54 protein-coding genes and 11 pseudogenes (1 of these 65 running past the window's edge) are annotated in these 55,208 nt (G+C 68.1%); 27 read left to right on the forward strand and 38 right to left on the reverse strand.

Annotated features, from left to right (window positions below):
* From ACFP2T_RS17595 to ACFP2T_RS17605, 3 genes are all read left to right on the forward strand, one after another.
* Positions 1-409 (forward strand): sensor histidine kinase (locus ACFP2T_RS17595; protein WP_377422950.1); only part of this gene is annotated, 409 nt, incomplete at its 5' end.
* On the forward strand, positions 406-894 hold the full coding sequence (locus ACFP2T_RS17600; RefSeq protein WP_377422952.1) for a response regulator: 489 nt from the start codon (positions 406-408) through the stop codon (positions 892-894). The genes ACFP2T_RS17595 and ACFP2T_RS17600, both read left to right, overlap by 4 nt.
* Positions 894-1,058, forward strand: a complete 165-nt coding sequence (locus ACFP2T_RS17605) for a response regulator transcription factor (protein WP_377422954.1) — start codon at positions 894-896, stop codon at positions 1,056-1,058. The genes ACFP2T_RS17600 and ACFP2T_RS17605 overlap by 1 nt, the downstream gene beginning before the upstream one ends.
* Before the next feature lie 162 nt (positions 1,059-1,220).
* On the opposite strand, the gene ACFP2T_RS17610 is transcribed toward ACFP2T_RS17605, so the two are convergent.
* Positions 1,221-1,886 (reverse strand): NADPH-dependent F420 reductase, encoded by a 666-nt coding sequence (locus tag ACFP2T_RS17610; RefSeq protein ID WP_377422957.1) that lies wholly within the window; start codon positions 1,884-1,886, stop codon positions 1,221-1,223.
* A gap of 83 nt (positions 1,887-1,969) precedes the next feature.
* The gene (locus ACFP2T_RS17615; RefSeq protein ID WP_377422959.1) at positions 1,970-4,261 is read right to left on the reverse strand and encodes a GMC oxidoreductase; all 2,292 of its coding nucleotides are present in this window, start codon (positions 4,259-4,261) and stop codon (positions 1,970-1,972) included.
* A gap of 152 nt (positions 4,262-4,413) precedes the next feature.
* Between ACFP2T_RS17615 and ACFP2T_RS17620 the strand changes: the two genes are divergently transcribed.
* Positions 4,414-5,520, forward strand: a complete 1,107-nt coding sequence (locus ACFP2T_RS17620) for a sensor histidine kinase (protein ID WP_377422961.1) — start codon at positions 4,414-4,416, stop codon at positions 5,518-5,520.
* A gap of 412 nt (positions 5,521-5,932) precedes the next feature.
* Positions 5,933-6,244, forward strand: a pseudogene (locus ACFP2T_RS17625) (hypothetical protein); the annotation flags it as partial.
* Positions 6,245-6,448: 204 nt separating this feature from the next.
* On the opposite strand, the gene ACFP2T_RS17630 reads toward ACFP2T_RS17625, so the two are convergent.
* The 10 genes and pseudogenes from ACFP2T_RS17630 to ACFP2T_RS17675 form a co-directional block, all read right to left on the reverse strand.
* A complete protein-coding gene (locus tag ACFP2T_RS17630) occupies positions 6,449-7,063 on the reverse strand; it encodes a DUF4241 domain-containing protein (protein ID WP_377422963.1) in 615 nt (204 codons plus the stop codon).
* Between the two features lie 208 nt (positions 7,064-7,271).
* Positions 7,272-7,937 carry an ABC transporter permease gene (locus tag ACFP2T_RS17635; protein ID WP_377422966.1) on the reverse strand — a complete coding sequence of 222 codons (666 nt, stop codon included), beginning with the start codon at positions 7,935-7,937 and terminating at the stop codon, positions 7,272-7,274.
* A gap of 36 nt (positions 7,938-7,973) precedes the next feature.
* The gene (locus ACFP2T_RS17640) at positions 7,974-9,017 is read right to left on the reverse strand and encodes a medium chain dehydrogenase/reductase family protein (protein WP_377422968.1); all 1,044 of its coding nucleotides are present in this window, start codon (positions 9,015-9,017) and stop codon (positions 7,974-7,976) included.
* A gap of 128 nt (positions 9,018-9,145) precedes the next feature.
* On the reverse strand, positions 9,146-9,562 hold the full coding sequence (locus ACFP2T_RS17645) for a Dabb family protein (protein WP_377422970.1): 417 nt from the start codon (positions 9,560-9,562) through the stop codon (positions 9,146-9,148).
* A complete protein-coding gene (locus ACFP2T_RS17650) occupies positions 9,559-10,803 on the reverse strand; it encodes an MFS transporter (protein ID WP_377422973.1) in 1,245 nt (414 codons plus the stop codon). The genes ACFP2T_RS17645 and ACFP2T_RS17650 overlap by 4 nt, the downstream gene beginning before the upstream one ends.
* 962 nt (positions 10,804-11,765) lie before the next feature.
* Positions 11,766-11,900: pseudogene (locus tag ACFP2T_RS17655) on the reverse strand (NAD(P)-binding protein); the annotation flags it as partial.
* A 44-nt stretch (positions 11,901-11,944) separates the two neighbouring features.
* Positions 11,945-12,589: a response regulator transcription factor gene (locus ACFP2T_RS17660; RefSeq protein ID WP_377422976.1), complete on the reverse strand. Its 645-nt coding sequence runs from the start codon at positions 12,587-12,589 to the stop codon at positions 11,945-11,947.
* A 5-nt stretch (positions 12,590-12,594) separates the two neighbouring features.
* Entirely contained in the window at positions 12,595-13,713 is a 1,119-nt protein-coding gene (locus ACFP2T_RS17665) for a sensor histidine kinase (RefSeq protein WP_377422979.1), read from the reverse strand.
* Positions 13,714-14,041: 328 nt separating this feature from the next.
* A complete protein-coding gene (locus ACFP2T_RS17670; protein ID WP_377422982.1) occupies positions 14,042-15,082 on the reverse strand; it encodes a GAF domain-containing protein in 1,041 nt (346 codons plus the stop codon).
* Positions 15,083-15,134: 52 nt separating this feature from the next.
* Positions 15,135-16,166, reverse strand: coding sequence for a LuxR C-terminal-related transcriptional regulator (locus tag ACFP2T_RS17675; protein WP_377422984.1), 1,032 nt, complete (start codon positions 16,164-16,166; stop codon positions 15,135-15,137).
* Between the two features lie 273 nt (positions 16,167-16,439).
* On the opposite strand from ACFP2T_RS17675, the gene ACFP2T_RS17680 reads away from it, so the two are divergent.
* A complete protein-coding gene (locus ACFP2T_RS17680) occupies positions 16,440-16,856 on the forward strand; it encodes a hypothetical protein (RefSeq protein ID WP_377422986.1) in 417 nt (138 codons plus the stop codon).
* Between the two features lie 262 nt (positions 16,857-17,118).
* On the opposite strand, the pseudogene ACFP2T_RS17685 reads toward ACFP2T_RS17680, so the two are convergent.
* From ACFP2T_RS17685 to ACFP2T_RS17695, 3 genes and pseudogenes are all read right to left on the reverse strand, one after another.
* A pseudogene (locus ACFP2T_RS17685) lies at positions 17,119-17,545 on the reverse strand (DDE-type integrase/transposase/recombinase).
* Between the two features lie 153 nt (positions 17,546-17,698).
* A complete protein-coding gene (locus tag ACFP2T_RS17690) occupies positions 17,699-18,505 on the reverse strand; it encodes an SAM-dependent methyltransferase (protein ID WP_377422989.1) in 807 nt (268 codons plus the stop codon).
* Positions 18,506-18,639: 134 nt separating this feature from the next.
* Positions 18,640-18,862 (reverse strand): annotated as a pseudogene (locus ACFP2T_RS17695) (helix-turn-helix domain-containing protein); the annotation flags it as partial.
* Positions 18,863-19,139: 277 nt separating this feature from the next.
* Between ACFP2T_RS17695 and ACFP2T_RS17700 the strand changes: the two are divergent.
* From ACFP2T_RS17700 to ACFP2T_RS17715, 4 genes and pseudogenes are all read left to right on the forward strand, one after another.
* Positions 19,140-19,337 carry a hypothetical protein gene (locus ACFP2T_RS17700; RefSeq protein WP_377422992.1) on the forward strand — a complete coding sequence of 66 codons (198 nt, stop codon included), beginning with the start codon at positions 19,140-19,142 and terminating at the stop codon, positions 19,335-19,337.
* 252 nt (positions 19,338-19,589) lie between these two features.
* Positions 19,590-19,978: pseudogene (locus tag ACFP2T_RS17705) on the forward strand (IS701 family transposase); the annotation flags it as partial.
* A 281-nt stretch (positions 19,979-20,259) separates the two neighbouring features.
* On the forward strand, positions 20,260-20,652 hold the full coding sequence (locus ACFP2T_RS17710) for an ester cyclase (protein ID WP_377422993.1): 393 nt from the start codon (positions 20,260-20,262) through the stop codon (positions 20,650-20,652).
* Positions 20,653-20,760: 108 nt separating this feature from the next.
* A pseudogene (locus ACFP2T_RS17715) lies at positions 20,761-21,115 on the forward strand (transposase); the annotation flags it as partial.
* A gap of 8 nt (positions 21,116-21,123) precedes the next feature.
* On the opposite strand, the pseudogene ACFP2T_RS17720 reads toward ACFP2T_RS17715, so the two are convergent.
* Positions 21,124-21,228: pseudogene (locus ACFP2T_RS17720) on the reverse strand (IS6 family transposase); the annotation flags it as partial.
* Between the two features lie 164 nt (positions 21,229-21,392).
* Between ACFP2T_RS17720 and ACFP2T_RS17725 the strand changes: the two are divergent.
* Positions 21,393-21,626: pseudogene (locus ACFP2T_RS17725) on the forward strand (LuxR C-terminal-related transcriptional regulator); the annotation flags it as partial.
* Positions 21,627-21,797: 171 nt separating this feature from the next.
* Here the strand turns inward: ACFP2T_RS17725 and ACFP2T_RS17730 are convergent.
* Positions 21,798-22,703 carry an SDR family oxidoreductase gene (locus ACFP2T_RS17730; RefSeq protein ID WP_377422995.1) on the reverse strand — a complete coding sequence of 302 codons (906 nt, stop codon included), beginning with the start codon at positions 22,701-22,703 and terminating at the stop codon, positions 21,798-21,800.
* Between the two features lie 646 nt (positions 22,704-23,349).
* Here ACFP2T_RS17730 and ACFP2T_RS17735 point away from each other — a divergent pair.
* A pseudogene (locus ACFP2T_RS17735) lies at positions 23,350-23,511 on the forward strand (serine hydrolase); the annotation flags it as partial.
* Between the two features lie 375 nt (positions 23,512-23,886).
* On the opposite strand, the gene ACFP2T_RS17740 reads toward ACFP2T_RS17735, so the two are convergent.
* The 5 genes and pseudogenes from ACFP2T_RS17740 to ACFP2T_RS17760 form a co-directional block, all read right to left on the reverse strand.
* The gene (locus ACFP2T_RS17740) at positions 23,887-24,144 is read right to left on the reverse strand and encodes a hypothetical protein (protein ID WP_377422998.1); all 258 of its coding nucleotides are present in this window, start codon (positions 24,142-24,144) and stop codon (positions 23,887-23,889) included.
* A 147-nt stretch (positions 24,145-24,291) separates the two neighbouring features.
* Positions 24,292-25,113: a CPBP family intramembrane glutamic endopeptidase gene (locus tag ACFP2T_RS17745; protein WP_377423001.1), complete on the reverse strand. Its 822-nt coding sequence runs from the start codon at positions 25,111-25,113 to the stop codon at positions 24,292-24,294.
* A gap of 237 nt (positions 25,114-25,350) precedes the next feature.
* Complete coding sequence (locus ACFP2T_RS17750; protein WP_377423003.1) at positions 25,351-25,572, reverse strand: hypothetical protein; 222 nt, start codon at positions 25,570-25,572, stop codon at positions 25,351-25,353.
* A 33-nt stretch (positions 25,573-25,605) separates the two neighbouring features.
* The gene (locus ACFP2T_RS17755) at positions 25,606-27,084 is read right to left on the reverse strand and encodes an alpha/beta hydrolase (protein ID WP_377423006.1); all 1,479 of its coding nucleotides are present in this window, start codon (positions 27,082-27,084) and stop codon (positions 25,606-25,608) included.
* A 293-nt stretch (positions 27,085-27,377) separates the two neighbouring features.
* Positions 27,378-27,566: pseudogene (locus ACFP2T_RS17760) on the reverse strand (class I SAM-dependent methyltransferase); the annotation flags it as partial.
* A 100-nt stretch (positions 27,567-27,666) separates the two neighbouring features.
* Between ACFP2T_RS17760 and ACFP2T_RS17765 the strand changes: the two are divergent.
* Positions 27,667-28,383: a helix-turn-helix domain-containing protein gene (locus ACFP2T_RS17765; RefSeq protein ID WP_377423008.1), complete on the forward strand. Its 717-nt coding sequence runs from the start codon at positions 27,667-27,669 to the stop codon at positions 28,381-28,383.
* 237 nt (positions 28,384-28,620) lie between these two features.
* On the opposite strand, the gene ACFP2T_RS17770 is transcribed toward ACFP2T_RS17765, so the two are convergent.
* Positions 28,621-29,142, reverse strand: a complete 522-nt coding sequence (locus ACFP2T_RS17770; protein WP_377423065.1) for a LysR substrate-binding domain-containing protein — start codon at positions 29,140-29,142, stop codon at positions 28,621-28,623.
* Between ACFP2T_RS17770 and ACFP2T_RS17775 the strand changes: the two genes are divergently transcribed.
* On the forward strand, positions 29,056-29,265 hold the full coding sequence (locus ACFP2T_RS17775; protein WP_377423074.1) for an alpha/beta hydrolase family protein: 210 nt from the start codon (positions 29,056-29,058) through the stop codon (positions 29,263-29,265). The two genes, ACFP2T_RS17770 and ACFP2T_RS17775, sit on opposite strands and share 87 nt — an antisense overlap.
* Before the next feature lie 222 nt (positions 29,266-29,487).
* Here the strand turns inward: ACFP2T_RS17775 and ACFP2T_RS17780 are convergent, their stop codons facing one another.
* From ACFP2T_RS17780 to ACFP2T_RS17795, 4 genes are all read right to left on the reverse strand, one after another.
* Positions 29,488-29,991, reverse strand: coding sequence for an AAA family ATPase (locus tag ACFP2T_RS17780; RefSeq protein ID WP_377423010.1), 504 nt, complete (start codon positions 29,989-29,991; stop codon positions 29,488-29,490).
* 155 nt (positions 29,992-30,146) lie between these two features.
* Positions 30,147-31,064, reverse strand: coding sequence for a class A beta-lactamase (gene bla / locus ACFP2T_RS17785; protein ID WP_377423012.1), 918 nt, complete (start codon positions 31,062-31,064; stop codon positions 30,147-30,149).
* Positions 31,065-31,657: 593 nt separating this feature from the next.
* A complete protein-coding gene (locus ACFP2T_RS17790) occupies positions 31,658-32,377 on the reverse strand; it encodes an ABC transporter permease (protein ID WP_377423015.1) in 720 nt (239 codons plus the stop codon).
* A 26-nt stretch (positions 32,378-32,403) separates the two neighbouring features.
* Entirely contained in the window at positions 32,404-33,309 is a 906-nt protein-coding gene (locus ACFP2T_RS17795) for an ABC transporter ATP-binding protein (protein WP_377423018.1), read from the reverse strand.
* Positions 33,310-33,413: 104 nt separating this feature from the next.
* Between ACFP2T_RS17795 and ACFP2T_RS17800 the strand changes: the two genes are divergently transcribed.
* Together ACFP2T_RS17800 and ACFP2T_RS17805 are read left to right on the forward strand one after the other, a co-directional pair.
* Positions 33,414-34,568: a sensor histidine kinase gene (locus ACFP2T_RS17800; protein ID WP_377423020.1), complete on the forward strand. Its 1,155-nt coding sequence runs from the start codon at positions 33,414-33,416 to the stop codon at positions 34,566-34,568.
* Complete coding sequence (locus ACFP2T_RS17805) at positions 34,565-35,167, forward strand: response regulator transcription factor (protein ID WP_377423022.1); 603 nt, start codon at positions 34,565-34,567, stop codon at positions 35,165-35,167. The genes ACFP2T_RS17800 and ACFP2T_RS17805 overlap by 4 nt, the downstream gene beginning before the upstream one ends.
* A 419-nt stretch (positions 35,168-35,586) precedes the next feature.
* Here the strand turns inward: ACFP2T_RS17805 and ACFP2T_RS17810 are convergent, their stop codons facing one another.
* Positions 35,587-36,084, reverse strand: a complete 498-nt coding sequence (locus ACFP2T_RS17810) for a MarR family winged helix-turn-helix transcriptional regulator (protein ID WP_377423025.1) — start codon at positions 36,082-36,084, stop codon at positions 35,587-35,589.
* Between the two features lie 90 nt (positions 36,085-36,174).
* Here ACFP2T_RS17810 and ACFP2T_RS17815 point away from each other — a divergent pair, with 90 nt between their 5' ends.
* The gene (locus ACFP2T_RS17815; protein ID WP_377423028.1) at positions 36,175-36,399 is read left to right on the forward strand and encodes a RidA family protein; all 225 of its coding nucleotides are present in this window, start codon (positions 36,175-36,177) and stop codon (positions 36,397-36,399) included.
* Entirely contained in the window at positions 36,333-36,596 is a 264-nt protein-coding gene (locus ACFP2T_RS17820; RefSeq protein ID WP_377423067.1) for a Rid family hydrolase, read from the forward strand. The genes ACFP2T_RS17815 and ACFP2T_RS17820 overlap by 67 nt, the downstream gene beginning before the upstream one ends.
* Before the next feature lie 155 nt (positions 36,597-36,751).
* Here the strand turns inward: ACFP2T_RS17820 and ACFP2T_RS17825 are convergent, their stop codons facing one another.
* On the reverse strand, positions 36,752-37,492 hold the full coding sequence (locus ACFP2T_RS17825; RefSeq protein ID WP_377423030.1) for a GOLPH3/VPS74 family protein: 741 nt from the start codon (positions 37,490-37,492) through the stop codon (positions 36,752-36,754).
* Between the two features lie 253 nt (positions 37,493-37,745).
* Positions 37,746-38,714 (reverse strand): aldo/keto reductase, encoded by a 969-nt coding sequence (locus ACFP2T_RS17830; protein ID WP_377423032.1) that lies wholly within the window; start codon positions 38,712-38,714, stop codon positions 37,746-37,748.
* Between the two features lie 233 nt (positions 38,715-38,947).
* Between ACFP2T_RS17830 and ACFP2T_RS17835 the strand changes: the two genes are divergently transcribed.
* Complete coding sequence (locus ACFP2T_RS17835; RefSeq protein WP_377423069.1) at positions 38,948-39,481, forward strand: TetR/AcrR family transcriptional regulator; 534 nt, start codon at positions 38,948-38,950, stop codon at positions 39,479-39,481.
* 186 nt (positions 39,482-39,667) lie between these two features.
* Complete coding sequence (locus ACFP2T_RS17840; protein WP_377423035.1) at positions 39,668-39,880, forward strand: hypothetical protein; 213 nt, start codon at positions 39,668-39,670, stop codon at positions 39,878-39,880.
* A 165-nt stretch (positions 39,881-40,045) separates the two neighbouring features.
* Here the strand turns inward: ACFP2T_RS17840 and ACFP2T_RS17845 are convergent.
* The 4 genes and pseudogenes from ACFP2T_RS17845 to ACFP2T_RS17860 all read right to left on the reverse strand — a co-directional run.
* Positions 40,046-40,354: pseudogene (locus ACFP2T_RS17845) on the reverse strand (MerR family transcriptional regulator); the annotation flags it as partial.
* On the reverse strand, positions 40,279-41,784 hold the full coding sequence (locus ACFP2T_RS17850; RefSeq protein WP_377423037.1) for an alpha/beta hydrolase: 1,506 nt from the start codon (positions 41,782-41,784) through the stop codon (positions 40,279-40,281). The pseudogene ACFP2T_RS17845 and the gene ACFP2T_RS17850, both read right to left, overlap by 76 nt.
* A gap of 469 nt (positions 41,785-42,253) precedes the next feature.
* On the reverse strand, positions 42,254-42,568 hold the full coding sequence (locus ACFP2T_RS17855) for a hypothetical protein (RefSeq protein ID WP_377423039.1): 315 nt from the start codon (positions 42,566-42,568) through the stop codon (positions 42,254-42,256).
* A 183-nt stretch (positions 42,569-42,751) separates the two neighbouring features.
* Positions 42,752-43,129: a winged helix-turn-helix transcriptional regulator gene (locus ACFP2T_RS17860; RefSeq protein ID WP_377423041.1), complete on the reverse strand. Its 378-nt coding sequence runs from the start codon at positions 43,127-43,129 to the stop codon at positions 42,752-42,754.
* Between the two features lie 79 nt (positions 43,130-43,208).
* Here ACFP2T_RS17860 and ACFP2T_RS17865 point away from each other — a divergent pair, with 79 nt between their 5' ends.
* On the forward strand, positions 43,209-43,619 hold the full coding sequence (locus ACFP2T_RS17865) for a RidA family protein (protein WP_377423043.1): 411 nt from the start codon (positions 43,209-43,211) through the stop codon (positions 43,617-43,619).
* Between the two features lie 568 nt (positions 43,620-44,187).
* Here the strand turns inward: ACFP2T_RS17865 and ACFP2T_RS17870 are convergent.
* The 3 genes from ACFP2T_RS17870 to ACFP2T_RS17880 all read right to left on the reverse strand — a co-directional run bounded on the left by ACFP2T_RS17870 (position 44,188) and on the right by ACFP2T_RS17880 (position 48,056).
* Entirely contained in the window at positions 44,188-45,366 is a 1,179-nt protein-coding gene (locus tag ACFP2T_RS17870) for a peptidase M23 (protein WP_377423045.1), read from the reverse strand.
* Between the two features lie 323 nt (positions 45,367-45,689).
* On the reverse strand, positions 45,690-46,346 hold the full coding sequence (locus ACFP2T_RS17875) for an integrase core domain-containing protein (RefSeq protein WP_377423047.1): 657 nt from the start codon (positions 46,344-46,346) through the stop codon (positions 45,690-45,692).
* 63 nt (positions 46,347-46,409) lie between these two features.
* Positions 46,410-48,056 (reverse strand): prenyltransferase/squalene oxidase repeat-containing protein, encoded by a 1,647-nt coding sequence (locus ACFP2T_RS17880; protein WP_377423050.1) that lies wholly within the window; start codon positions 48,054-48,056, stop codon positions 46,410-46,412.
* Positions 48,057-48,417: 361 nt separating this feature from the next.
* Between ACFP2T_RS17880 and ACFP2T_RS17885 the strand changes: the two genes are divergently transcribed.
* The 6 genes from ACFP2T_RS17885 (at position 48,418) to ACFP2T_RS17910 (ending at position 55,031) form a co-directional block, all read left to right on the forward strand.
* Positions 48,418-49,794, forward strand: a complete 1,377-nt coding sequence (locus ACFP2T_RS17885; protein ID WP_377423053.1) for a cytochrome P450 — start codon at positions 48,418-48,420, stop codon at positions 49,792-49,794.
* A complete protein-coding gene (locus ACFP2T_RS17890; RefSeq protein ID WP_377423055.1) occupies positions 49,791-50,657 on the forward strand; it encodes a terpene synthase family protein in 867 nt (288 codons plus the stop codon). The genes ACFP2T_RS17885 and ACFP2T_RS17890 overlap by 4 nt, the downstream gene beginning before the upstream one ends.
* Before the next feature lie 355 nt (positions 50,658-51,012).
* Positions 51,013-53,448: a sensor histidine kinase gene (locus tag ACFP2T_RS17895; protein WP_377423057.1), complete on the forward strand. Its 2,436-nt coding sequence runs from the start codon at positions 51,013-51,015 to the stop codon at positions 53,446-53,448.
* A gap of 148 nt (positions 53,449-53,596) precedes the next feature.
* The gene (locus tag ACFP2T_RS17900; RefSeq protein ID WP_377423071.1) at positions 53,597-54,016 is read left to right on the forward strand and encodes a roadblock/LC7 domain-containing protein; all 420 of its coding nucleotides are present in this window, start codon (positions 53,597-53,599) and stop codon (positions 54,014-54,016) included.
* Between the two features lie 9 nt (positions 54,017-54,025).
* On the forward strand, positions 54,026-54,415 hold the full coding sequence (locus ACFP2T_RS17905; protein WP_377423058.1) for a DUF742 domain-containing protein: 390 nt from the start codon (positions 54,026-54,028) through the stop codon (positions 54,413-54,415).
* On the forward strand, positions 54,396-55,031 hold the full coding sequence (locus ACFP2T_RS17910) for a GTP-binding protein (protein ID WP_377423060.1): 636 nt from the start codon (positions 54,396-54,398) through the stop codon (positions 55,029-55,031). Before ACFP2T_RS17905 ends, ACFP2T_RS17910 begins: the two co-directional genes overlap by 20 nt.
* A 14-nt stretch (positions 55,032-55,045) precedes the next feature.
* Here the strand turns inward: ACFP2T_RS17910 and ACFP2T_RS17915 are convergent, their stop codons facing one another.
* On the reverse strand, positions 55,046-55,208 hold the 3' portion of the coding sequence (locus ACFP2T_RS17915; RefSeq protein ID WP_377423062.1) for a hypothetical protein. 47 nt of this gene lie beyond the right edge of the window; only the last 163 of its 210 coding nucleotides appear in the window; its start codon lies beyond the right edge, outside the window; its stop codon occupies positions 55,046-55,048.

A 55,208-nucleotide genomic window follows, 5' to 3' on the forward strand; every position in this document is an offset into this window, starting at 1 on the left:
CTCGCCCTCGCTCACACCACCGGAACCCGGCGAACTCGAACATCTGTTGGGCACGTTCCGCGACGCCGGGATGCGCATCGACATCGACGTCGCCGGAGACATGGAGGGCGTGTCGGCGGCGCCCCGCATCGTCCTGCACGACGTGCTCCGGGAGGCCCTCACCAACGTCGTCAAACACGCCCGCTCCCCCGAGGCGACGATCCGCATCGGCGTCGACCACGACCAGGTCGACGTACGGGTCGAAAGCGCGCTCGGTGCGAATCCCTGGAGGGCGGGCAGCGGTATGGGACTGGCCGGGCTCGAACACCGGGTGGCCGCCATCGACGGGACCTTCCAGGCCCGGCCGGACCGGGAACACTGGGTGGTCCAGGCACGGCTGCCCCGCCGCCTCGCCGGAGCGTCCGCGTGATCCGCGTACTCCTGGTCGACGACCAGCCGATGGTCCGCGCCGGGCTCGGACTGATCCTGCGCAGCCAGCCCGACATCCAGGTCGTCGGAGAATGCGACGACGGCGGCGACGCCGTCCACGCCGTCTCCGAGTGCACCCCCGACCTCGTCTGCATGGACGTGCAGATGCCCGTAGTGGACGGGGTCGAGGCGACCCGCCGGCTACGGGCCGCCGACGGACCACCGGTCTGCATCCTCACCACCTTCGGAGACGAGGAGGTGCTCTGGTCTGCGGTCGACGCCGGCGCGGCAGGATTCGAACTGAAATCCGCCACCCCGAGAACCTCATCGAGGCAGTCCGCACCGTCGCGTCCGGCGGCACCTGGATCGACGGCACCCTCCTCGGCCCGATCCTCGACTCCTACCGACAGTCGACACGGCCGGCGACCAGCCACGAAACCAAGCTCGACGCGCTCACCGACCGCGAACTCGACGTCCTCCGCCTGATGGCACGCGGGGCCTCCAACCGGGAAATCGCCGCACACCTGCTCCTGGCGGAAACCACGGTCAAGACCCACGTCGGCTCCCTCTTCAAAAAACTCGGCGCCCGCGACCGCGCCGCGGCCATCGTCTTCGCCTACGACGCAGGACTCGTCAAACCACGGGGATAAACGACCATCACCGAGAACCGCACGGCCCTAACTCCGGTCACCATCGGTACCTCGACACCATCGTCTTCGCCTCCACGTATTTCGATCTCCAGCCGTACCGCGGTTTCGACATGGCTCGGTACGTCAGGCGGACGCGCTGCGCCTGTCGGTCATGGCGTTCCTTCAGGCGGAGAGCAGCTTGGCGAGATCGTCCGCGGACGCGGGACGACCGGGGGCGGCGAACATGCCGGCCGGATCGAGATGCGCGTGCTGGGCGGGTGTACCGGGCGCGAACCGGCGGCTTTCCGCGAGCGGACCCACGTCGTAGGTGTCATAGCCGAGCGAATCGATCAGCGCGGCGACCGCTTTCTTGGCGATCGGGTCGTCCCCTGCAATGGGCACGGCGCTACGGTCGGCGGCACCGGCCGGGCGCCCCAGGTTGGCAAGGTGCTTGAAGAAGACCGTGCTGAACGCCTTGACGACACTCGAGCCGGCCAGGTGGCTCTGGAGCAACAAAGGGGCTGGGGTGTCGCCGGCTTCGATCTCGGGGACGCGGCCCTGGCGTGCGGGGTCGTAGTTCAGGGTGTCGATGACGACCTTGCCCCGCAGGGGCGCGGCGGGGACTTGCCGGTACGCCCTGATCGGGACGGCCACCACGACGATGTCGCCAACCGTCGCGGCCTCGGCGGTGGTCGCCGCGCGGGCGCGCGGGCCGAGCTCCGCGATCAGATTGTGCAAGGTCTCGGGGCTGCGGCTGTTGCTGAGGACGACGTCGTGTCCGGCGCCGACCGCGAGGCGGGCGAGCGTGCTGCCGATGTTTCCGCTACCGATGAAGCCGATGGTGGTCATGGTCTCCTGCCGATTTCAGATAAAGTAAGGGGCGCCAGTCCATTCCGGGCGTGATGCAGCCCATGAGATGCCCGCGAGATCGCTCAGCGGGTCCGCGCTGCGGCTCGGTCGCGCCGTCCCCTGTTCGGCTGCAGGTACGAGCGGGCGACCTGGCCGGTGAAGAACCGCCCGAAGCGGGCGACGGTGCCAGCGCCACCGCCGCCGGTGGTGCGCAGTGACGACAGCAGGCGGACGACCTCCGGCAGGCTGATGGTCATCCGGCCGGTGGGTTCGATCGCATCGTAGCGCTTATCGGGGTCGACGACGGCGACAGCGAGGCGGGTGGTGGCGCGCCATGGGTCGTTCCGCCGGCGGCGGCGGACGTGTTTCGTGCCGAGCAGCAGCCAGGGGCGATCGGTGTCGTCGGTGAACGGCAGGTGGTAGGTCATGGTGCGTTCCGGGCCGCCGTCGACGGTGGCGAGCAGATGCAGGCGGCCGCCGGAGACCATGGCCGGGCGGGCGGTCAGGCCGGTCACCCGTACGGTGCCGTAGAGTTCGGCCGCGTGTGCCGGGTCGTCGATCATGGCCTGTAGGTCGGGTATTGCCACGGTCAGCCGTAGCTGGGCGGCGCGGGACGGCCTGGTCTCGTCGGCGGCCGCGGGTAGCCGTACCGTGCCGGTCATCGTCTCTGTGAAGCGGACTCCGGCTGTGCGCCTGCGAGCCGGGCTGCGCGCGGCAACTGCTTGCACGGCGGCGTCTTCCGGTGCGGGGCGGGGTGCGGCGTCGGCGTGCTGCGGCGCCTGCCAGGCGGGGTCGGCGGTGATGCGGCGGATCGCGATCTCGATGCACCGTTCGGCGACTGCGGTGATGGTCAGCGAGGGGTTGCCGGCGGTCGCGTCGGGCAGGAGCGCGCCGTCGAGGACGTAGAGGCCCGGGTGGCCGAAGACCTCGCCGTCCGGGGACGCGGCGCCGTGCCGGGGATCGTCGCCCATCGGTACGCCGCCGAGGTTGTGCACGGTGACCGGCTGGCGGAACATGCGCCATGTGGGTGGTGCGAACGGGGTACCACCGAGCGCGCGAATGACAGCGCCGGAAACCACCTGCTCGTCCGTGTAGAGCGGGTCGTTGCGGGTGGTGTCCCAGACGACACGCAGCCGGTGGTGTTTGCCGCGTAGCTCGATTCGGCCGTCGGCACGGTCACGGCCCATGGCGAGCAGCACGGCGGTTCGGTCGGTGCGCAGGTGGCCGGCGAAGGTCTGCGCGGTCGCGATGACGGTACGGGCGCTGCGGTTCATGTGGTCGGCCAGGTAGGACGGCAGGTGCATTGAACGGACGAGTTCCGCGATGTGCTCGGAGTAGCCGCCCTCCTCGATGACGAACCAGCGCTCGTCGTCCGGGTCGCCGCCGCGGATGACCGAGGCAGTGGTGATGGTCGGGCCGACCGAGGGTGCGAAGTCGGCGCCGAGGTCACGGCCGAAGCTGAGGAAGTCGCCGTTGCCGGAGAACCGGCTGCCGAGCGTGGCGGGCAGGTCCGGCAGTGTGCCGTACTGGTCGCGGCTGCGCAGTAATACCTCGGTGCTGCCGAGCGCGCCAGCGCACAGGAAGACGTACCGTGCGGTGACCTCGCGTTCCGTTCCCTGCTTGCCGGTGCCGGGATGTCCGTACTCGCGCAGCCGTACCCGGTAGCCCCGGTCGTCGGTGGCGCCGATCCAGACCGCCTCGGTGCGCGTGCCGACCTCGGCGCCGGCCCGCTCGGCCAGCGCCAGGTAGTTGTGGTCGAGGCTGTTCTTCGCGCCGACGTTGCAGCCGATGTCGCACTGCCCGCAGTAGGTGCAACCGCGCTGCGGCACGCCGAACTGATTGGTTTGGCCGGGGCCGCGATCATCGAAGGTGATCGCGAGGTTGGGGTGGAAGAACCCGTCGCGGTGGCCGAGCCGGGTGGCCGCCTCCGCCATCAGCCGGGTCTTGGGCGGCAAGTCGCGGTCGGTCGGCACCGGCGAGACGTCCAGCATGTGCGCGGCGAGGTCGTAGAACGGTTCCAGGTGCGCCCGGCTGTACGGGGCGGGCCAGCCGGCGAAGACCGCCTGCGGCGACCGGGCGGCCACGTTCGCGTAGACGAGCGAGCCGCCGCCGTACCCGGCGGCCCGTACGGCGAGGATGTCGTTGAGCGGCAGCGCGTCGTAGAGCCCGTGGTTGCACAGCCACAGCCAGCCGTCGTCCAGCCGGGACAGGTCGCGCGGGAAGCTGCCGGCGGGCCAGCGGCGGCCGCGTTCCACGACGGCGACGTCGATCCCGGCCTGGGCGAGCCGGCAGACGGCCACCGCGCCGCCGAAGCCGCTACCGATGACCAGCGCCTCGTAGCGATCGCGGGCCAGGTACTCAGGGGCGTCGTGCATGCCGACGAAGGTAGATGCCGGCCGGCCCGGCCGTCGTCGGACCGTGGTAGCCGATCTTCTCCGTCTCCAGGGGGAGGATCGGCCGCCGTCTCCGCCCCCGGGGGGAGCACCGCGGGCACCGGGCGCCCGGTGACCTACCTACCATTTCCGGTATGCCCGCACTGCTTCGTGACCGCGGCCGGTTCACCGTCCTGACGGCCGCCCTCGGCAGCGCCTTCGGGGTGCTCAACCTCGCCTACACGGTCGACTGGGGCTGGATCCTCGCGCTGCTGATGTTCCCGGCCCTGATCGTGCGTACGGCGTGGCGAACCATGCCGGGCTGGCTGCTGCTCGCCTGGGTGACGATCCCGACCCTGGTCGGTGACGCCTTGGTCGTCACACAGACCGCGTACATGGTGATCATCGTCGCCATGGCCGTGGCGGCCGCCGACCGGCCACGGCGGGCCGACACGATCGCGATGGCGCTGTGCCTGGTCTCCCCGTTCTTCATCTGGCTGCTGGGGACCAACGAGTGGTACCGCGGCATCGGCGCCTGGCTCTGGGCGGGCGGCCTGCTCATCGGCTGGGGCTTCGGCGCCGTGGTCGGCGAACAATGGAAGCTCATCGACGAGCTGAGCCGGACCCGTAGCCGGCTTGCAGAGACCGCTGTCGTCGACGAACGCCAGCGCATCGCGGGCAACCTGCACGACCTGGTCGGACGCAGCTTCACCGTGGTCCTGCTGCACCTGTCCGGCGCACGCCTCGTTCTCCACTCCTCGCCCGCCGACGCCGCCGACGCCCTCCGGCAGGCCGAGGCCGTCGGCCGTACCGGCATGGACGAGCTGCGCCAGGCGCTCCGGCTCATGCACCAGGGCACCTCCTCGCTCGTCCCGTTCACGCCAGGTAACCTCGACCGTCTCGTCGGGGACTTCCGCGACGCCGGCATGCAGGTCGACTTCGCCATCGCCGGCGACCTTGACAGCATCGCCGCAGCGCCCCGCATCGTGCTGCACGACGTGATCCGCGAGGCTTTGACCAACACCGCCAAACACGCCCGTACACCGCAGGCAGCCGTCCACGTCGACGTCGAACGCGACCGCGTCATCGTCACCGTCGAGAGCGCCCTCGGCCACGGCGCCACGGCCGGGACCGGCATGGGACTGGCCGGGCTCGGCCACCGGGTGGCCGCCGTCGGCGGCACGTTCCAGGCCCGGCCGGACCGGGAGCGCTGGGTGGTCCAGGCGCGGCTGCCCCGCCGCCTGGCGGAGGTACCGGCATGATCGGCGTTCTGCTCCTCGACGACGAGCCGATGGTCCGCGCGGGCCTCGCCCTCATTCTGCGCAGCCGGCCCGACCTGCGGGTGGTTGGCGAATGCGGCGACGGCACCGAGGTCTCCGGCACGAACCCGACGTCGTCTGCATGGACGTGCGTATCCCGCGCACCGACGGCATCGAGACGACCCGCCGGGTCCACGCCGGCGGCGGCCCGGCCCTCTGTGTGCTCACCACCCTCGGCGACGAGGACGTCCTCTGGTCCGCCGTCGACGTCGGCACCGCGTTGTTCTTTGCCACGCCCGGCGTCTACGCCCCACTCGCCATCGCCGTCGGCGGCGGCTACGCCGTGGCCGCCGTCCTGGAACGCCGCCGCATCACCGCCTTGAGCACCACGCATGCCAACCTGCCCCAGCGCACCGCCGACCGGTGGATCGGGTGGCTGACCGGCATCTTCGCGACACCGGACAGCCCCCGGATACCGGACACGCCCGAGTTCCGGATCCAGGCGGCCGACCACATGCTGGCGGGCGCGGAGCGGGGCCGCACGCCGCCGGAGCCGGAGCCGGAGCCGGAGGGACCGTACGACCGGTACATGGCGCTGGTCACCGCCGTGAACAACGTGCCGCCGGAGCGGTTCCCGTTCGAGTGGCTGGCCCGGCACGCCGATCCACGGCAGGGAGGAGGACGATCCACGCCGCCACCACCCCGACCAGCACTCGAAACAGCTTGATGACGCACATCCCTAGATGCAGGTACGCGGGCACCTGATCAAGCCTCAAGGGCTATAGGCGGCCAAGCCCACCAGCCGGTGAGCAGATGGATCCCACTCAGAGCGGCCTGCCCAGCAGCGATGCGAATCGCTACCCACGAGGGTGCGTGGTCGACGCCCAGCAACGCGTGGTACGCCCAGCGGATGCTCGGCCCGGGGAGCACCCTATTCGTCCCGCAGCAGAAAGTCGGTGACGAAGCAGGTGATCTCACCGCGCCCCGTGCGGCCGACCCAGGTGCGGTAGGTCCCGCCGCCCTCACCGGAGGGAAACGCGACCAGGACGTTCTCGTCACCCTCGTCGCCGGGGCAACCATCCACCTCGGAGCGAGGTATGACGGTAGGTCCGTCACGCATCCAGGCCAAGTCCTCCAGGAGCGTGAGCTGCCAGTCAAGTCCAGGGTCCTCCGAAAGCTGCTGGAACGTCTGTTCGTCGGTGAAACACCCCGCACCGGCATTGACGTCGTAGCCAGCGACCTCAGCATCGCTGCCGTAAAGGATGCCTTCCGGCAACGCGCGTTCCCAGCTTGCCGCCGGCTCGTCCCGGATGACAAGTCGTGCCGCGGCGATGCGTCGGCCTGTCACCAGGAGGTCCACCCGGTAGCGGCCGGGCGGCACGACTTGGACGAAAGGGGCTGGGGGGTCGTCGTATCCGAGCGGATCCGTAGCGACTATCCGACCGGTCGGCAACGAAAGCCACGTACGTTCGATCGAGGATCGTTCACCGTCGGCAGCCTTACCAACCGCGAACCGCTCGTCGTAATCGATCGGAGCCTCCTGCATGGACCCATCCTCTCCGCTCGACTGCCTACGCCGCGGTGCCCCACGACGCGTCGGCACGCTCGAACACACAACGAACATCGCAGATCATGAATTTTCGGCGCGGCCCCTCGAAGTCCGCCCGTAAGCCACCCCGTCAACGATCACGTGCGCGCACTGGGGTGCCGGCCGGGGATGGCTAGGGGAACGTCGCGGCCAGCGGGGTGTTGAGTCACCGCACATGCAAATGGTCCGGCTGCCGCTCGTCGACGGGGTCCTTGCCGGTCCGAAGGGCAGATGCCGTGCTGAGTGCGGCGATGCGGCGGTGTTCGAGGACGGTGGCGACGGCGTAGCCTCCGCCAGCGGCGATGGCGAGGATGGTGTAGACGCCCAGGATGTCGGTGGTGAAAAGGGAGGTGGCCGCGACGAGTGCGAGCCAGGAGCCGAGGGTGTAGTGCAGATTGTTGCGGCGTGCGGTGCCCTCGGCGATGTTCATGAGGCCGACGATGAGTACCGAACCGGCGGCCCAGAGCATGTCCTGCAGACCGGGCTGGTCGAATGCTCTGGTCAGGCCGGTGATGGCCAGGAACAGGGCGGTGAATGCGGTGCACCAGGCGATCCCGAGAAGACTTTCGGCATGTTTCCGCGATTCGCCCGCGCCCTGCTGAGAGCGGATGCCTGCGCGCACGCCCAGCACCAGGGCAGGTATCAGGCCGGTGACGAACAGGGTGATGGGCAGCCACGCGGGCAGGCTGAGTACCGGATCGGCGCCCTTGGAGAGCGCGGCCGAGCCGTGACCGATCACGTAGGCCAACGTGAAGCTGAGGTAGGCGCCGCGGCTGTCGACCTCACCTGCGGGGACTGCGACGGCCGGGGCCGGTATCGAGCGAGCGTTCATGGTGATTGTGTCCTTTGGGGTAAGCATGTCGGTGGCTCAGGAGTCCGCGACGATGACGACCTTGCCGAGCACGGTGCGCGACTCGGCGAGCTTGAGTGCGTCGGCGGCGCGACCGAGCGGGATCTGTGCGGCGATCTGCGGTGTCAGCGCGCCGTCGGCGACCAGGCGTAACACCTGGGTGAGGTCCTCGCTCAGCCGGGCCCGGAAGGTGGCGAGGCGTCGCTTGCCGGCCCAGAAGTTGTAGAACGTCGCGCTTCTGCCGTTGGGCAGGTGGTTCCACGCGGACAAGCGGGCAATGAGTTTCAGAAACGGCAGGGCCGCGTTGCCCGCCTCGCCCTTCGCCGACGCCGTGCCGTAGTTGACCAGAGTTCCGCCCTTGCGGAGCAGCCGCCAGGACTGTTCCAGACCGGTGCCGCCGACGTGGTCGAAGACCGCGTCCACGCCGTCGGGGGCGAGCGCGCGGATCTGGTGGTACATATCCGGGTCGCGGTAGTCGACCGGGGTCGCCCCCAGTTGGCGCACCGTGTCGTGGTGGCGCTGGGCCGCGGTGCCGATCACCCTGATCCCGGCGTGGCGCGCCAACTGCACCAGCGTGGAGCCCACCCCACCGTTTGCGCCCAGCACCACGATCACACCGCCTGCGCGGACGGAGGCCGAACGGTGCAGCATCTGCCACGCGGTGACACCGTTCAATACCACGGTTTCGGCGGCGGCCGCGTCGACTCCGTCCGGCACCGGAACGAGGTCCGCGGCCGCGACGTGAAGGTGGCTGGCCCACCCGCCGATCTTGGTCACCGCGGCGAATCGGCGGCCCTGTAGTGCCGGGTCCACCCCGACGCCGGTGGCCGCTACCGTTCCCACCACGTCATAGCCGGGTACGAACGGGAAGCTCGGTTGGTCGTAGTACTTTCCCAGGCGCATCTGCTGCTCGGCGAACGACACACCGGTCGCCTCCATCCGCAGAACCACCTGTCCCTCGCCGGGAGCCGGGAGCTCACGGGTCCGGACCTCCAGGCCGTCGGACTCAACCGGGCCCGGCAGCACGATCTCGGTGACATGTGTGGTGACAGATCCAGCCATCAGGTACCTCTTCGGCATTCACGCGTTGACTCAGGTCGGAAGTGCAGATCTGTTCGCTGTGACGGCACTTCGGCGGGCGCGCCGTCGGTTCCGCGAGCACGCCCGCCGATGGCGATCGCCGCGCTTCGTCAGTCTTCGTGCCTGCCGGGCGCGGCACTGCCGCTGTACTCGCCCAGGTCGGCAACCAGGTCAGCTACGTCGGGATTGTCGGCGTACCTGCGCCGGTGGATCTCGGCGATCTTCGTACCCAGCTCCGGGTCAGGGTCGTCGGAGACGTCGAACGACACGAACTTGTCGATCAGCGGCAGGCCAGCGCGGTCGATCTCCAGGTGTGCCGGGTGGTTCATCATCAACTCGTAGCCGGCGAGGTCCGCGATGACGGAGACGGCGCCGTACTCGTACTCTCCGCCGAAGTCGCGGCCGACAACGAACGACGTGATCGACGGGATCGCGTTGGACGCGTCGTGCATGGCCTGGAGGCCGGCCGTCACCTCCTCCGCCGTGACGCCGGGCCGGAGGGAGAAACGAATGCCGTGGTAGATCATGGAACTGCCCTTTCCTTGATGGGGTTGCGTTTCCGTGCGCCGACGGCGGCCGCGGCCGCGCCAGCGAGCATGGCGATTCCGGCCCAGGTGAACGAGTCACCGACGCCGAACGTCTGGACGACGGGTTGAACGACCAGTGGTGAGAGGAACTGACCGAGGAAGATCGCGGCGACGAGTCCGCTGAAGATCCGGCCGCGCCACGCTGGTGGGGCGAGCTCGGCCAAGCGCAGGGTGAGGTTGGGGATGGCGAATCCGACGCCGAGGCCCCCGACGAGCAGACCCGCCGCGATGCCCGGAACCGTGCCGGTGCCGCCGGCGAGCAACCAGCCCACGCCGAGCAGCGCGACGCAGACCACGGTGATGGCCGCGGACCGCAGGCGCCGGCGCAGGGCCGGGAAGACAAAGCCGCCGAGGGCGCTGGCCAGGGTGCTGCTGGCGACGATGACACCGATGAGAACGGGGCCGACGCCCTGGCGCGCCAGCAAGAACGGCACCTGCGTCGGCGCCATGTAGAAGACCATCGTGGCGACCAGGGCTAGGGCGTAGATCCCGAGCACGCTCGCGGTCGCCGTACGGCCGCCGCCGTTGACCGGTGCGGAAGCGGCGGGCGGCCAGTCCCGTACGGCGAAAGCGGCGACCAGCGCGACCAGCGCCGCCAAGCTGTAGAGCCAGAACGGCACCCGCCAGCCGATCGTGGCGAGCACGCCGGCCAGGGGCAGGAACAGCACCCCACTGAGACTCGCGAACACCTGCTGCAGTCCCAGGAACGACGCCCGTTCGGGGCCGTCGAACCAGTCTGTGATGGTGGCGTTGACCGCGGTCATGACACCGCCGACGGCGATGCCGAGCAGCGCCCTGCTCGACAGCAACAACCACAGGTCGGTCAGGAAATAGCCGGCGGTGCCGCTGACCGCGTAGAGCACGAGGCTGGACAGGAGCAGCGGTCGGCGGCCGACGCGGTCGGCGGCCAGTCCGGACAGCGGGGCGCTGAACGCGACCGTCAGCGAGGTGATCGTCATCGCGAGACGGACCAGCAGGGACACCCCGGGCTGGTCGGCGAAGACCTGCTCCATCGCCGGGAGGCTGGGGGCGATGATGGCGGGCGCCATGATGGTCAGCGTCGCTGCGGCGAGAATGGTTCCGCGCGCGACGCGGCCGGGTCCCCGGCGGTCCGGTGCTGCCGTCGTGCCACCGTACTCGTGTGGACCCACTCTGCGGGCGGTCTGTGGCTCGAGAGGCACGGGCAACCTTTCAGAATCACCAGGCAATGCGGGCGCTGAACGAACCGCCGATGCTCATCGCTCGGCCGATCAACACGCTATGACCGACCGGATTCGATGTCTTCGGACGACGGTGCCGTTCCGGTTGGCACCGTGGTAGGAGCGAAAGGGCCTGCTGCTACTGCCGTAGCGCAGAGGCCGCGAAGAAGTAGGCGGAACGTAGAACCACACGCAGGCGGTGTGCCCGGGTGAACCCGGTTCCGGTGAGGGAGGATCCCAGCCGTAACAGGTCACGGGGACCGATGGAGAGGACGCAGCGCTGGCCTTCGCCGGATACCCCATGAGCCGGGGCGATCTCGGTATGGAAGTTGGTCAATCCGACCAGAGCGCCATCGGCGCGCGGGAACGTACGGTCTTCATTCCCTGCACCTGCCACGGACGCCCCTCGACGTCGTGGAAGCGCAGTGCGTACGACATCGCCACCCGACGCGGTCCATGCCGGGAATCTCCGCTCTCAAGGTCATTACCACCCTCGGATCGCCGTTCCAGCGGGTGCTCATTCGTTCTGTGAAGACGATGCCATCGCCTTTGGTCATGGCATTGCACTCGGACATGAAGGCAAACGCCGCGTGCCTCGGGGACTTCGGTATGCGAAAACCGAAATCCATTCAGGGACACGCCATCCGGGACGCCCCGAACGGCGAATCACTGTTTCGATCGAACGTTCCGCTGCTGCCAGGATCGTGGCGGAGGGGTTCACCCCGGTCGCCGCAGGGAGCTCGGAGGGGATCGAGGCGATTACCGCGTAGCCGCCGTCGCGCGGTTCGATCCGTCGCACCTCCGCGTCGGTCACGGCGCGGGCGCCGCAGCGCTCCGCCACGGCGAGGTAGGTGTTGTCCAGCGTCTTCTTTGCGCCGTGGTTGCAGCCGATGTCGCAACCAGCCGTCCTCCAGACGTGGCCGGCGGGGGAAGTCACCGGGTCGCCACCGCCGGCCACGTTCGACGACGATGACGGAGAACCCGGCCTGCGCGAGGCGGGCCGCGGCCACCGCGCCGCCGAACCCGCTGCCGACGACGATGGCATCGGCCTCGTATGGATCGGTCAAGGCCGTTGCCAATCAATCGAAAGCGGTCCGGACGCCTGTCGATCAAGTCTGTGGACTCATCCACGTGGGCGGACGAGTCCTGCGTCGTAGGCGAAGACGATGGCCGCGGCTCGGTCGCGGGCGCCGAGTTTGGTGAAGATCGTGCCTATGTGCGTCTTGATCGTGGTTTCGGCGAGGTGCAGGTGGTCGGCGATTTCCCGGTTGGATGCCCCGCGGGCCATGAGGCGCAGGACGTCGAGTTCGCGTCCGGAGAGCGCGTTGACCCGGTTGTCGAAGCGTGTCGCGGGCCGTGCGAATTGCCGGTAGGAGGCGAGGATCGGGCCCAGCAAGGTGCCGTCGATCCAGGTGCCTCCGGAGGCGACGGTGCGCACCGCTTCGATGAGGTTCTCGGGTGTGGCGGACTTCAGTTCGAATCCTGCGGCGCCGGCGTCGACCGCGGACCAGAGGACGTCCTGGTCATCGAAGGTGGTGAGGATGCAGACCGGTGGTCCGCCGGTGGCCCGTACCCGCCGGGTTGCTTCGACCCCATCGATGCCGGGCATTCGCACGTCCATGCAAATGAGGTCGGGGGCGTGGCGGGAGACGGCGGGCACGACTTCGCTGCCGTCGCCGCATTCGCCCACGACCTCGATGTCCGGCTGGCTTCGCAGGATCAGTCCGAGCCCGGCTCGTACCATCGGCTGGTCGTCGACCAGCAACACGCGGATCATGCGGATGCTCCGGCGAGACGGCGGGGCAGGTGTGCCTGGACCACCCAGCACTCGTGGTCCGGCCCGGCCCGGAAGGTCCCGCCGATGGCCGCCACCCGGTGATCGAGGCCGGCCAGCGCCATGCCGCCGCCGGCGCGTCGGCGACGCGGACCGAGCGCACTCTCGATCTGTACGTCGACCCGGTCGTGGTCGGCGCCGATGCGGATGGTCGCCTCGGCGGATCGGGCATGTTCGGCGACGCTGGTGAGGGCCTCGCGGAGCACGTCGTGCAGCACCATCCGTGGCGCCGCCGACACGCCGTCGATGTCGCCGGCGACCTCAGTGTGAATGTGCATCCCGGCGTCGCGGTATGTGCCCAGGAGATGTTCGAGCTGCCCCGGTCCGATCGGGGTGAGCGAGTGGGACCCCCCGTGCATGAGCATCAATACCTGGCGCAGCTCGTCCATGCCCTCACGGCCCAGATCCTCGGCCTGCCGCAGGGCCTCTGCGGCTTCTTCGAGCGCCGTCGGCGAGGACGTGAGCAGCATCCGTGCCCCGGACAGCTGCAGCAGCGCGACGCTGAAGCTGTCCCCCACCAGATCATGCAGGTCCCGGGCGATGCGCTGCCGATCCTCGGCCAACGCGGCCTCGGTCAGCCTGGTAGGGGTACGTTCCAACTCGTCGATCCGCGTGAACTGCCGGCCGACGACATGGCCGAAACCCCATCCGATAAGCAGGCCGCCGAACCATAGCCACGCACCCGACCCCCGGTGCCGGTCGTTGGTTCCGAGCAGCCAGATCAGAAACGGCGACAACAGGCAGAGAACCATCACGACCGCGTCGAGCCATCGCGTGCGGTTGGCCGCGACCACCGCCAGAGCGGTGATGACCACCAGATAGGCACTGCGGGTGACGACCGCCGCATCGCCGACGAGCGTCGGGATCGTCGCCCACGACAGGAGAAGCCACCCCGGCATCGACCGCCAGACCGCGCGCACGATCAGCGCCGGAAGCATCAGAACCGCCAGAATCCAGCCCCAGTCCGAGGTGTAAAACAGGTTCAGCACCCCCAGGCCGGTACCGAGGACAGCCGCCCCGATCACGAACCCGTCGCGGTCGCGCAGCAGTGAGGGCATGTCAGGAATATAGGTCAGCACCGACGCCGGCGGCTCCGACCACGGTGCCGCAGCACCTCCTACCCGAGAAGGAGCGGATAGCGACCTTCCGGCCTGAGGGACGGCCGGTAACGGCACTCGACTCCGAGGACATCGGCGCCCGTCGTCTCCAGACTTCATCGGCAGGCGTCCGGATCGGCCGGAACGTGGCCTCGGAGCTCGCGATCCTCGCTGCCTTGTGCCGTTCGTAAACCCGGTTCTGGCTACGCTGCCTGCGAATAGTCGCCGACCATGCCGTGAAGGTCTTTCCGTCGGTGTACCCGGGTCGTGGCCAGGTCGACCACGGATGTCAAAGCGGCTGTCCCACGCGCTGGGGCGGAATGAACCAACCTTGCCGGGCGGCGCGCACCAGCGCGGTGTGCCGGTCCGGTGCACCGAGCCGGGCGGTGACCCGCTCGGCGATTTCGGCGACGGCGCACGCCGGAAGATCCATCGCGACCCCGATCCGGCCTTCGCACCAGCCCTCCAGGAGCAGGCCCGTCACCACCAACTCACGCCGGGTAAGCACGGCCCGGCCACCGGGCAGCGGGGACAGCACCACCACTCCGACCGCCTGTGGCGGCGCGGTGACACAGCCCAACACGGTGACCCGGACGAATCCCTCGAAGTCGTCACCGCCACTCGACCCGGCCTGGACCGGCCACAAGAACGACACCGAGCCCGCTGCGTGGACGACCTGCCGCAGGGCCACGCCGAGCAACGCCGAACCCGGGGCCAGCAGGGCATGTCCAGGCAGGCCCGGAAGCCGGAGCACGTCACCGCAGCGGGTCAGGACCGCCCCGGCCTGGGCGTCGTGGACGACCCGGCCCAGGGCCGCCACCGACCGCATCGGGTCAACGGCGGCGGCGATCCGGGGCGCCAGGACGCCGAGCAGATCCCGCTCGGCATCGCTCGGGTGGTCCGTTGTGTCGGTGCTCACCAGGAGCACCCCGAGATGCCGGCCGTCCTGGGTGAACAACCCGACTGCCATGCCCTCGCGGAACCCCGCAGGTAGGTAGTACTCAAGCCAGACCGGCAGTTCGCGGAGCGGGGCCGGAACGTCGCGGCGACGCTGCGGAACGGGCGAATTGGTCATTCCGACCAGCTCGACCTGGTCGAGCAACGGTGTGCTGCAAAAGTAGTCCCGGAGCCGGTCGTCGTACCCGACGCTGGCCAGTTCAGCATACCGGCGGTACCGGTCGTCGAGCAGGGCCAGCCAGGCGGCCTGGTGCGGGACCACCCGGCCGAGCAGGGCCAGCAACTCGTCCGCCTGGCCGCACTGCTGCGGCGCCGCGGCGATTCCGGCCACCTCACGAGCTGTACCCGCTGCGGACGGGGAAAGACGGGTCATCACGCAACTCCATAGGCAATGCGCACCGGTACCGAGGGTGCGTCGATAGAGGTCATCGGCGACCGCGTATCAGGGACTGCGGTACGTACAGGCCCAACCGGAGCGCCCGGACGGCGGCCAGGGTGCGGCCGGGGACGGTCAGTTTGATCAGAATGTGTTCAATGTGGGCGGCCACGGTCCGCTGGGCGATCACCAACCGGTTGGCTATTCGTTGGTCGGACCAGCCGTCGACCAGCAGGCCGAGGATCTCCAACTCCCGCCGGGTCAACCCGCGCAGGCCCCCGGGGGGTGAGGTCAATACCACCGCCGTCAGGTACGCCGGCGCCGACGACGGGCAGGGCAGCACCGTGATCCGGACGTGCTCGTCAGCCCCGTCCATCGACTGGTACGGGCACAGGAACGAGGTCTGCACCTGGCCCTCGGCCAGGCTCTCCGCTGCCACCGCGAGCACCGGCGAACCGACGCGCAGCAGCGGATGCCCAACGAGCCCGGGCAGCGACAGTACGTTGCCGGCCCGGGTCAGTACCACGCCGGCCTGCGCGTCTGCGACGATCTTCGCCAGGGCCACGATGGAGCGCATCGGGTCGACGGCGTCGGAGATCAACGGGGCGAGCGACCCCAGAAAGTCCCGGGCCTCGTCACTCGGGTACGCCGGATGGTCGGTGTGCAGGGTGATGAGTCCCAGGTGCCGACCGTCCGGGCTGAACAGCGTGACGCCGACCCCCTCGCGGAAGCCCGCCGGCTCCAGGTGTTCCGCCCAGGACGGCAGTTCCGCCGGAGGAACCGGGGCGTCACGGACGCACATCGGCGGGCGGTCCCGGTCCATTCCGAGCAACTCCATCTCGTGGTAGTGCTCCGAACTACGCATGTACGCGAGGGTGGGTTCGGAGTAGCCCGCGTCGCCCACGAGTTCGAACTCCCGAAGTTCCGGATTGAGCACGCACATCATGGATGCCGCATACGGCACGAGCCGGTGCAGCACGGTCATCAGTTCCGGCACCCGATCGGCCGCGTCACCCGGTCGTGCCGTGATCCTTTCCACCTCGACGGCGATCTCTGCCGCGTCGGGTGGGAGGTCAGCCATCCCCTGTTCCGGCACGTCGAAGATCTAGCATTGAAATCCACTCCTTCGCCTTATCGGTAGTCCTGTCAATCGACAAGAGCCCGCTGGTGCGATTACCTAGTGAAACGGCAAATGATGCCCCAGGACGCGGCGACTGTACGAAAGGAAGTTAGTTCCGACCGGTCGGGTGGCGGTGGGGCAACCATCGTGGAGGGTTTGCATGCTCCGGCGCGCCCTCCGCCCCCGTGTCCGGGCCCATCGGACCGATCAACCGAGGTCAGTTAGGTTCAAGCGATGAGCACCGACGAACCGAACGGCACACCACGCCGATACAAGATCGCCCCGGATCCGGCCTGGGACTGGTGCGACGAGGAGGACGGCGTGCTCAGCGTCGAACTGTCGTGGGCGCCCGACCCGCTGGCCGGCCGCCCGCCGGAGCTGGTCGCCAGCCCCGAGTTGGTCACCGCGCTGTCGGCCGAAAGGCTCACCGGCTATACCACCGGTACGGCCCGCGGCACCTTCGGCGACGGCGCCTTCGGCGTCGAGGAGGGTGCGACCGTGCCCGAACTGGTTCGCCTCATCGTCGGCGAAGACCCGGCAGCCGACTTCTCGTACGAACGGAGTCAGGGCCTGACCGTCTCGGAGCGAGCCCTCGCTCTGCTTCAGGCCCGGTGCCAGAACCTGACGGTGAAGCCCGCCGGTTGGGGCTGATTCCTTGACGGAGCCCGAGATGGATCGTCCGGGCCGTGTCGTCTCAGATGACGGTCGCCGACTCGTACACCTTCGTGTCCGAGGATCAGCCGTCCGAACTGGCCCGACTGGTCGTGGAGTTCGCCTCATAGGGATGGGTGTAGGTAGCCGCCGTTGAACGCGATCACGCCCGGAACCGGCACCGCAAGACTTGCGGTGATACTGGAGGGCGCTGTTGCGTTGCCCGTTCCTTGGGCGGGTGGAACCGATGTCGGGCTTGGGGTCAGATCGCTCTGGTGAGTTCGGTGAACGCGGCGGCGATCCGCGTTGCCTGGGGAACGTCCACGGCGAGTTCGTAATGGCCGCGGCGAAGGTTCTGCATGAAGGCGTGCCCGGCGATGATCGTTTGTGCGGTCAGGTCAGTCCGTAGCCCGCGCATCAGTCGTAACCGGTGTTTCAACTGGCTGTGATCGGCCTCGATCGGATTGTTCGCGTACCGCTCGACGTGGTGCCAGGCCGAGGAGATGAGGTCGTCGAGCACGGCCGGGTAGACCGGGGCGGCGTCAGTGACTACGTCGCTTGGGGTCACCTTCAGCACCCGTAGCGCCCGCTGGAAGACGCCGGGCCGCGGCGGCATCACGGCGAGCGGAGACCGGCACGTCGATCACCTGGCCGTGCTGGTCGACCGCCCGGTAGACGTACCGCCACACGCCGTTGACCCTGACGTACGTTTCGTCGACGATCCAGCCGGGAATCGGAACCCGCTGAACGCCGACTTCGGCGGCGACCAAGGGCGACGACTCGCTAGCCTCACCCGTCAAGCCTGCCTCAGCTCACGACCACCGGCAACGCAACAGCGCCGCTCAGCCGATGCGGCCGACGCCACCGAACAGGTAGACCTCCGGCTCGTCGGACCCCGGGTCGGGGCGCCAGCGCGAGCACGTAACGACGCCGGGCTCCAGCAGATCCAACCCGTCGAAGAAGCGCTCGATCTCCACCTTCGTCCTAGCGCGGATTGGCGTGCCGCCGCGCTCGGTGGTCTCCCGCATCACGCGCAGCATCGGCTCGCCGTGGATCTCCGCGGTGGAGTGGGTGAGCACCAGGTAGCTGCCGGTGGGCATCGCCTGCACCAGCTGCACGACGGAGCCGTACGCCACGTCGTCGTCCATGAGGTGGTTGACGACGCCGAGGAGCATGAGCCCGATCGGCTGCGAGAAGTCGAGCATCTGCCGCGCCGACGCGAGTATCGTGTCCGGCTGCCGCAGGTCGGCTTCGACGTAGCCGCAGCTGCCTTCCGGCGTGCTGGCCAGGAGCGCACGCGCGTGCACCATGACGAGCGGGTCGTTGTCGATGTAGACCACCCGGCAGCGCGGGTCGAGGGACTGCGCGACCTCGTGGGTGTTGTCCGCCGAGGGGAGCCCGGTGCCGACGTCGAGGAACTGACGGATGCCGACATCCTCAACGAGGAACCTGACCACGCGCTTGAGGAACGCGCGCTCGGACTTCGCCCCGATGGGGATGTCCGGGATGTGTGCGATCACCTGGTCGCCGGCGGCCCGGTCGACCTCGAAGTTGTCCTTGCCGCCGAGCCAGTAGTTCCAGATCCGCGCGGAGTGCGGAACCGTAATGTCCAGTTTGGAGCCCGCGGGGAGACCCCGGTCCTTGGTCATGAGGGCATTCTTCCGCGCCGAAGGAGCGGTGACGCAAGTGGGTCGGTTGGTGCGGGACAATAGCCACTTCCGATGAGTGGTGATGACGGGATCTGAACCGGGACAGGTGAATGGCCGACGGTGCACCCCATCCGAACGGCGGCGAGCCGGTCGACCGCCTCGCGCAGATACCGCCACACCGTGGCGACCGACACGGCGAAGCCGACCGCCAGCCTGGCCAGGGTGTCGCCGTTGCGGAGACGGGCCAGGGTCATCAACGCCTGCTCGTGGGCCGGCAGCCGGCCGTCCGCCCAACGCGGTACGGCGGGCACGGATCAACTCGCCGAGACGGGTCAGGCTACCCGCGGACAAAGGGATGCTGGCAACATCGAGCCATTTTTCATGGTGGCTAGGGTGCGCGTATGGCCTGGCCGAACGGCGACGTGTCGATGCTCCAAATAGGACGAAGCTCGCGGTATGACAGCAGTCGACCAGAACGACAGCCCTGTCTGGGAGCCTCGTTGCTCACGTATGTTGCCAGCATCCCCTTGTCCACCCGCAGCTTGACCCGCCTGACCGACCTGATCCGCGCCCTCGAGCCGAGATCGGCAGCCGGCGGCGGCTGCTGCCCGCCCACCAGCAGGCGCTCATAGCCTTGGCACTCCTCATCTCACAGCTCATCGAACCGGTCACCCAGGTGGAGCCCATCTCCCAGCACATCGGGACTTTCACCTCGCCCGTTCGTTTGCCGGTAGTGCTCAACATCCTGATCGGGGTCGGTGCTGTGGCGGCCAGCATGGAGCGTGCGCTGCGGCTGCGCTTCGGTTGGCTGCTCGACGGCAAGTCGGGATGACCGCGCTACTTCGCTCTAATCGTTGGGAGAGTCGAGGATCGTCGGTCCGAGGCATTGGCGCGACAGCGCCGCTGGGCCGCTTCGTACACGGCACGCACGCCTGTGTACGGACGCGCACGGCGGGTCGGCACGTGTCCTGCGTCGCGTCGCGGGCCGGTGCTCTCCCGATGAACGCCGGGAGTCGCTCCCGGACCCGCAGATCCAGAGGGCGGCCCACTCGGGGGCTCGCCACCTCAGATGAGAACTCGCCTCGTCTCGCCGGACGGGTTGCAGGGCATGTGGCGTGGCGTGGGACGGGACGCGGTTCGCGATGACGTGCGCGCCTACGTCGTGGAGCAGATCGGCGATCCGTCCGGGGTGCTTGTCGCCGATGAGACCGGGTTCGCCAAGAAGGGCCGCGCCTCGGCGGGGGGGTCCAACGGCAGTATTCGGGTACGGCGGGCAAGACCGAAAAGTGCCAGATCAGCACGGTCCTGTGCTACGCCACGGTCAAGGGTCAGGTGTTGATCGATCGGGAGTTGTACCTGCCGAAGTCGTGGACCGGCGATCGGGATCGGTGCCGACGTGCGGCGGTCCCGGACGAGGTCGAGTTCGCGACCAAGCCGCGGGTGGCGTCATGCGGGGTGAGCCGCTGCTTGTCCATGCAGTTGATCGCGAACGCCGCCTCGGTGGCGTTGCCGTTGACCACGGAGTCGGGCTCACCACCTTCGAAGTCGAACGTCAGCTCCAGCAGCTTGTCGCCGCGCCCCTGCCGCACCTCCGCGACCGGGTGCCTCGGTCGAGTTCTGTACCGGTTGGAATAGAAGTCGTGGACCCGAGGTTGTGCCCCTCAGAGATGGCCGCCACGGCGAGATCGTGGAAGGGCGTCGCACGTCATCACTGTCCGAGTGCACAACCCCGACCTGGGGAGAGGGAGAACATCATGTCTGAGTCTGAAGTGCGCGAGGTTTTCGAGCGCTACATCGATGCACTCAACGCTCATGACTTCGACCGCATGACCGAGTTCGTTCACGACGAGCTCATCGAGAACGGCAAGCCGGTCAGGCGGGACGACATCATCGCGGAGCTGAAGGCGCACGGCGATGCCGTGCCGGACTTCACCTGGCGGGTCCAGGACATCGCCATCGACGGTGACCGCGTGGCAGCCCGTCTGTTCAACAAGGGCACGCACACGAAGGAGTGGCTCGGCGTGGCCCCCACCGGCGCCACGTTGGAGTTTGCCGAGTACTCCTTCCACAAGGTCCGTGACGGGCGCTTCTACGAGATGAACTACCTGATCGACGCCCAGGCAGTGCAGCGACAGCTCGGCAGCTGAGGCGCTGTTCGCGTTCGACTTCCCGAGCGGCGACAGCACCGGCTCGGGAAGTCGAACGCGAGGCACAGCCAGGACCACATCACTCTCACTCGGAGATCAGCAGGACGTCCCTACGCCCGCTCCGCGGAGACGATCCTGCCCAGGCTGGCCGACTCCCTACGCGATCTGCTGCGCCAACGCGACCAGGTCGCCAGCGAAGTCGAGAGGATGCTTGATGCCCACCGTCTTGCCGCGGTCCTGACCCCGATGCCCGGCATCGGGGTCAGGACCGGAGCCCGGATCCTCCTCGAAGTCGGCGACGGCACCACGTTCGCCAGCTCCGGCACCTGGCCGCCTACGCCGGCCTAGCGCCGGTGACCCGCCGCTCCGGCAGCAGCATCCGGGCGAGCATCCACCCAAGGGCGGCAACAAGCAGCTCAAACGCGCGTTCTTCCTCGCCGCGTTCGCCGCCCTGGCCGACCCCGCCAGGTAGACCGTGACGTGGTCGGCCTCCACACCGCGTTCGAGCAGCAGTTCCTCCACGTCCCGGTAGGAGAGGTTGAACCGGAGGTACCACCGGACCGCGAGGACGATCACCTCGGGAGAAAACCGGAACCCGACGAACTCCGACGGCGGCGGGGACCAGGACTGGGGACGGATATGGCGATCTCACCAGCTCACCTGCCCACACGGGTAGTCGATCTGCCTCCACCAAACGCAACAGGCCCCTCCATTCGGAGCGACTCGCCGCACTCACCCCGCGCGAACGCGAGACGGTCGCTCTAGCCGCGACCGGCCTGTCCAACCTGGAGATCGCCGATCGGACGTACCTCGGCCCTTTCACCGTCCGCGCCCCCGTGCAGCGCGCCATGACCGAGCTGGAGGCACGCGACCGCGCGCAACTCCTTGTTGTCGGCTACCAGACGGTCTGGCTCGCGCTGACCGCAACGCGGCACCGAACAGGTGTGATGGCTGGGTGGGGCGCCGCTCAGTGAAGCGCCAGGCAACGCTCTCCGCTGTGCCAACGGCCAGCCCAACGACTCGACCGGCGTAAGACGCGTCGTACACCCGAAAGCCGTCGGCGGAGGCGAAAGCCGCAGCCGAGCCGCACTGGCAGAACATCGAGGTGCGTCGTCGCAAGCCACACACGCGGAGTTCCAGGCAGGTCAGTGGAAAGACGGGGGAAGATGCCTGCTCGACGGTTCAGCGCGATCCGTGGACGAAAGCCGGGAGAAGGCTCGCCAACGCCAAAGATGGCGGGGCATCTGCCGGATCGCGACGGGCCGGGGCCACTCGCCGGCGCGGAACCACGCTTCGGTGCCGCCGTCGACGACGACGACGCTGCCACTCATGAACGCCGCCGCGGGCGAGAGCATCATCATCACCCAGTCGGCGAGGTGGCCGGGGTCGCCCACTCCGCCGATCGGGTTGGGGAACGACTGAAACGCCCTGGCCGCGACCGGGTCCGCCAGTTCTGCGTCGAGCAGCGGCGTCTTCACCGGTCCCGGGGCAATCACATTGAGCCTGATCCCAGCACCGGCCCACGCCCGAGTTACTGCCGCGCGCCGTGCCCAGTCGGTCACCGCGAGCTTCGACGCCGCATAAGCGAAGTTGGGGGCGGCCCGCCCGAATATCCGCGCCCTCCGCACCGCTTGTTCGATCTTGCCAGCGCGAATGGCACGGAACACCATCCGGGGCACGTGAGGCATGACGGTGGGCGAGTTGCTGCCAAAGACCACGGCCCGAGCATCACCGCTCGCCGCGAGCGCCGGCCGCAGGGCAGTCAGCAGCTCGACCGAGCCCAGGTAATTAATCTGTGCGATCCTCCGCGCGCGGTCGGGACCGGGCACGGGCCCGATCCCGGCGGCGACTACCGCGCCGTCGAGTCCACCACCGGACCGCTCGAGTATCCCGGCGGCCGCTGCCGAGCGGCCTTCCCCTGTCGAGAGGTCGGCGATGATCTCGGCGTCGTGCAGATCCACGCCGATCACCAAGTGTCCGGCCGCGCTCAGCCGCTCGGTCACCGCAGCGCCCATCCCCGATGCCGAACCCGTCACTGCGTAACTGCCCATGCGAATCCTTGTCTCTGTGGGAACATCGATTACTGCTGAGCGAATACGACGCCGCGACAACGACGTTGTCGACCGTTGCGGTGACGGTGCGGGTAACCGCTTCGGCTCCCCCATTGCCTTGCTCGAGTTGCTCGGCACGGGTGATCACGGAAAGGCCCAGGGAATCTCGCGGTGGAACTGGCGCGGGGTTCCGCTTCCCGGGAACAGCGCCCCAAGCGGGACGACCCGGGGCTGCGGTTCCGCACCGTCGACGAGCACGGCACGAACGTCGGAGATCAGGCGGGCCCGGCGCCCGGCAAGCCAGAGACCACGTCGATCTCCCTTCGACAGCCGGCGTGGTGGACATGCCTATGACACCAGCCCCCGCAGCCACCCATCAGTGACAGCACGTCACAGATCCGTGTGACGTCGTGTCACTGGCCATGGCCCGCGACGTCGTCTTCGGGCGGTTGGGCCGTCGGTTCCAGGCCGCGCCGGCCATCGGCAGTGATCGCAGCAGCTTGACGATGTGTGACTGACACCCTCCTTCCGACACGTGGGTAAGCGGAATCTCACATAGATGTGAGGTAAGAACGGGGAGGTAGGTCAGCGCCGGGATCGTAGCGGTTCCGGAAGGGACGGCGACCTGGCGCGTTCCGTTCGGGCTGGCGTGATGGACCACGTCGACGGACAGTCATACGTGGTCGCCGCACTCGCCGCCTCCCGCGTGCCCGCCGTCACGCAACCCGGCAGCGAGGCGACGATGGCACATGTCGCGCGAACACTGCACGACCACCTGCGGACGGGCACTCTGCCATGGTGGAGTTAGCCAGCTCGTGGCCCTAGTACTCCAGCAGGAGATCCGTTCTGACCTGCTGTGGCGGTGTGGGCTTGTCCGTGGGCACGGAGTGTCGACGACGCGTGAAAAATGACCCCGTGTCCTCGGCGCCGCAGCGGCCACACCACCACCCAGGACGGCCTGATCCCGATCACCGTCTACGAACTCCAACGGCTGTTCCACGCCCTGACCATCGAGCCCCCGCCGCGTCGGCGACGTCATCGCCTGGTCCGTCTTCCCCTCTGTGCCGAGATCTACCGTTCGGTGAATGTCGCCATCGACATGCTCGCCGAGATCGGGCCAGGTCTGGGACGCCCGCTGGTCGACACGGTGCAGGGTTCGAGGGCCCGATCTACGCTTCGGCCGTCAGTCCGAGGTCCGGATCTGCTCCAGGTAGGTCAGAGGTTCCCGGAGGTACTCCATGAGTTCCCGCAGCGCGTCCTTCTCCGCCGTGGTGATCACGACGTCCTCCTCCGACAGGGCGCCGACGAGCGTCGTGATCGCCAGGTCCCAGGCCCCGGCGCCTCCGGCGGTCAGGACGATCGGCCGGTACTTCGGGCTGATCTTGGGTGCGAGCTGGTCGGTGATCTGGCGGCTGTACCAGTAGTAATCGTTGACTTCCATGGGTCTCCCGTGGGTTCGGTGGTTAGGCCGGCGGGTTGGTGGTGACGCCCTCGCCGCTGAGCGGGAAGCCGCCGGAGATGCTGCCGTCCTTGCCGAGGGTAACGACGCATCGTAGCCAAGATCAGCCACTACGCCCCCGACAAGCCATCACCAAGCCTTGAAACGGATCTCCTGCTGGAGTACTAGCCGCTCGCGCATCCAGACGAGCACGACCATGCCGATGTTGACGGCGGCAAGGATCAGCAGGGATGCGTCGCCGGAGTCGGTGGACCGGTCGATCGCGAAGGCCTCGCCACCCGCCATCAACGTGTTGACGGTCGTCATCAGGACGTTGTTGGCGATGTGGAACGCAACCGGCGCCTCGACGCCGCGGCTGATGATCGCCATCAGCCCGGTAGAGATGCCGAACACCGCGTAGTATCCGAACAGCCAGGGGTCGGTCGACCCGTGGGCCACGGCGAAGGCCAGGCTGGAGACCACGAGCCCGACGACCAGGGCCGGGCGAACCGCACGCACCCAGGATGCGGCGGCGGGCAGCACGGCGCTTCGGTACATCAGCTCCTCGCCGGCGGCCTGCATCGGAGTACTCAGGACGACGATCACCAGCATGACGATCGTCGTGCCGGTGACCCCGAAGGTGGTCCAGCCCGGAGCGTCCGGTGCGACCAACGCCACGACACCGATCCCGCCGCCCACCAGCAGCGCCGCGCCGATTAGGTACTGCACCAAGCGGCGCGTGTCGAATGCTCGTGGTGAGCTGATCAGACTGCGCCACGGTACCTTGGCCATCCACACCAGGAGCAGGATCGCCAGTACGCCCGCGGTGCCCACGCTCAGGTTGACGGCCAGGAACTTCAACGGCGTGAAGGTGGCTGCCATCGGGTCGTCGCTGCCCTCAATGATGCCGACGACCTGGTAGAGCAGAACCTGCAGGATCACCATCACCACCGGCGGCACAATGATGACCACGAGCGGCTTCCACCAACTCATGCGCAGGTGAGCGCCGAACGGCCGGGGCCTGTCGACGGCTGGCCGAGAACGCTCCTGTGTCGGGAGGCTCGAGCTGTTCGAGGCAGGAGGGCTCGGGCGACTCGTCGGGTCCCGGGGCCCGTCGGGCCTTGGTGCGTTCATCGGGAAAGTTCCTCTCGGGCTCGGATCGGTGGATGTACTCACGGGCGAACACCGTGCCGTGGGGGCACACTCCAGTCAGATGGAGGCGTCTCGGCGCGGGATCCGCCGGTTGAAGGCAGAGGATCGAATGCGCAGCGCCGTACGGAGGGACGGACCACCTCGGTCCGGTTCTACCTCGACGAGGTCGACCCGATGCCCGTCGACTGACCCTGGATGCGGCTCCATCCCCGCCAGCTCCTCGCGCATCCGCTGCTGGCGCTCGATGCTGGCCGCCAGCTCGGCATCGGGGGCGGACACCTGTTCCGCCCCCGATGCCGACTCAGGACATGGTCAGTCGCGCCGGCAGGTCGTGTCCCGGGCGGGCATCGTGCCGTCGACCAGGTACGACGTGGTGAGGTTCAGCACGCAGGCGTTGCCGCCGAGCACATAGACGCCGTGCCCGCTCTCGTTGGCGGTCACCAGCCGAGCGCGCTGGCCGAACTGCTCACGCAGCAACTTGCCACCCGCCAACGGAGTGACCGGATCGTGCCAGTTCTGAAGGATCAGCACCTTACGCGGCCCCTTGTCGCTGATCGCGACAGGCGGCTCGGACGGCTCGTACTTCCAGTAGGCGCACGGAGTGATGTTGGCGCTGGCCGCACCGTACAGCGGGTACCGCTCACGGTCCTCGGCGACGGCCCGCCGGTAGGTCTCCACGTCCTCAGGCCACTCGACGTCATTACAGGTGACGGCGAGGAACACCGTCAAGGCGTTGTCGGACGGGCTCGGTGCCACCGCCGCCTTCGCCTCCGAGGGCACCTTGCCAGGGTCCCGGTACGACTGCCAGATCCGCGCGAGGTTCCCGTACTGAATCTCGCTGTAGAGAGAGGCGAAGGTGACGAATCGGAACACAGCGCCATTGAGCCCGTCGGCCGCCGGTGTCCGGTCAAGTCGTTCGGCGATGGTCAAATAGGTCGTGCGCACCTGCTCCGGCGTGCGGCCCAGCCCGTAGGAGTCGTGCCGCGCCGCCGCCCACTCCGCGAAGTCGGGCAACGTCTGTTCCATGCCGAGGGCGTACCGCCGCAGACCGGCACGGTCGAGGTGGGTGTCGCCGATGTTGCTGTCCAGCACGATCCGGTCGGCGGTTGCCGAGAACATCGAGGCGTACGCCGCACCCAACGCCGAGCCGTAGGACGCCCCGTAGAAGTTGACCTTCTCCTCGCCGAGCGCGGCCCGGATACGGTCCAGGTCGCGGGCCATGTTGGCGGTCGTCAGGTGTCGCAGCCGCCCTTCGGTGTCGTTCGCCGCGCACCGGGCGGCGACCTCCTTGACGATCTCCGCCTGCCGGGTCACGGCCGCGCCGTCGACCGCGTACGGCGGAATGTTGGCCCAGTAGGCGTCGACATCGGTGAAGCCACAGCTGACCGGCGCCGAGTGCCCGACGCCCCGGGTGTCCATGCCGATCAGATCGTAGGCGTCCAGGACGCTGGCCGGCAGCCCCTTGCCGGCCAGGAATCCCGGCTGGTCCAGCCCGGTGCCGCCCGGACCGCCGGGGTTGAACATCAGCACGCCGCGCCGCTTCTCCGGCTTCGTGCTCGCGATCCGCGACACCATGATCTCGATCTGCGTGCCCTCCGGGTCACGGTAGTCCAGCGGGACCGGCACCTTCGCGCACTGCACCAGAAGTGGCGGCGGCACCACGACATTCTCCGGGCACGCGGCCCATGCCGGCCGCGCCGTCGATTCCCCGGCCGTCGCCGGAATCACCGCAGCCAGCGCACCAACCATGCCAAGCATCCCCATCAGGGCGATGCCACGTCTTCGATACACGTCCAGGTCTCCCGTCCTTCGTTGCGGTAGTCCACCCGATGCCACACCGTGCCCCGGAAGCACAGTCACGCCAGAGACCACGTCGGGCTCCTTCGACAGCCAGCGTGGTGGACATACCTTGATGACAGCAGCCCTCGCGGCCACCCGTCAGTGCCAGGACGTCACAGCACCGTGTGACGTGGTGTCACTGGCTACGGCCCGCGACGCCGCAGCGTGACGACGTGCGATCGCCGCCCGCCGCTGCCATGGTGGAGTTAGGGCGGCCCGTAGCTCTCGAGCGCGTCCTGTACGGCGCCCAACACCTGTTCCCCGCGCATCAGCGCCGCGCCCGCTGGCAGCCATATCGCGTCGGCGCCTTCTCCGCAGCCGACGTCGAGCGCTCGTCCGGGTCGCAGGCCAGCGACCTCGGCGACGAGGACCGCGTTGGGCGCGCCGCTGAACACCTGATCCCGGCTGCGATAGATCTCATCCCAGTGGTGCACGTTCGTTGTCGTCGCCTCCCGCGCGGTAGAGGTCGTCCACCAATCTGCGCCCACCCGCGACAAGCCGTCAAAGGTTTGCGGAAACTGCAAGATAGTCCGCATGAATGACGAGTTCGATGACGTGCTGGCCGCGGTCGGTCCACGGCTGCGCGAGTTGCGTCGCCGCCGCGGCGCCACCCTGACGGCCCTGTCGCAGACCACCGGCATCCCGATCAGTACCCTGTCCCGGCTCGAGTCCGGGCAGCGAAGGCCGGGCCTGGAACTGCTGCTGCCGCTCGCCAAGGCCTTCCAGGTGCCACTCGACGAGCTGGTCGGCGCCCCGGCCACTGGCGACCCCCGGGTCTATCCGCAGCCGTTCACCCACAACGGCATGGTGGTCATCCCGCTGACCCGCAAACCCGGTGGGCTGCAGGCGTTCAAGCAGATCCTCCCGTCCGGCCCGAACGATCTGGAACCCGATCCGCGTTCACACGAGGGCTATCACTGGCTGTACGTCCTCAACGGGCGGCTCCGCCTCGTCCTCGGTGACCAGGACCTCGTCCTCACCAGCGGCGAGGTCGCCGAGTTCGACACCCACCTCCCGCACTGGTTCGGCAACGCCGACGCCTCGCCGGTGGAGTTCCTGAGCATCCTCGGCCCGCAGGGCGAACGCTTCCACATCAGGGCCCGCTACCAACCCTCCCCTGAACCGTCCGCACCGCGAAAACCTCCACGTGGCTTGCCGATCTCGGATCGTGCTGGAGAAGCCGACGTTGCCGACAGCGTCGACGTGGTCGACGTGCTCACGATGCTGACCCACCACGTGCGAATGCTGTGACCGAACACTGCCGCAAGACCGACCACCGCGACGACCTGGTCCGTAACCGCACGCAGACCGTCAACCGGCTGCACGCGCTGCTCCCCAAGCTTGTTCCCGCCGGCCTACCCTGCGGACTTGCCCGCCCGATGACACAAGGAACAGGGCCGGCGCCGGCCGGTGCGATCGGATCGCACGACGCCACCCAAGGTGCCAGATCGGAATCCATAGAACCACTGAGCTGGAGCCGCTACCGCGCTACGCCGCCACGGCCGGCCGCCTGGCCGTGGCAAGCAGGTGCGCCGCGAACTCCGTGACGATCGGGCGCGTGCCGTGTGCCGGTGTGGCGAGCTCCAGCCGGCTCGGGGAGAGGCCGGCGACAGGCCTGGCCACGATGCCCGGAGTCGAGTGGTCCGGCATCGCCGGGCGGTGGACGAGAGCGATCGATCGGCCGAGTTTGATCTCGGTGACCAGCTCCGACACGCTGCCCACCACCGGGCCGCGACGCCAGGACCGCCCGTCCAGATCGGCGCCCGCCCAGTGTTGCAGTTCCTGCGGCGACACGTCGTTGAGATAGGCGATCGGCTCGTCACGTAGATCGTTCAGCGTCACGTCGTCCTTCGGCGCGAGGGTGTGGCTTTCGCTCAGCAAGACGACCCGTGGCTCGCACGTCGGCTCCCGCAGCAGCAGGCCGTGGCGGTCGCGGCAGTCGCGCAACAGGCCGAGAGCGTCGCGTACGCCGACCAGCTCTGGGCCGACGGCGGGGCTTGCGAACTGCACGTCTGGCCCGGCGGCACGCACGCCTGGAAGGTGCTGATCGCGGACAGCCCGATGGCCCGGCAGGCGGCCTCGGCGCGGTCGGGCTGGCTCGGGCGTCTCCTCGCTCGTCCCGCCTCCGCCTGACCGGCCACTAGCTCGTCGGCAGCGCTGCCCACGCGTACGCTGCGCCCAGGGTGACGACGGAGCAACTGCCTCATGCTTACCTGGAGGTTCAAGGACATCGAACAATTGTCGGCCGCCGCCTCGGTTGAGGCGGTGGCGGTTGGTGTTCCCGCTGCTGGCGGGTAGGGATGCCAACTCCCTGATCGGCCAGCACCTACCTGACGAACCCGGCTGGAGCGATCACTAGGACGTCGTCATCGGGTGCGACGCAATCGCGATCAAGTCGGCGACGACTTCATCGAGGGGTCGGCTGGCATCCAGCTCATGCGTGCAGCTCGCTCTGAGCACCGGCTCGACCCTGGCGAGGTCATCCAGAATCATCGCTCGTTCCACCGGAGTCTTCCCGTACTCGTTCGTCGTTCTGCACGCGACCCGGTCAAGGATCACGTCAGCAGGGGCGCTGAGTAGGACGACCGCGTTGAAACGGTCGTAGAACTTCGGCTGGTTCCTCACGCACCCCTGAACGAAGAGTGAGCGACCGTCATCGGAGTCCAGCAGCCCGGTGATCCTTTCCTCGACCCAGAGCCACTCCCCGCGGTGCACCTCGTCGACGAACTCGACGTACTCGCGATACTCGCGCCAGCCCGGATCATCGGTGTCTACGACGCGATAACCGCGTCGGGCAAGTTCGGCGAGCGCCGACGACTTGCCCGTTCCCGACATGCCGGTTACCAAGATCTTCGACATCGGGACAACGCTACCGGCCCGACCACAAGTCCTCCCGGCCCCGGTCGACAGCTCCCGTTCAAGACCCGAATCAGTTGGGGGCTGGGTCAGACCAGGCCGGGAGGGCTCTCTCTGTACAGGAACTTGCCGTCGCCGGACCCCACGGCCACCAGCCGTCACAGCTGGGCGATCACCACCTCCGTCGCCTGGGCGATCAGGGCGTCGTCGTAGCTGGCGTCCTTCTCACCGCGGCTGGACAGCACGGCGAGGACGATCGGCGCGCGATCCGGCGGCCAAATCACCGCGATGTCGTTGCGGGTGCCATACCCGGCGGCCCCGGTCTTGTCCCCGACGACCCACCCGTCGGGGACACCGGCTCGGATCAGCGCGGCGCCGGTGGTGCTGCCCCGCAGCCAACCGTTGAGGATGCTGCGGTCTGCGGGCTCGAGGGCATCCGCGACGGCGTACGCCCGCAGATCACCGGCCAACGCCCGTGGGGTGCTGGTGTCCCGCCTGTCGCCCGGCGTCGCCTCGTTGAGCTCAGTCTCGTAGCGCGCCGCGTCGGTGACCTTGTCACCAATTTTCCGCAGCTCCTTCTCGAACCGCTGCGGTCCACCGAGATGGCGCAACAGCAGGTTGCCGGCCGTGTTGTCGCTGTATCGCACGGCGGCGTCGGCGAGTGCGCGCAGCGTCATGCCCTCGGCGACGTGCTGCTCGGTGATCGGCGAATACGTCACCAGGTCGTCCGTCGAGTACCGCACCACACGATCCAGCTCGGCGTCCCTGGTCTCGTCGAGGACCTCGGCGGCGGCCAATGCCTTGTACGTCGAGGCGTACGCGAACCTCTCCTCGGCCCGGTACCCCACGGTCCGACTCGTACCGGTGTCGATCGCGTAGATGCCAAGCCGCGCGCCGAACCTCTCCTCCAGCCGTCGGAACTCCCGGTCCCGATCGGCGGCGGTGGACGCGGTGACCGTCACCGGACGGTCCCACGTCGGCTGCTCAGCGGCGTCGGCGGTGCCGCATGCGGCCAGGGGAAACAAGACCGAGACCGCTGTCACCGCGATTACCAGACGTCGTGTCGAAAGAGCCATCATCACTCCTTGTCGTGCGGGGACCCGACCGCTAACAGCGCCGGTCGGGCATGAATCGACCCTCACAGGAGTCGAGCATGCTGTCGAAGACCGAATTCACGATGTTGATGCCGATCCGGCATCCACTCGGCGACGGCCGAGCATTGGCACGGACTCCTCCCCAGCGGCCAAGGTCACCTCAGCTCGGATGTCCGGGAGTTAACCGGCCGCGTCCCGCGCTCCTCAGGGCATCAGGTGGCGTTCGGCGAACTCCCAGATGATGACGGTGGCGTCGGGGCCTGCGTGATCGGTGTAGCTGCCGTCACCATCCGGGCCCGGCCATGCGTGCCCCATGTGCTGGACGCGGTATGTACGGGTGTCGGCCCGGAGCGGGTGGCACGGATGTTCGACGAGTCGAGTGGCGACCAGTGGCGGGACGACCTCGTCCTTCTCGCCCGCGTCATCCAGGCCATCACGATCCGGTTGGGAAGGCGGAGTGCGCCGAGGGAGACATTGTCGAGGAGTGATGTCATGGCCTGACCGTAAAACCTGACGTTGATGTGAGATGCAAGTCTTGGGTGTGGGACGAGGCGTGGTTCACCCGGGTGCGGCGGTCATCGGCGGGGCTCCCAGCGGAAGAGTCGGGTGGCGAGGGCGACGGCGACGACGACCCAGCCCAGCGTCGGTGCGAGCAGGGCAAGGGATTCGGTCACCGCGACTCCACCGTTCCAGGCGTTCATGGTCAGCTCGGTGGCCGCGCCGCCGGGCAGGACCCTCTTGAGCAGGGTCAGGTCCTCGGTGCCGCTGATGCCCACCCAGGTGGCCACGGCGATCACGCCGAGGGTGACGGGCAGGGTGGTCACCTGGGCGTGTTCGGGTGAGTTCGTCAGTCCCGCGGTGGCCAGGGCCAGGCCGATCATCATGGCCAGGGTCGCGAGGACCGCCACCACCAGCAGGACGACGTTGGCCGGCCCACCAGCGACCACGGCCAGTGCGGTCAGGATCGCGGTTACCTGCACCAGGGCGAGGACGACGACGGGTAGCAGCAGGCCGGCGAGGATGCTGGCGTCGTCGGCGGCGGTGGATCGTAGCCGCTTGAGGAAGAGGTTCTGACGCCGCGACGCCAGGGTGGTGACGGCGGTGGCGTAGAACCCGAACGCGGCCGCGGTGAATATCACGATCGCCGCGATGTAGCCGAGGCTGCCGATGGTCGCGAAGGTCTCGTGCTGACGCACGAAGAACACGCAGACCGACACGGGAATGATGAAGCTGGTGATCAGCACAAGCCGGTTCCGAAAGATCTGGATCAGCTCGCTGGCAGCGATGGACAACACGGTGACACTCCTCTTGAGAGAACGAATCAGCTGCTGATGGCGCGGAACACGTCGTCGAGCCGGGTTGCCCCGGCCTCCAGACCCCGCAACTCCACGGCGTGCTCCTGCGCCCACCCGAGCAGGAGATGCAAGTCCTCCTGCAAAGCAAAGGTCTCGACCATGACCTTCCCGTCGGCGTCTACGACAGCCGGCAACGGCAACGACGGTGCCGGTGTCGGTGTCGGTGTCGGTGTCGGTGTCGGGAGGGAGAAGCGGATGACCGCCGGCAGGGTGCGAGTCAGCTCGGAGACCGTGCCTTCCCGGTGGAAGGTGCCCTGGTGCATCAACCCGATGCGGTCGGCGCGCTGCTGCGCCTCCTCCAGGTAGTGCGTGGTGAGCACGATGGTCGTGCCGTTCTCACGCACCCGGTCCACCGTCGCCCACACGGCGTCGCGGGACTGGATGTCCAGGCCGGTGGTCGGCTCGTCCAGGAAAATCAGCTCGGGTGTTCCGTAGACGGCGGTCGCGAAGTCCAGCCGTCGTTTCTCCCCGCCGGAGAGCTGGGACACCTTCCGGCCGGCCCGGTCGGTGAGGTCGACGAGGTCGAGTAACCGGTCGACGTCGTCGGTACGCCGGGTGAGCCGGCCGACCAGACCGACGGACTCGCGGACGGTCAGGTCCGGGGAGAACCCGCTCTCCTGGAGCATCACGCCCATCCGGGGACGTACGGCGCGTCGGTCCTGCGGGCTGTGCCCGAAGACACGCACGGCGCCGGAGGTCGGCCTCCGGTGTCCCTCGATGGTCTCCAGCGTCGAGGTCTTCCCAGCCCCGTTGGTGCCGAGCAGCGCGTACAGCTCCCCCCGCCGTACCTCGAAAGAGAGATCCTTCACCGCGTGAAAGTCGCCGTACGTGAGGTTCAGGCGCTCGACTTCGATGACTGGTGTATTGGACATGCATCCATGACAGCGGGACTCGCGGCCACCCGTCAGTGCAACCACGTCACAGGTACATGTGATGTGGTGTCACTGGTCGCGGCCGGCGACAGGCGGATACTGGGATGGTGACCGCAAGATCGCCGCGCTACACCGAGTCGACGCAGGGACGGCTGCGCCGGCTCAATCTCGCGGTCTCACTGCCGCCGCTCATGATCGCTGCGGCCTTCGTCCTATTCGTTGACGCGGATGCCTGGTGGCACGTCATCGTCCTGGCTCCGGGGGTCGCGGCGGGCCTGGTGGCCTTCGAACGGTGGACGGCCAACGACCTCGCCCGGGTCGCGCTGCCCGGCCTGATCGTGGCGGGAGCCGTGTGGCCGCTGGGGGTGCTGCTGACCGGCAGCCCGAACGCGTACTGGGGTTTCTGCGCCGTGGGTTCCCTCGCCCTGCGCGAGGTGCGGCGGCGTCGGGCCCCGGCGGTGGCCGGGCTGTTCTCCTACGTCGCCGTCGTCGGCGCGGCGCGCCTGCTGGTGGAGCGGGACGACGTACGCGAGGTCCTGGTCAGCTACGTCCTCATCCCGACCGCCCTCACCGTCCTGGTGACGGTCATGACGATAGTGGGCGAGCGGTTCTACGACCTCATCCGGGAACTCGAACAGACCCGGGAGCGCGAGGCGGAGCTGGCTGTCGTCCGGGAACGCGTCCGGTTCGCCAGCGACCTGCACGACATCCAGGGCCACACCCTGCACGTGGTGAAGCTGAAGATCGCGCTGGCGCAGAAGATGCTGCTCCGCGACGCCGGACGGGCGGATAAGGAACTACGCGAGACGTACGCCCTGGTCAGCGACACCATCGCGCAGACCAAGGAACTCGCCTACGCCCAACGGCGGCTCAACCTCTCGGCGGAGATCGAGAACGCGAAGAACCTGTTCGAGGCCGCCGGCATCCGGGTGCGGGTGACACGTGAGGCCGAGGTCGACGCCCGGGCCGGCGAACTGCTCGGCCAGGTTCTGCGCGAGACGACCACCAACATCCTGCGGCACTCGCAGGCCACCCAGGTGCAGATCACGCTTTCCGCGGCGGGTATCACGATCGTCAACGACGGAGTGGCGGGCAACTCGATTCCGGGACTCAGGGGGTTGTCGGCCCTGCGACAACGAGTGTCCGGTGACGGAGGTGAGCTGACCGTGGAACAGCACGAGGGGCGGTTCCGGACGGCCGCGATGTTCCCGTCCGCCCGTGCCGGCACGACTGCGGCTGCCTCGGAGCACGACCGATGACGACCATCGTCCTCGCCGACGACGAGGTGCTGCTCCGCACGGCCCTGGCCGCACTACTGCCGCTGGAGGGCGACATCACCGTCCTCGCCGAGGCGCAAGACGGACAGACGGCCGTCGAAGCCACCCTGCGGCATCGACCCGACGTGCTGGTCATCGACCTGGAGATGCCGGGCGTGGACGGCCTCGGCGCAGTCGCGCAGATCCGCCACGCGCGCCCGGAACAGGTGGTCCTCATGGTGACCCGGCACGCGCGGCCGGGCGTACTGCGAAAGGCATTGAAACTCGGTGTCCAGGGCTTCGTCAGCAAGTCCGCCGAGCCGGCCCACATCACCTCGGTCATCGCCACCCTGCACACCGGCAGGCGCTGGATCGACCCGGAAGTCTCCGCGCTGGCCGTCATCGACGACTGCCCCCTGACCGACCGCGAACTCGACGTCCTGCGGGAGACCGGCTCTGGCTACTCGGTCGCCGACATCGCCGGCCGGCTCCACCTTGCGCAGGGCACGGTGCGCAACTACCTCTCCAACGCCATGCAGAAGACCCAGACCCACACCCGTCACGAGGCGGCGCGCTACGCCCGCGAACACGACTGGCTGTAAGCGACGGTCCGGACGGCCCCCGTCATCTGGCGCTGGCGCTGCTGAGCGAGGGCCCGAAATACGGCCTGCGGCTACGGCAGTAGTTCGAGGCGCAGACCGGAGAGTTCTGGCCGCTCAACGTCGGGCAGGTGTATCCACCCTCCACCGGCTCGAAAAGGACGACAGCGTCGAATCCGACGAGGTCGACGGCACCATCTGAGCGGGGCACGTGCCGGCCTTCCTGGGGCGCCGCAGTATGGCCTTGCCGAGGGGCCAACCGTTTGGCAGCGACGCGTCGCACCTCGGCATCGGAAGGTCACCGGAAGAAAGCGCCAAGTTGTCGTGCGCCTAGCCACCCTCGACTGCGACGGCCCGACCGGAACTTTGCAGGACGAAACCGGAGAACACTTTCCCTGTCGTCGAATTGGTGGCTCAGAACGCTAGCTGAAATCAGCGGGTCGCAGCCGCAGCTTGGCGGCGATCCGGGCCAGGGCCCGCTGGTCGGCGGCGGTGAGCGGGTCCAGCACGAACTGCCGCACCGCACGCACGTGCGTGGGTGCGGCGGCGACGACTATTTCGTAGCCGGTAACGGTGAGGCCAGCGATGGTGTAGCGGCCATCCTGGGGGTCCGGCGACCGCTCTACCCAGCCCCGCTGCTCCAGCCTCTTCACAACGTTGGACAGGCGTGAAAGCGATCCGTTGGTCAGGTAGGCCAACTCGCTCATCCGCAACTGGCGCTGCGGGGCTTCCGAGATGTGGCTGAGCGTCAGGTACTCGAAGAGGGTCAGGCCGGCGGTGCGCTGCAGTGGGGCCTCCAGCCGCCCCGGCAGCAGCAGTGCCAGTGAGATCAGACCGGTCCACGCCTCCTTCTCGTCGGCGGTCAGCCATGGCGCTTCGTCGGTGGCGTCGTCCTGGGACTTCGGGCCGCGGGTGGTCATGGCAACACGATACCGAGCAGGTAATGGTTGTAGCTTGAAGTCAAACGCTGTTATGGTCGATTCACGCGTGAAGTTAATGGGGGAGAGATCATGAGCAAGGTCGAGTTCTACGCCACTCCCGGGTACGGCGAGACGCAGTTGGCCAACATGCACTACAACCAGGCGGTACGTGTCGGCGACCGGGTCGAGACATCGGCCAAGGTGGGTGGGACGACGACTGGAACTTCCCAGAGTCCCTCGAGGACGAGATCGTCCGGGCCTTCGACAACGTCGCGCGAACCCTGGCTCTGGCTGGTGGAACGTGGCGTGACGTGATCGCCGTCAACTCGTACCACATCCCGGAATCCGCTGAATTCATCGGTGAGGTGCACAACCGCGTCATGGTGGAGCAGTTCCGCAAGCGCATGGGCGACCGCGCGCCCATCTGGACAGAGACCGGTGTTCCGGCCCTCGGTGCCCCGAAGATGCGCGTGGAGATCCGCGTCACCGCGGTCATCGGTCAAGATGGCTGACCAATAGGTCGGACTCAGGCAATGTCCCAGGCCGCTGCGTGGTCAATTGGGGTGTCTCTGACTGGAGTACGGGCGGTGTCGCGCCGGTTGGAGAGTGGTGTGGGACCGGAATGGGTGCGGATGTCGTCCTCGGACAATCGTGGTGAGGTCGATCCTTAGTTCCGGGGAAGCGTGGCCGCGGCGATGACGGCGTTGTTGACGATGGTCGCCGTGACTGTTCGGGCGACCGCTGCGGCGGCGGCTCCGGCTCCCCAGTTGCCCTTCTCGAGTTCCTTGGCGCGGGTGATCACGGAGGAGGTCCAGGGGATCTCGCGGTGGAACTGGGGCAGTGTGCCACTTCCCGACAGCAGCGCCGTGAGCGCGGCGACACGAGGCTGCGGCTCGGCCCCCTCGACGAGCACGTCGCGGACGTCGGCCAGGAGGCGTGATCGACGCCCGCTTCCGCCGTCCTCGAGGACGGTCATGCGGAACAGACCGAGCGCCTTGCGGGTTCCCCTGCGAATGTCGCCGCGTTCGATGAGCCTTTCCAGCAGCGGGCTACGCAACGTCGGTCCGATCGCCGCGAGCACCGTCTGGACACTTCGGGGCTTGGCGGAGAGGTAGTCCCACGCTGAGCGCAGAATGTCATCCGACGGCGGGTGATCCTCGACGGCCTCCACCCGCGCCGTCCCGCTCCGGCCGGAACCGGTTCGTACGTGATCGCCGAGCCCGAGATCTGCGAGCACCGCGCCGGCCAGGGTGTAGAAGAGCGTGTTCTCTCCGGCGATGGTCCCGGTGCCCGGCTGGAACAGGAGGAGCAGGAGATCCTCCGCCAGGGTCGGAGCCTCGATCCGCCTCGCCTCGCCCGGCGTCTCGGTCCCGCCGCCGACGAAGGGTTCCTCAGGGTGCTGCGTCATCGGGTCGAACCTTCCTGTTGTCGATGGGTCTCACGGCATGCTCCTCGAACCGCGAGGTGCGACGGTCGAGATCCGTCTCGACTCGGCCTCACCGGAGACCTGTTCCTGGGACACGGTCACGTTCCGTAAGAGGAGACGATGCTCGTCTGCTGCCTCATGTGCTCGCTCTTTGACAGGTGCGATGCCGGATTACCCGGTGCCGTCGCCGGTGGTCAGTGTTCCTGCTTGGCGCGCCGGACCCTCGCATCTTCGGTCAGCGGTCGATGGCGGCCAGGTTTTCCTCGTCGAAGCGATCACCGGAGGCCGGGGGCAGGCTGTTCAGCCGGGCGACCTGGTCGGCCGTGAGCGTAAGGCGGTCAGCGGCGGTGTTCTCCTCCAGCCGGGCGATCCGCGTGGTGCCCGGGATGGGGGCGATGTCGTCGCCCTGGGCCAGCAGCCAGGCCAGGGCGACCTGCGCGGGTGTGGCCCCGATCTCGGTGGCGACGGCACGGACCTCGTCGACGATGCGAAGGTTGCGTGCGAGGTTGTCGCCGATGAAGCGTGGGTTGGTACGGCGCCAGTCGTCGGCGTTGAGGCCGTCGAGGGAGCGGATGTTCCCGGTGAGGAAGCCGTGCCCGAGCGGCGAGTACGGCACGAAGCCGATCCCCAGTTGGCGCGTGGTGGGCAGGATCTCGGCCTCGGGGTCACGGGTCCACAGTGAGTACTCGGTCTGGACCGCGGCCACCGGATGCACGGCGTGAGCCCGCCTGATCGTCACGGAGGCCGCCTCCGACAGGCCGATGTGGCGGACCTTGCCCTCGGCCACCAGCTCGGCCAGCGTCTCCACGGTCTCCTCGATGGGCGTGTCAGGATCTACCCGGTGCTGGTAGTAGAGATCGATGTAGTCGGTCCCCAGACGCTGTAGGGACCCCTCCACGGCGATCCGGATGTTGGCCGGGGTGCTGTCCGGACCGGAGCGTCCGGTGTGGGAGATGAGGCCGAACTTGGTGGCCAGCACGACCTCGTCCCGGTGCCCTCGCACGGCACGACCCACCAGTTCCTCGTTCGTGAAGGGGCCGTAAAGCTCAGCGGTGTCGATGTGGGTGACCCCGAGATCCAGGGCACGCCGGATCGTGCGGATCGACTCGTCGAGCCGGCCGGCGCCGGTGTAGAACGCCGACATCCCCATGGCGCCGAGGCCGATGCGAGAAACCTCGAGGCCGCCGAGCGAAGTGTTCTTCATTGTGCGGACTTCTCCACCTGCTAGTTATGTTTCGATCGGTACAGAACTCTAGCACTTCCGAACCGATCAGTACTGAATGGCGCCCGTCACACACCCACTGAGAGGCATCTGCCCAGGCTGCCGCTCCGTACGGGTTCTGTACCGAGGAGTACGCTGGCCGTATGGGTGGGTTCCGGAAGGCCGCCATCGGCCGCCCTCGCGGGTTCGACATCGACGAGGCGCTGGAGCGCGCCATGCAGGTGTTCTGGGCCCGAGGTTACGAGGGCGCGAGCCTCACCGATCTGACCGCTGCCATGGGGATCACCAAGACGAGCATGTACGCGGCCTTCGGCAACAAGGAGCAGCTTTTCCGCAAGGCCCTCCAGCGCTACGGGCAGGGGCCAGCCTCCTACGCGACGCACGCCCTGACGGAGCCGACCGCGCGAGCAGTGGCCGAGGCGTTCCTCCGTGGATCGGTCCAGACCACGACCCGTCCCGACGCCCCCTCCGGATGCTTGACCGTTCAGGGCGCGCTGGCGTCCGGCGACGACGGTCGACCCGCCCGCGACGTGCTCGTCGACTGGCGCAACGACGCTGGCGTGCGTCTCGAGGAGCGCTTCCAGCGCGCCGTCGACGAGGGCGACCTCCCGCGTGACGCCGAGCCGGCGCGACTCGCCCGATACATCATGACGGTGGGGTTCGGCATCGCCGTCCAGGCCGCCAGTGGCCTCGGCCCCGACGAGCTCCAGGAGATCGCCGACACGGCCATGCTCAGCTGGCCACGGTAGCGACCGCGTGACTCCGTTCGAGGTCATCCGAGGCGGCGCTGCCCGACAGCTAGGACGACCATCCGCCGCCCGTCGCAGCGCATCGAGCTGGGCGGCGTCATACAGCTCTTTCACCGCATCGATGAACGTCTGCCGCGTCACGTGCTCACTCTTGGACAGGTCCGCTGCCGGGTCGCTCAACCAGGGGTGGTCGACGAGATGCCGCGCCAGGATCGGTGCGAGCTTCTCGGCGAGGTTCCGCCGAGTCGCCTCGTCCGCGTCGGGTTGCACGACGTCGATGTCGTGGCCGATGGGATCCGTGTCGGCCTCTACCATGCGCCGCAGGCCCGCCATCGCGTCCTCGTCGTGGAGCTGCGGGTGAATGTGGATCATCGAGCTGTCGAGCCCGGACAGACCTGATGCGACGGGCTCGAACCCCGCAGACGTGTCGGCCGGCGCGCTGTCGCGCAGGATGGCCGCGACGTCCGACCGAGTTCTCGGCAGGCGCTCGATGTCCGCCGCGAGTTCGGTGTCGACTCGGCTCAGCGCGTCCGGGGCGATGTTCCCGTCCACCTCGCCGATCCGGGAGAGCGGCACCCCCAGATCGGCGAGCCGTCCGATGCACGGAAGGCGTACGAGATCCCGCGCCCCGTACCGCTTGTATCCGTTGTATCGGCGCTCGGGCTCTTCGAGCAGGCCGAGACGGTGGTGGTGCCGAATGGTGTTCATCGTGGTGCCGACGAGTTCCGCAAGCGCACGTGTGCTCCAGGCCACGTCGTCTCCTTCCCGCGCTCGTCTCGATCGCCGTACTGCCGGATCTAGATGTAGCAGGTGGGCGTGGTGGCCGGCAGCTTGAGGTCGATGAGGTAGTCCGCGGCGATGGTGTCGACGCACTCGTTCTTTCCGGAGGAGACGATGGTGTGTCCCTCCCCCTCGACGGTCAGCAGGGCGCTGCCCAGGGTGTCGGCGAGGCTGATGGCACCCTGGTGCGGAGTGGTGGCGTCACCGGTAATCGAAACGACCAGCGTGTCCGGCAGGCCCACGACGTTCTGCGCGTACGGGATGCCGAGCGTCGGTGCGGCCGGCCAGAACTCGCATCCATCGCGTGCGCCCGCCGCAGGGTCTCCGCCGGGGTTCATGAAGGGCGCCGTCTCGTAGGTCTTCACGCGCAGCCGGGTGGCGTCCTGCGGGGTGAGCCGTTGCTCGTCCATGCAGTTGATCGCGAACATCGCCTCGATGGCGTTGCCGTTGACCACGGAGTCGGGCTCACCACCTTCGAAGTCGAACGTCAGTTCCAGCAGCGTGTCGCCACGCCCCTGCCGCACCTCCGCAAGACCACTCATGATCGCGGGCCACTTGTCCGGGCTGTACAGGCCCGCCATCACCCCACCGAGCGCCTCGTCGAAGTCGAGCTCCTGGTCGAGTGCGGGCACGGGCTTGTCCCGTAGCGGCTGAACGATCGTCTGAAAGGTCGACGTCCACGCCTTCGGATCGGTCCCCAACGGGCAGGTCGCCTTCTCCGCGCACGCGGCGGCCATCGCCTCGAAGGCTCGCTGGAAGCCCCCGTACGCCGAGAGCCGGCGCTCGATCGTCCCCAGCCGGGGGTCGAAGGCACCGTCGAGGACCATCGCCCGCACCCGCTGCGGGAACTGCTCCGCGTAAACCGCTCCCAGCCGGGTGCCGTAGCTCTGACCGAGGAACGTCAACTTCTCCTCACCGAGCGCCGCCCGCAGCACGTCCATGTCACGAGCGGTCGTGCGCGAACCCATCTGCGTAAGCGCCTCCACACCCCCGGATCCCTTGGCGCAGCGGTCGAACACCGCCCGGGTGTCCTCCTCCGTCAGCGAGGCGGTCATGGTCATCAGCGGGAACACCTCGTCGCCCCGGCTCGTGCCGCCCTCGGTGTAGCAGTCGGCCGCGGGCTTGGTAGCGCCGACACCACGCGGGTCGAAGCCGACCACGTCGAACCGTTCGGTGATGCGGCTCTTCGTCATCTGAGCCACGACGCCCAGACCGCCCAGGACGCCGGTGCCGCCCGGACCGCCGGGGTTGAACAGCAGCGAGCCCTGCGACTCTCCCCGGGCGGCGACGCGCAGGACCGCGACGGTGGTGACGGTGCCCTGAGGATCGTCGTAGTCCAGCGGCACACTCAGCCACGCGCACTCGGCCGGAGCCTTTCCGAGGATCTCCGCCTCACGCGGGCTCGTGGCGAAGTCGGTACAGCCCTTCCACTCCAGCTTCTGGGTGTAGTACCGCTCCAGCGCAGCACTGGTCGCGCTTTCGCCCGGATCTGGGTTCTCTTCCTCGCCGGATGTGCACGCCATGACCGAACCCACACAGGCCACCAGGGCGATACTCGCGAAGCCGAGTCGCCGTAGGGGCGGGCGACCCCTGCCGGGGCGGGACGTAATGCTCGTCCTTCTGCTCACGTTACGGACTCTCTTTACGCTTCTGCTAGTCGAGACTGTCTGCACCGCACCTGGTGTTCACGACCGGCGTCAGCGTGTGCGTTGCGGCCGGTCAAGGGAGCCAGCCCGCCGCTGCGCCCCACCGCTTGGGCCGGTGCGCCACCAGGCACGCGGCGAGCCCGACGATGACGTCGAGGCCACTCTTCGACGTCGTTTCATGCCTGCCTCCCGGCCAACTGTTCACGGCTGTACCTCTGCGCCCGGCGCGATGCCTCCATGCCACCAGCCGCCGCGGCCACCCGACAGTGGCGCCATGTCACGCCCGACACGTGACGTGCCGTCACTGTTCACGGCACCGGACCGTGCGATCAGTGAGGTGGTGACCTTACGAGCGCTGCGATTCACCGAGTGGACACTGGGCCGATTCAGTGGGCCGGGTAGCGGCGTCGGCGACGGAATCCGCTCCCGACCGGAGTCTCCCGCGCAGCCGAACCTGCTCCGGCTTTTCGGAGGAGGTGCCGTTCGTTGCGGCGTCCGCGGCGCTAATGGCCTCGGCCGCCCGTACCGGGTCGGTGGTGACGACGACGTCCCACTCCAGTTCCAGGTTGGCGTGGGCGCCGGCCCGGGCCGGCGCCGGCAACAGCGGACGGACAAGTCGACTCAAAGACACGAAGCCAGTCAGACGAAGGGTCACGTCCACCGCCGCCAACGATCAGCTCACCACTGATGAACCGACTCCGCCATGCTCGCAGTCAGCCGAGGAACGGACCGCAGATGCGCAGACTGGAGTAGCGCCGGGTCCACCGGCTGCGCACCTTGCGGTTTCCGGATCCGGCAGCAGGCCGAGAGGCGACACGGAGGCGCCGTGCTCGGCCCGCACTCGTTACTCAATCTCGGCGTCAAACGCCTTGCGGGCATGTTCGATCTGCGGCATGTAGGCATCGGCCCACTCGAGGAGGGCGTCGACCGGGGCACGCAGGGTCTTTCCCAATCGGGTGATCCGGTACTCCACCGCGACCGGGCGGGTCGCCACGACATGGCGTTCGATGATGCCGTTGCGCTCGAGTCGTCGCAGCGTCGCCGTGAGCGACTTCTGCGTCACCGCCGGGACCGCCCGGCGCAGCTCGTTGAACCGGCACGGGTGGTCACACAGCTCGTTGAGAACGCTGAGCGACCACTTGTCCAACACCTGGTCGAGCAACTCGCGGTGGGGCATGTCGATACGTAGCTCGCCGACCGGAGGGGCGGTGGTATCGCGCATGAAACCAGGTCTCCTTGAAGTGTCCTTCGTCAACTAGGTATCAATGGTAAACCGAGTTGATTCCAGTGGAGGAGAAACAATGCCTGTCACCCGCTTCAGCCCCGACGGTCTTCAGCCGCACACACCCTACGATCACGTGGCGGTGGCCACCGGGTCGCGTCACATTCACGTCAGCGGTCAGATCGCACGCCTGGGCGACGGCACACCGGTTGCGCCGGGCGACCTGACCGGGCAGGTCGCGCAGGCGCTGCGCAACACCGGCCGGGCCCTCGCCGGAGCCGATGCCTCATTCGAGGACGTGGTCCGGATGACCTTCTACGTCACCGACTGGGCACCCGAAAAGATCGGGCCGTTCATGGCCGGGATCGAGTCCGTCATCGACGAGCTCGGCCTGCCCTGGCCCCTTCCGCCGGCGTCGCTGATCGGAGTGGACTACCTCTTCGAGCCCGACGTGCTCGTCGAACTGGAGGCGACCGCGATCTCGCAGTAAGCGCTTCCTCCTTGACGCACGGCATCGTTCCCTCAGCCATGGACGGATGAACCGAGACGATCCGCGAGAAGACACTCCCTGTGGTGCTACTGCCGTCCGCCGACCTGCACGAAGGTTGTTGCGGCGGTGACACCCTCAGAGACTGCACGGGGTAGTGGGACCTCGTGAGCGAGTCGCGCGGCGAGGTACCGAGGAAGGCATCGCCCGCGCCGCTGGTGTTGGTGGCGTTGACGTGCTGTGCTGGTACGAGTGCGGTGTGGTCGGCATTGCTGTAGACGGGACCCGGCCGGGAACACCCTGTTCCTGCTGGGGCAAGAGCCGCGGTCAGCAAGAGCGGAACCCGAATCGGCCGCACCCGCTACTACCAGCACGCTGGGCGGCCGGTGGCGATGCGGACCCTGTCCGGCGTCACCTGGCTGGCCGGCGACCACCAGAGCACCTCGCGGATCGCGATCGACGCCGCCGCGGCTACCCCAGGGTGCTGGATGAACTGATCCCGCAGGCGTGGCACCACGTCGAGTGGTACGCCAATAATCCGGTCGAAGCCGATCACAGCCAGCGGTCCGGCTCAGCACCAGCCGTTGATCGGACCGTTCAGCCCGGTCCACAGGTAGGCGTCGGATACCCAGGCGCCATCGCTGAGTCGGTTCCACAGCGAAGTGGTGCCGTACCGCCCGGTGTGGGAGGTGCCGTTGGCAGAGCACGAGACGGTGACGGTAGCGCCGTCGCCCACCGATCCCACCCCGGGGTGGCCGGTGCCGGGCCCGGACCGCTTGGTCAGCGTGCCCCCACCGTTGGCGTCGACCACCGCCTGGTTGAAGCCAAGCGCGCCGTGGTTGTAGAGGCCGCCTCCGACGCCGGTCCAGGCCGACCCGTGTCGCGCGCCGCCCTGGTAGGCCGCAGCGCCGTTAACGAACTCCCACTTGCCGATGCCGTGGCCGGCGATTCCCACGTACGCGCTGTTCTGCCGCAACGCGAAGTGGACGTGCCGGCCGTACGCCGCCCCGCCGCAGGTCACGTCGGTGCCCGTGGAACCGAGGTACGCGCCCTGGCCGACGGCGGCGCCGTTGACAGAAATGCTGCTCCACAGATGGTAGTAGTCGGTGGAGTAGCCGCGGTCGTGGATTACTCGGATCCACCCCGTACACATGGTGTACGCCGTGCCGGCCCGCGCCGCGCGGACCACCTGGTCACCGCCGGCCAGATCGATAGAGCTGTACGGTGCCTCGTAGCCGCCCCAGCCGTGCGGGCCGCTCGTCATCGTCCACGTTTGGCCGACCGCGAACGGCAGGGCCATCCCGGTCCGGTAGTCGCCACCGGCATACATGGTGCTCGGGGTGCTCGCGAAGACCTCTTTCTCCTGCTTGTTCACCACGGGCGACTCGGCCGCCAGGTCGCTGAAGCCGGCTTCACCGTCGAACCTCACCTGCCACGTTCCTGCCTCGGCCCGGGCAACGAAGATCGCGCCGGTCGGATGGACGTCCTTCTCGTGGGAGGTGACGGCCACGGCGGTGCCGAAGGTCCAATTGCCGTTGCGGCGGGTGACGGTGACGCGGGTCTCGGGAGCGTCGGTGTGCTCCGCCGTGGCGCTGCGGACTTGCCCAAGCAGCTTGGCGGTCACGGCGTCCTCGACGCTCGCCTTCACCGAGGCCGGGGCGGGCGCGGCGTGGGCGGCAGTGCCCGCGACGAGGAGCTCCGTCGCCAGCAGGGCCGTGGCGATGCCGGCCCACCGTCTGATGTGCACCATTGAGGACCTCTCTCAAATCGATGGGCATCGCTCTGCGTTGTGCTGACGATAAGCAGCGGACAGAAAGTTGTCTACAGGCCGGTGCCACAGCAGCGAAAAAACCTTCAGATCACTTCGGCCTGAGCCGGGAGCCCGTCACGGTGTTCGGCGGCGCAAACTTCGATGGCGAGATGGGCGTGGAGCTTGTCCGTTCCGTCGACCGCATCGGCCTCGCCGTCATCCGGGAAGGCGACACCGCGCTCTCCCGCTTGCTGGTCAGCCTCCCGGCCGTGTGCCGCGCCAGAACGCGGGCGGCGGCCGTGGCCTGCCCTTTGTGGATTGGGTCAGGCCGCCCGGTGGTACTCGTTGAGGACGCCGCCGAGGATGCGTCGCCGCCGTATGGCCGCCTCCATCGACACGATGACACCCGGGTCATGGTCGGGTGGACGTCGATCGATGCTCTGGTGTGGAAGATGGCCGTTGAAGTGCCGCTCGTAGGCGGCCAGCACGACGCGGGCGTGCCGCTCGTTGTAGATCAGCACATGGTCGGTGCACTCCTGGCGGACGCTGCCGACTAACCGTTCGGCGTAGCAGTTCGCCCGCCGCGTACGCGGCGGGGTCTTCACAACGTCCACGCCTTCAGCAGCGAGCACCGCGTTGAAGGTCGAGGTGAACTTGCCGTCCCGATCCCGAACCAGGAACCGAAGCGACGCCGCACGGGCGCCCAGGTCCATCATCAGGTTGCGGGCCTGCTGCACCGTCCACGCCCCGGTCGGGATCGTGGTGACCCCGAGGATGTGGACGCGGCGGGTGGCCACCTCCATCACCACCAGCACGTACAGGCGCCGCAACGCGATCGTGTCCACGTGGAAGAAGTCTGCGGCCAGCAGCCCGCACGCCTGCGCCCGCAGGAACTGCCGCCAGCTGTTGTCGCTACGGTGAGGTGCCGGGCCCAGCCGGGCGGCGCCCGCCTGGAGTACATGCAGAACCAGTTCGGGCACGCCGATGCCGGGGCCAAGGTCGACGGCTCGACCTGACCTTGCTCGCATTCTGGGAGCCCGCGGTCAGGCCCTTGACGTCATCAGATCCGGCCGACTCTGGGCGAGGTGCAAGGCAGCAAGGGTGGCAGCTCGGACTATTGCGCTCGGACAGTAAAGGTCCTTGTCGTGCCACAGCGGCGGATCGTCTTGCCGGCCGGCGGTCTCCTGCAGGTAGGTGTAGCCCCGGATTGCTGCGGCGGCGATATGACGGCGCTCGGTGAGCCCAGCCGGTGCGAGGAGGATATGCATCGCGTACGCCGTCTCCTCGACGGTGCCTGTCCATCGGCCCCATGACCCGTCGGACCGTTGCGTAGCAAGCACCCACTCTATCGCCCGGGCCACCGACGCCGACGCGGACGGCCCACACCCAAATTGATCCAGCGCTAGCACACAACATGCCGTCGCGTAGTACGGCGAGGCGTGCCATCGGTCGCCCCATTCTCCGCTTGCCAGTTGCTGCTCAACCAGCCACGCGGACAGTTGAACCACGGCGGCTTGATAGCGTCCTGCCACGTCGGGGACAGTAGTCAGGTATGCCCCGAAGGCGTCCAGCACGTGCGCGTTCGTGGTGACGGAAATACCGTCCTCACCGGGCCAGGTGCAGAAATACGGCGTCATTTCGTAGCCCCAGAGGCTCTCCGGGGCGAGGGTCGTGCCGAGCTGCACTAGCGCGTGCAGCGCGACGGAGGTGGTGTCGGCGTCGGCCGGCAACCCTGGTCCAGCTGGCGTACCGGCCGGCCCGATGGCAACTGCCAAACTGGACACCAGCTCTGGCGGCGGGGCGAGCGGGACGCCGGCGCGCGCCAACCCGCTCAGCACCCAACCCCGCTCGAACACGGTGATTGGGACGGCACACGGCACCGGTCCACCAAGCTGGCGGGCAACGGTCTCCAGATACGCCAGGGCCTGGTGAACCGAATGGCTCGAGCCGACGAGACCCGTGCCGCCGAGCCAGGCGGCAGTAGCGGCCGGCGAAGCGCCGACCGTGCCAGGCGACGCAGGATGGATGCCCGTGGCGCCGTGGGGCGGGTTGCCGGCGACCTCCCACGCATGTAGCAGCTTCTCCGGAGCCCGCGCCCCGGCGATCAGGGCCTGCCGGATCCTGTCGAGGTGGCTGGAATCCATCCGCTTCGGTATGCCTAGCCGGGCCTCTCCCCGCCACGCGTCCAGTCCGGTAAGCGGCGACTCACGAACCTCATCGAGCTGTTGGTTAATTGACGCCACCAAGGCAGGAATGATGAGGTCTACCGCTGGCGTGTCTGGGATGGACAACCTATCGGCCCGCAGCCACCGGTGCAGGACCCGAAGCCCTCGATCGGCCGCGCTGGCCAGATCAGCCCTACCCACCGCTGGCTGGCGGCCGGCGGCAATGCCGCGCAAGGTCGCGAGCAGGGCCTCCGTTGCACTCAGTGTCGGGACCAGCGCGTACCCCCCAGGAGCACCCCAACCGCCGTCCGGACGCTGGCTGTCCAACAGGTACCTCAGCCGCTCGGCATGTCCGATCAGCCATGGCGCCAGGGTTACCAAACGGCCGGTCTCGTAGATCGATGGGGAGACCTGGCCCCAGGGCTGACGCGCCAACCCGGCGAGCAGTTCCCGCGTCGCCGCGACGATGTCCACGCCTGCAGCCAGTGGCCGGGCGATGTCCACTTTGATGGGCACAAACTGCATCTGCGGCCGACCCTTCATGATCTAGATCGACCCCGTCATGTTGATCGATGCCATCAACGTCAAGATCAGCATGGAAAAGGTCGCGAACCGGCCGATCTACCTGCCCCTGGCGGTCACCGTCGATGGTAGCCGGCGCGTCCGAGCGGCGGCATGATCCTGATCACAACCGTGAGACCGGGCACAAGACCACGGCGCGCGAGCGTTGGCCACGACGGCGAGGGGTAGCTGGGGACCCGTTGCGCCGTGACCGCAGCCGCTTGACACTAGTAGGGCGTGTCCTCTGGGCGCGGGATCACCACCGCAACCCTTGCTGCGGGCAGGGCTGAGGAGGATTGTCGTGGGGACAGCTAGGGCCAGATCGGTGCGGCGCGCATGGGAGTTGCTCCGCGACACCCACCAGACGCTGATCGACATCGGTAACGAATCTCGCGGTGATGTGGTTCGCCTGGAGTTGGGAGTGATGCGGCCCTTCTGGGTGACCAACCCGGTGCACGCGCAGGAGGTTCTGGGCAACCGGGCGCTGTACCCCCGAGGGCAGGACACTCCACTGTGGCGGTCGGTGGGGCGCCTCGTCGGTCGCGGCATCTTGTCCGAGGGCGACGTGTGGCATCGCAGCCGCAAGACACTCGGCCCTATTTTTCGTCCGACGCGAATGCCCGAGTTGGTCGACGATATGTCGGCCTCGATCTACGCGTCGGTTGCGGAACTGGACGAGCCCGCCCAGGCTGGTACGCCGGTCGACATCAGCTCTGAGCTCTCCCGGATCGTCGCCAAGGCGGTCATGAGGGTGTTCTTCGCCGACCAGGTGTCTGTACCGGACGCATTGAAGATCATGAAGGCACAGGAAACGATTGTCACGGCGATGGCGTGGCGGCTTCTCCTCCCCAACATCCCCTGGTGGATTCAGATCCCGGGCGACAAGCAGTTCAAGGCGGCAGTACGGAGTATCGACGAGATTCTGCTGCCGGCGGTGCGTGAGGCGCGCGAGAAGACCGCGCTAACGAAGCAGCAGATCGCCGGCGATGACCCGAAACGCAGCGGCGATGATGTGCTGTCCACGCTTGCCCGGGAAGATCTGAGCGAGCAGCAGGTCCGCGACGATGTCGTGGCCATGGTCGCCGTTACGACGGAAACGACCCACGTGGTCCTGTCGTGGCTGTTCCCGCTCCTCGCCGCGCATCCGGACATCGCCGATCGGCTGTACGAGGAGATCGGCCGTGTGGTGGGGAGGGACCGGGTCCGGGCCGAGCACCTGCCGCAGCTGCCCTACACCAAGATGGTGCTGGAGGAACTGCTGCGGCTCTATCCGGCCGGATGGATCGTGCCGCGCATCGCTGCCAAGCGGACCGATCTGGGCGGCGTGCGGATCCCGAAGGGGTCGACTGTCGTGGTGTCCCCGTTCACGACGCAGCGGATGCGAATCTGGTGGGGGTCGGACGCGGAAACCTTCAATCCGGATCGCTGGCGCGTCGCCGAGCGCGGTCGAATTCGCACCCGGGAGTCGGTGCCAGACGGGGCGCATTTCCCGTTCGGCTCGGGCGACCATGTGTGCCTTGGCATGCATCTGTTCAACCTGGAAGCGCTGCTCATCGTGGCCACAGTGTTGAGCAGGTTCCGGTTTACGCTGACCAGTGACGTCGACCCGGGCATGCGGGTCGCGGCGTCGCTACGGCCCCGTCAGCGGGTCGAGGTGCGGCTCCACCCGATCCATGCCGACGTCCCGCAAGGAGCACCGTGACCCTGGACGACCAGTACGCCGCAGCCCGTGAGGCGGGCCGGATCAGCTCGGTGGCGATCGCCGGCGAGCGAGGCCTGCGGAAGCGCGCGGGCGACTACTCGGATCTGCTCCCACCGAGCATCGATGCGACGATGCTGGCCGGGCTCGCGCAGTCCACCGCAGCCATCGCCCCGACCTGCACTCCGGAGCAGTTGCGGGCGGCGAACCTGGCCTCCCTGTGGGTTTCGGCAGAGGACTACCTGGTGGAGCGGGCGTCGAGCCTTGCCGAGGTTGAGCAGATCGCGGCCCGGTGTCTGGCCGTTGCGGGCGGCGCGGCGGCGGGTGACCCACTCGGCCGGCTGCTGGCCGAGGTTCGTGACGAGCTTGCCGCCACGGCGGCGTACGAGCGGCTGCAGCCGGTCTGGCGCGAAGAGCTCCGCCTCATGCTGGACGCCGAGATAACGGAGTGGCACTGGAAGACTGCCGGGAACGCGCTCCCCCCGCTCGACGAGTACGTGGGCAACGCCCACAACTACGGCGCCTCGTGGGTCAACGTCACACATTGGATCCGCACCAGCGACCCGCACCTGGTCGTACGCCACCTCGACGCCCTGCTCGCCGCGAGCCGCGAGGTTCAGCAGGTGCTGCGGTTGAGCAACGACCTGGCCAGCTACGACCGAGATCGCCGCACGGGCGACCTCAACGCGCTCCTGCTCGTCGACCGCCCCGAGGTGACCGCGGATCTGGCCGTGCGGACCGAGCGGTGTCGCGAGCTGCTCCGCGGACTCGAGGACCAGTGCCCGGTAGAGGCCGGCTACCTCGCCCGCGAGCTGGCGTGGACGACCGCCTTCTACGGAAAGGCCGACTTCTGGGGCGCGATGTAGAGGCTGGTCAGCGCCTCCAGAGACGGCGCATTTCCCGCGCACTCGCTGATCGCCTACGATTTGTCGGCCTGGGTGTCGTGGTCTCACTAGTGTCGCCTTGGCGGGAAACCTCTGGACCGTGTACCAGCGCCACGGGGCCGAACTCGACCCTGCCAACGCGGAATCTGACGGGGAGCGCCGCGCTCGCGAGCACGGATTGCAGCAACAAGCGGTGTCTGTCGGAACCGCCTCACCGACCCCACCCGCCCTCACCGGCTCTTCAGTGGACATCACGAAGAGGGACTTGAGGGACAAGTTGCGCCACTGCTAGCGTCACCCGCGTTGTACGGCAATCTCTCCCAATGACCGGAGTGTCATGCCTTCTCGCAGCGCGACCCGTCGCGGTATCAACCTACGCCTCAAGATCATTTCTTTGCTGGTGGCACTCGGGGCGCTGTGGGCATTCGCAGCGTGGGTGACGGGGCGAGAGGGGTTGAATCTGCTCTTCGTGCAGTCGGTCGACTCCCAGATCATCACGCCGTCCGAACCCTTGCTGTTGCAGTTGCAGCAGGAGCGGCGACAGACCCTGGTGTACCTGGGGCGGCCCAGTAATGAGGCACGTGAGCAGATGGCCGCCGAGCGGCAGAAGACCGACACCTTCGCTGCAACGTTCCGGAAGTCGTCCGGGAGCTGGCAGGCGGCCGTCGCGACCAGCGGGGAAGGGGAGCAGCGGCTGAGCAAGGTCTTTGCTGACCTCGACGCGCTCACCGAGACCAGGGAGAGGGTCGACGCTGAAGCCATCACCCGTGCCGACGCCGCCGCCCCCTTCACATCCGCCGTTGAGTCCCTGAACCGGATGTACGACGTGGTCGGGTCGCTGGACGACAAAGAAATCGCTCAGGACACCGCAGCGCTGATCCAGCTGTATCGCGTGCGCGAACTGATGTCTCAGGAGGACGCGCTGCTCGCCGGTGTGGCCGCCGCCGGGAAGATCACCGGGCCTGAGCACGCCGAGTTCGTGCGGCTGGTCGGCGCCCAGCAATTTTTGGCCCGCGACACTGCCAGCCAACTGCGGGCCCAGGACCGCGAAAAGATGGACAGCGTTTTCGCCAGCGGGGCGTTCGACGATTGGCGAGCGGCCGAGCAGCGGGTGATCGAGGGTACTCGCAGCGGTCGCCCGCCGGTGTCCAGTCAGGCGTGGGCTTCTGTCGCCGGCCCCGCGTTGACGGAGCTGCAGGAGATGGTGCTCAGCAGCGGCCGGGCGGTCGTGGACCGCGCCATCCCGGTTGCCGGCTGGGTCATGTTCCGCTTCGTGTTGCTGGTTGTTCTGGGCGCAGCCGCGGTCATCGCCTCCATCGTTGTCTCCATTACGACGGCGCGGTCACTGGTCGCCCAGCTGGGGCGGCTCCGAAACGCGGCACACGACCTCGCCGATGAGCGACTGCCCGGCGTGGTCGCCCGTCTCGGCCACGGTGAAAAGGTGGACATCACCGCCGAGGCCCCACCGCTGGACTTCGGTGACGACGAGATCGGCCAGGTGGGTCACGCGTTCAACCAGGTCCAGGAAACGGCGATCCGCACCGCCGTTGAGCAGGCCGAGCTACGCCGTAACGTCCGCGATGTCTTCCTCAGCCTCGCGCGCCGCACGCAGGCCCTGGTGCACCGTCAGGTCGGCATGCTTACCGAACTGCAGCAAGGCGAACTCCCGCCCAAACAGCTCGAAGGCTTGTACACGGTTGACCACCTTGCCACCCGAATGCGGCGTAACGCGGAAAACTTGATCGTGCTGTCGGGATCCACACCCGGCCGGGCCTGGCGCCGCAACCAGCCGATGGTCGACGTTATCCGCGCAGCCAGCCAAGAGGTCGAGGACTACACCCGTGTCACCGTGCAGCCGCCCGGAAACGTGGCGCTGGCCGGCCGGGCGGTCGGCGACGTGGTCCACCTGCTCGCGGAACTGATCGAGAACGCGTTGTCCTACTCCCCTCCGCACACCAACGCCGAGATCAAGGGCCAGATGGTCGCCAACGGGTACGTGATCGAAATCGAGGACCGCGGTCTCGGCATGACCGAGGAAGAACTCCGAGCGGCCAACGAGCAGATCGCCACCGACCAGGAGTTCAACCTGGCCAATGCAAGCCAGTTGGGCCTGTTCGTGGTGAGCAAGCTGGCCCATCGCCACGGCGTGCGCGTGCGGCTGAAGGAGTCGATGTACGGCGGCACGACGGCCGTCGTCCTCCTCCCGCAGAACCTCGTCGCCGAGATCGCGGGGGAAGACGAGACGGCCAGCGGCGGCCTGAGCGCACGGGCGCCGTCGAGCAACGGGCCAACCGCGGCGATCCCGTCACAGGCAGGGGCAGCGCGACCGGTCGCGTTGGCCAAGCCCACACAAACGGCCGCAGACGCGCCCGAGACCCTGCCCCTGACGCCACAGGAGGAGCCGCGCTACCAGGCGTGGAGGGACCTCAGGATCGAGCCGGAGCCGGACCTACCAGTGAACACTGACCAAACACCCGCCGGCCCCACCGCACAGACCCAGCCTGCGCAGACACCGTCCGGACTGCCCGTCCGTGTTCGCCAAGCCAGCCTCGCCGCGCCGCTGCGCGGGCAGAGCCGGACCTCCGCGGCAGACACGGCGGACGGCGACGGCCGAGCGCCGCGACCGCCGGAGCAGATCCGCAGGATGATGCATTCCTACCAGAGCGGCACCCGGCGCGGCCGGACCGATGCGACGCTCTTGCCCGATGAGGACAACGACGTCCCCTCGCCCACAGTCGTGGAAAGCCCGCCCGGGAACCACCCGCCCGCCTGATCAATGAACCTTCTCAAGCTGAACCGCGCGGCGCTCACACAACGCGTCCGACCTTGCGGTCCGACGGACCGCAAGGGAGGTTGAACAAGGTTCAATCTACGAGATCGACCCGGCGATTCCCCGCCACCCAGAAAGAGGACATCGAGTGGTGCAAAAGACAGCTGCGAGCGCTGACCTGGCCTGGTTGCTGAACGATCTGATCGGACGCGTGACACAGGCCGAGAACGCCATCGTCCTCTCCGTAGACGGTCTGCTGATCGCGGCCTCTGAAGGGCTGAGCCGTGACGACGGAGAGCACCTGGCAGCCGTGGCGTCCGGTATCCAAAGCCTGGCCAAGGGCGCCGGCCAGCGATTTGGTGGTGGCGCCCCACAACAGACCATCATCGAGATGCAGTCCTCGTTCCTGTTCGTCACCGCAGCCGGCAACGGCGCGTGCCTGGCGGTGCTGGCTGCGGGAGACGCGGACATCGGACTCATCGCCTACGAGATGGCCATGCTCGTCAAGCGCGCCGGCAGATACCTCACCTCGCCGTCGCGAACCAATGGCCAACCGGCCGCCGAAATCTAAGGCGCCGAGATGTCCTCTCCCCCGGACGAATCCGCACAGGACCAGTGGGTCGATGACCACGCCGGCCCACTGGTGCGGCCGTTCGCGCTAGCGGGCGGGCGAACCACGCCTGCCACGGGTAAGTTCGACCTGATCTCGACCGTGATCGCCACCCGGACGGCGCCGACCCAGGAGGTCGGCTTGGGTCCCGAGCACCATGCCATTGTCACTCTCATCCAACGGCCCATGTCGGTGGCCGAGGTCGCGGCGCATCTCAAACTTCCTCTCGGCACAATCCGCGTCCTGCTCGGCGACCTGCTCGAGCGGCAGCTCCTCCGGGTGCGCGAACCCCGGCCGACTTCCAGACTTCCCGACGACGACCTGTTCGAGGCGGTAATCAGTGGACTCAAAGCACTCTGACCAGGCCGACGGCATTCCCATGCCCGACGCCGTCAAGGTCCTGATCGCCGGCGGCTTCGGAGTCGGCAAAACCACCATGGTCGGCTCGGTCAGCGAGACCAAGCCCCTTCGCACGGAGGAACTCCTCACCGAACAGGGCACCGGCATCGACGACATCTCCGGGGTGGAGAAGAAGACCACCACCACCGTGGCCATGGACTTCGGCCGGATCACCATCAAACAGGATCTCGTACTCTACCTGTTCGGCACCCCCGGGCAGGACCGATTCTGGTTCGTGTGGGACGAACTGGCCCTCGGTGCGCTCGGCGCGGTCGTCCTCGCCGACACCCGCCGGCTGGCCGACTGCTTCCCCTCCGTCGACTACTTCGAGAAGCACGGCACCCCGTTCATCGTCGCCGTGAACTGCTTTGAAGGCGCCCGCCAATACAGCCTCGACGAGGTCAAACTCGCACTCGACCTCGATCCCGACGTCCCAGTAATGCTCTGCGACGCCCGGAGGAGGGAGTCCAGCAAGGAAGTGCTGATCGCCTTGCTCCGGCATTCGAGGAAAAGCCGCGACCAGGCACGCACGATCGAAGGGACTGCAAAGACAACGGCTCTGGCGCAGAAACGGTGATCGCCGTGAGTGATCTACCTAAGCAGGATTCGTTGGCGGAACAGAGCGAAGCCGGCACCGACGTACATTTGCCGTTCCAGTAGCTTGACCTTGGTGTTCGCGTCTTCGATCGCGCTGTTGCTGTAGGGCGGGGTCAGCCCGGCCACGATGGCGGTGCCGTCCATGCGCAGGCCCTGG

The organism is Plantactinospora solaniradicis, from assembly GCF_042658085.1.
Classification (GTDB): domain Bacteria; phylum Actinomycetota; class Actinomycetes; order Mycobacteriales; family Micromonosporaceae; genus Plantactinospora; species Plantactinospora solaniradicis.

Excerpts from the sequence above, each read along its gene's own strand:
- ACFP2T_RS17740 (WP_377422998.1), bottom strand. The coding sequence starts at position 24,144 with ATGGAAGTCAACGATTACTACTGGTACAGCCGCCAGATCACCGACCAG.
- ACFP2T_RS17675 (WP_377422984.1), bottom strand. The coding sequence starts at position 16,166 with ATGGCTGACCTCCCACCCGACGCGGCAGAGATCGCCGTCGAGGTGGAA.
- ACFP2T_RS17635 (WP_377422966.1), bottom strand. The coding sequence starts at position 7,937 with ATGAACGCTCGCTCGATACCGGCCCCGGCCGTCGCAGTCCCCGCAGGT.
- ACFP2T_RS17825 (WP_377423030.1), bottom strand. The coding sequence starts at position 37,492 with ATGACGCAGCACCCTGAGGAACCCTTCGTCGGCGGCGGGACCGAGACG.
- ACFP2T_RS17730 (WP_377422995.1), bottom strand. The coding sequence starts at position 22,703 with ATGGGCAGTTACGCAGTGACGGGTTCGGCATCGGGGATGGGCGCTGCG.
- ACFP2T_RS17865 (WP_377423043.1), top strand. The coding sequence starts at position 43,209 with ATGCCTGTCACCCGCTTCAGCCCCGACGGTCTTCAGCCGCACACACCC.
- ACFP2T_RS17795 (WP_377423018.1), bottom strand. The coding sequence starts at position 33,309 with ATGTCCAATACACCAGTCATCGAAGTCGAGCGCCTGAACCTCACGTAC.
- ACFP2T_RS17870 (WP_377423045.1), bottom strand. The coding sequence starts at position 45,366 with ATGGTGCACATCAGACGGTGGGCCGGCATCGCCACGGCCCTGCTGGCG.
- ACFP2T_RS17665 (WP_377422979.1), bottom strand. The coding sequence starts at position 13,713 with ATGCCCTCACTGCTGCGCGACCGCGACGGGTTCGTGATCGGGGCGGCT.
- ACFP2T_RS17690 (WP_377422989.1), bottom strand. The coding sequence starts at position 18,505 with ATGACCAAGGACCGGGGTCTCCCCGCGGGCTCCAAACTGGACATTACG.
- ACFP2T_RS17765 (WP_377423008.1), top strand. The coding sequence starts at position 27,667 with ATGAATGACGAGTTCGATGACGTGCTGGCCGCGGTCGGTCCACGGCTG.
- ACFP2T_RS17810 (WP_377423025.1), bottom strand. The coding sequence starts at position 36,084 with ATGACCACCCGCGGCCCGAAGTCCCAGGACGACGCCACCGACGAAGCG.
- ACFP2T_RS17615 (WP_377422959.1), bottom strand. The coding sequence starts at position 4,261 with ATGCACGACGCCCCTGAGTACCTGGCCCGCGATCGCTACGAGGCGCTG.
- ACFP2T_RS17640 (WP_377422968.1), bottom strand. The coding sequence starts at position 9,017 with ATGGCTGGATCTGTCACCACACATGTCACCGAGATCGTGCTGCCGGGC.
- ACFP2T_RS17830 (WP_377423032.1), bottom strand. The coding sequence starts at position 38,714 with ATGAAGAACACTTCGCTCGGCGGCCTCGAGGTTTCTCGCATCGGCCTC.
- ACFP2T_RS17850 (WP_377423037.1), bottom strand. The coding sequence starts at position 41,784 with ATGGCGTGCACATCCGGCGAGGAAGAGAACCCAGATCCGGGCGAAAGC.
- ACFP2T_RS17860 (WP_377423041.1), bottom strand. The coding sequence starts at position 43,129 with ATGCGCGATACCACCGCCCCTCCGGTCGGCGAGCTACGTATCGACATG.
- ACFP2T_RS17835 (WP_377423069.1), top strand. The coding sequence starts at position 38,948 with ATGCAGGTGTTCTGGGCCCGAGGTTACGAGGGCGCGAGCCTCACCGAT.
- ACFP2T_RS17605 (WP_377422954.1), top strand. The coding sequence starts at position 894 with ATGGCACGCGGGGCCTCCAACCGGGAAATCGCCGCACACCTGCTCCTG.
- ACFP2T_RS17630 (WP_377422963.1), bottom strand. The coding sequence starts at position 7,063 with ATGCAGGAGGCTCCGATCGATTACGACGAGCGGTTCGCGGTTGGTAAG.
- ACFP2T_RS17805 (WP_377423022.1), top strand. The coding sequence starts at position 34,565 with ATGACGACCATCGTCCTCGCCGACGACGAGGTGCTGCTCCGCACGGCC.
- ACFP2T_RS17905 (WP_377423058.1), top strand. The coding sequence starts at position 54,026 with ATGTCCTCTCCCCCGGACGAATCCGCACAGGACCAGTGGGTCGATGAC.
- ACFP2T_RS17620 (WP_377422961.1), top strand. The coding sequence starts at position 4,414 with ATGCCCGCACTGCTTCGTGACCGCGGCCGGTTCACCGTCCTGACGGCC.
- ACFP2T_RS17710 (WP_377422993.1), top strand. The coding sequence starts at position 20,260 with ATGTCTGAGTCTGAAGTGCGCGAGGTTTTCGAGCGCTACATCGATGCA.
- ACFP2T_RS17880 (WP_377423050.1), bottom strand. The coding sequence starts at position 48,056 with ATGCAGTTTGTGCCCATCAAAGTGGACATCGCCCGGCCACTGGCTGCA.
- ACFP2T_RS17815 (WP_377423028.1), top strand. The coding sequence starts at position 36,175 with ATGAGCAAGGTCGAGTTCTACGCCACTCCCGGGTACGGCGAGACGCAG.
- ACFP2T_RS17645 (WP_377422970.1), bottom strand. The coding sequence starts at position 9,562 with ATGATCTACCACGGCATTCGTTTCTCCCTCCGGCCCGGCGTCACGGCG.
- ACFP2T_RS17895 (WP_377423057.1), top strand. The coding sequence starts at position 51,013 with ATGCCTTCTCGCAGCGCGACCCGTCGCGGTATCAACCTACGCCTCAAG.
- ACFP2T_RS17670 (WP_377422982.1), bottom strand. The coding sequence starts at position 15,082 with ATGACCCGTCTTTCCCCGTCCGCAGCGGGTACAGCTCGTGAGGTGGCC.
- ACFP2T_RS17800 (WP_377423020.1), top strand. The coding sequence starts at position 33,414 with ATGGTGACCGCAAGATCGCCGCGCTACACCGAGTCGACGCAGGGACGG.
- bla (WP_377423012.1), bottom strand. The coding sequence starts at position 31,064 with ATGGCTCTTTCGACACGACGTCTGGTAATCGCGGTGACAGCGGTCTCG.
- ACFP2T_RS17780 (WP_377423010.1), bottom strand. The coding sequence starts at position 29,991 with ATGTCGAAGATCTTGGTAACCGGCATGTCGGGAACGGGCAAGTCGTCG.
- ACFP2T_RS17680 (WP_377422986.1), top strand. The coding sequence starts at position 16,440 with ATGAGCACCGACGAACCGAACGGCACACCACGCCGATACAAGATCGCC.
- ACFP2T_RS17610 (WP_377422957.1), bottom strand. The coding sequence starts at position 1,886 with ATGACCACCATCGGCTTCATCGGTAGCGGAAACATCGGCAGCACGCTC.